General features: G+C 64.6%; 55 protein-coding genes, 3 tRNA genes and 1 pseudogene (2 of these 59 cut by a window edge). 33 read left to right on the forward strand and 26 right to left on the reverse strand.

Annotated features, from left to right (window positions below; all coding sequences use genetic code 11):
• Both K323_RS0115710 and K323_RS0115715 read left to right on the forward strand, forming a co-directional pair.
• Positions 1-503 carry the final stretch of a UPF0182 family membrane protein gene (locus K323_RS0115710; RefSeq protein ID WP_022886227.1) on the forward strand. The gene continues 2,434 nt to the left of window position 1, outside the view, so the window shows 503 of its 2,937 coding nt (coding positions 2,435-2,937); its start codon lies off the left edge, out of view; it ends in the stop codon at positions 501-503.
• Positions 504-622: 119 nt separating this feature from the next.
• Positions 623-699, forward strand: a tRNA-Met gene (locus K323_RS0115715).
• A gap of 209 nt (positions 700-908) precedes the next feature.
• Here the strand turns inward: K323_RS0115715 and K323_RS26615 are convergent.
• Complete coding sequence (locus tag K323_RS26615) at positions 909-1,394, reverse strand: winged helix-turn-helix transcriptional regulator (protein WP_022886228.1); 486 nt, start codon at positions 1,392-1,394, stop codon at positions 909-911.
• A gap of 123 nt (positions 1,395-1,517) precedes the next feature.
• On the opposite strand from K323_RS26615, the gene K323_RS0115725 reads away from it, so the two are divergent.
• The 3 genes from K323_RS0115725 (at position 1,518) to K323_RS0115735 (ending at position 3,152) form a co-directional block, all read left to right on the forward strand.
• Complete coding sequence (locus K323_RS0115725) at positions 1,518-2,171, forward strand: NAD(P)H-dependent oxidoreductase (RefSeq protein WP_022886229.1); 654 nt, start codon at positions 1,518-1,520, stop codon at positions 2,169-2,171.
• Positions 2,172-2,224: 53 nt separating this feature from the next.
• A complete protein-coding gene (locus tag K323_RS0115730; RefSeq protein ID WP_022886230.1) occupies positions 2,225-2,848 on the forward strand; it encodes an NADPH-dependent F420 reductase in 624 nt (207 codons plus the stop codon).
• Positions 2,849-3,078: 230 nt separating this feature from the next.
• A tRNA-Met gene (locus K323_RS0115735) sits at positions 3,079-3,152 on the forward strand.
• Positions 3,153-3,213: 61 nt separating this feature from the next.
• Here the strand turns inward: K323_RS0115735 and K323_RS0115740 are convergent.
• Complete coding sequence (locus K323_RS0115740; protein WP_022886231.1) at positions 3,214-4,215, reverse strand: substrate-binding domain-containing protein; 1,002 nt, start codon at positions 4,213-4,215, stop codon at positions 3,214-3,216.
• 292 nt (positions 4,216-4,507) lie between these two features.
• Between K323_RS0115740 and K323_RS0115745 the strand changes: the two genes are divergently transcribed.
• The 3 genes from K323_RS0115745 to K323_RS0115755 all read left to right on the forward strand — a co-directional run bounded on the left by K323_RS0115745 (position 4,508) and on the right by K323_RS0115755 (position 7,698).
• Positions 4,508-5,827 (forward strand): ABC transporter substrate-binding protein, encoded by a 1,320-nt coding sequence (locus K323_RS0115745; protein WP_022886232.1) that lies wholly within the window; start codon positions 4,508-4,510, stop codon positions 5,825-5,827.
• Positions 5,828-5,905: 78 nt separating this feature from the next.
• Positions 5,906-6,871: a carbohydrate ABC transporter permease gene (locus K323_RS0115750; RefSeq protein WP_022886233.1), complete on the forward strand. Its 966-nt coding sequence runs from the start codon at positions 5,906-5,908 to the stop codon at positions 6,869-6,871.
• The gene (locus K323_RS0115755) at positions 6,868-7,698 is read left to right on the forward strand and encodes a carbohydrate ABC transporter permease (RefSeq protein ID WP_022886234.1); all 831 of its coding nucleotides are present in this window, start codon (positions 6,868-6,870) and stop codon (positions 7,696-7,698) included. The genes K323_RS0115750 and K323_RS0115755 overlap by 4 nt, the downstream gene beginning before the upstream one ends.
• Before the next feature lie 3 nt (positions 7,699-7,701).
• Here K323_RS0115755 and K323_RS26620 read toward each other — a convergent pair whose 3' ends face one another.
• The 9 genes from K323_RS26620 to K323_RS26635 form a co-directional block, all read right to left on the reverse strand.
• Entirely contained in the window at positions 7,702-9,303 is a 1,602-nt protein-coding gene (locus tag K323_RS26620; protein ID WP_022886235.1) for an MGH1-like glycoside hydrolase domain-containing protein, read from the reverse strand.
• A gap of 64 nt (positions 9,304-9,367) precedes the next feature.
• Positions 9,368-9,994: a dihydrofolate reductase family protein gene (locus K323_RS0115765; protein WP_022886236.1), complete on the reverse strand. Its 627-nt coding sequence runs from the start codon at positions 9,992-9,994 to the stop codon at positions 9,368-9,370.
• A 25-nt stretch (positions 9,995-10,019) separates the two neighbouring features.
• On the reverse strand, positions 10,020-10,496 hold the full coding sequence (locus K323_RS0115770) for an SRPBCC family protein (RefSeq protein ID WP_022886237.1): 477 nt from the start codon (positions 10,494-10,496) through the stop codon (positions 10,020-10,022).
• Complete coding sequence (locus tag K323_RS0115775; RefSeq protein WP_022886238.1) at positions 10,493-10,837, reverse strand: ArsR/SmtB family transcription factor; 345 nt, start codon at positions 10,835-10,837, stop codon at positions 10,493-10,495. Before K323_RS0115775 ends, K323_RS0115770 begins: the two co-directional genes overlap by 4 nt.
• An 80-nt stretch (positions 10,838-10,917) precedes the next feature.
• Complete coding sequence (locus K323_RS0115780; protein ID WP_022886239.1) at positions 10,918-12,075, reverse strand: cysteine desulfurase family protein; 1,158 nt, start codon at positions 12,073-12,075, stop codon at positions 10,918-10,920.
• Positions 12,076-12,099: 24 nt separating this feature from the next.
• Entirely contained in the window at positions 12,100-12,960 is an 861-nt protein-coding gene (gene nadC / locus K323_RS0115785) for a carboxylating nicotinate-nucleotide diphosphorylase (RefSeq protein WP_022886240.1), read from the reverse strand.
• Positions 12,954-14,723: an L-aspartate oxidase gene (gene nadB, locus K323_RS26625; protein WP_022886241.1), complete on the reverse strand. Its 1,770-nt coding sequence runs from the start codon at positions 14,721-14,723 to the stop codon at positions 12,954-12,956. The genes nadC and nadB overlap by 7 nt, the downstream gene beginning before the upstream one ends.
• Positions 14,724-14,725: 2 nt before the next feature.
• Positions 14,726-16,135 carry a quinolinate synthase NadA gene (gene nadA / locus K323_RS26630; RefSeq protein ID WP_022886242.1) on the reverse strand — a complete coding sequence of 470 codons (1,410 nt, stop codon included), beginning with the start codon at positions 16,133-16,135 and terminating at the stop codon, positions 14,726-14,728.
• The gene (locus K323_RS26635) at positions 16,132-16,914 is read right to left on the reverse strand and encodes an NUDIX hydrolase (RefSeq protein WP_022886243.1); all 783 of its coding nucleotides are present in this window, start codon (positions 16,912-16,914) and stop codon (positions 16,132-16,134) included. Before K323_RS26635 ends, nadA begins: the two co-directional genes overlap by 4 nt.
• A gap of 187 nt (positions 16,915-17,101) precedes the next feature.
• Between K323_RS26635 and K323_RS29020 the strand changes: the two genes are divergently transcribed.
• A complete protein-coding gene (locus tag K323_RS29020; RefSeq protein WP_022886244.1) occupies positions 17,102-19,021 on the forward strand; it encodes a hypothetical protein in 1,920 nt (639 codons plus the stop codon).
• Here K323_RS29020 and K323_RS0115810 read toward each other — a convergent pair.
• A complete protein-coding gene (locus K323_RS0115810; RefSeq protein WP_022886245.1) occupies positions 18,980-19,735 on the reverse strand; it encodes a polyprenol monophosphomannose synthase in 756 nt (251 codons plus the stop codon). The genes K323_RS29020 and K323_RS0115810 overlap by 42 nt on opposite strands.
• Before the next feature lie 7 nt (positions 19,736-19,742).
• Entirely contained in the window at positions 19,743-21,302 is a 1,560-nt protein-coding gene (locus K323_RS0115815) for a glycosyltransferase family 39 protein (protein WP_022886246.1), read from the reverse strand.
• A 137-nt stretch (positions 21,303-21,439) separates the two neighbouring features.
• On the opposite strand from K323_RS0115815, the gene K323_RS0115820 reads away from it, so the two are divergent.
• Both K323_RS0115820 and K323_RS29520 read left to right on the forward strand, forming a co-directional pair.
• Positions 21,440-22,249, forward strand: coding sequence for a carbon-nitrogen hydrolase family protein (locus K323_RS0115820; protein WP_022886247.1), 810 nt, complete (start codon positions 21,440-21,442; stop codon positions 22,247-22,249).
• Between the two features lie 24 nt (positions 22,250-22,273).
• Positions 22,274-22,432 (forward strand): annotated as a pseudogene (locus K323_RS29520) (tetratricopeptide repeat protein); the annotation flags it as partial.
• A gap of 58 nt (positions 22,433-22,490) precedes the next feature.
• Here K323_RS29520 and K323_RS0115825 read toward each other — a convergent pair.
• On the reverse strand, positions 22,491-23,324 hold the full coding sequence (locus tag K323_RS0115825; protein ID WP_022886248.1) for an alpha/beta fold hydrolase: 834 nt from the start codon (positions 23,322-23,324) through the stop codon (positions 22,491-22,493).
• Positions 23,325-23,420: 96 nt separating this feature from the next.
• Between K323_RS0115825 and K323_RS0115830 the strand changes: the two genes are divergently transcribed.
• Positions 23,421-23,978 carry a TetR/AcrR family transcriptional regulator gene (locus K323_RS0115830; protein ID WP_022886249.1) on the forward strand — a complete coding sequence of 186 codons (558 nt, stop codon included), beginning with the start codon at positions 23,421-23,423 and terminating at the stop codon, positions 23,976-23,978.
• A 103-nt stretch (positions 23,979-24,081) separates the two neighbouring features.
• Here K323_RS0115830 and K323_RS0115835 read toward each other — a convergent pair whose 3' ends face one another.
• The gene (locus K323_RS0115835; protein WP_022886250.1) at positions 24,082-25,278 is read right to left on the reverse strand and encodes an aminotransferase class I/II-fold pyridoxal phosphate-dependent enzyme; all 1,197 of its coding nucleotides are present in this window, start codon (positions 25,276-25,278) and stop codon (positions 24,082-24,084) included.
• A gap of 120 nt (positions 25,279-25,398) precedes the next feature.
• On the opposite strand from K323_RS0115835, the gene K323_RS0115840 reads away from it, so the two are divergent.
• From K323_RS0115840 to K323_RS0115870, 7 genes are all read left to right on the forward strand, one after another.
• Complete coding sequence (locus K323_RS0115840; RefSeq protein ID WP_022886251.1) at positions 25,399-25,956, forward strand: hypothetical protein; 558 nt, start codon at positions 25,399-25,401, stop codon at positions 25,954-25,956.
• On the forward strand, positions 25,932-26,768 hold the full coding sequence (locus K323_RS29025; protein WP_157509462.1) for a hypothetical protein: 837 nt from the start codon (positions 25,932-25,934) through the stop codon (positions 26,766-26,768). Before K323_RS0115840 ends, K323_RS29025 begins: the two co-directional genes overlap by 25 nt.
• Before the next feature lie 118 nt (positions 26,769-26,886).
• Positions 26,887-28,719, forward strand: coding sequence for a trypsin-like peptidase domain-containing protein (locus tag K323_RS26650; protein ID WP_022886253.1), 1,833 nt, complete (start codon positions 26,887-26,889; stop codon positions 28,717-28,719).
• Between the two features lie 243 nt (positions 28,720-28,962).
• On the forward strand, positions 28,963-29,961 hold the full coding sequence (locus K323_RS0115855) for a glycosyltransferase family 2 protein (RefSeq protein WP_051147404.1): 999 nt from the start codon (positions 28,963-28,965) through the stop codon (positions 29,959-29,961).
• A 2-nt stretch (positions 29,962-29,963) separates the two neighbouring features.
• Positions 29,964-30,791, forward strand: coding sequence for a CDP-alcohol phosphatidyltransferase family protein (locus K323_RS0115860; RefSeq protein WP_026851724.1), 828 nt, complete (start codon positions 29,964-29,966; stop codon positions 30,789-30,791).
• Between the two features lie 4 nt (positions 30,792-30,795).
• Positions 30,796-31,680 carry a glycosyltransferase family 2 protein gene (locus tag K323_RS0115865; protein ID WP_026851725.1) on the forward strand — a complete coding sequence of 295 codons (885 nt, stop codon included), beginning with the start codon at positions 30,796-30,798 and terminating at the stop codon, positions 31,678-31,680.
• 73 nt (positions 31,681-31,753) lie between these two features.
• Positions 31,754-33,040, forward strand: a complete 1,287-nt coding sequence (locus tag K323_RS0115870) for a hypothetical protein (protein WP_022886257.1) — start codon at positions 31,754-31,756, stop codon at positions 33,038-33,040.
• A gap of 68 nt (positions 33,041-33,108) precedes the next feature.
• Here the strand turns inward: K323_RS0115870 and K323_RS26655 are convergent, their stop codons facing one another.
• Entirely contained in the window at positions 33,109-34,068 is a 960-nt protein-coding gene (locus K323_RS26655; protein ID WP_051147395.1) for a hypothetical protein, read from the reverse strand.
• 108 nt (positions 34,069-34,176) lie between these two features.
• Here K323_RS26655 and K323_RS26660 point away from each other — a divergent pair, with 108 nt between their 5' ends.
• Positions 34,177-34,491, forward strand: a complete 315-nt coding sequence (locus K323_RS26660; RefSeq protein WP_022886258.1) for a helix-turn-helix domain-containing protein — start codon at positions 34,177-34,179, stop codon at positions 34,489-34,491.
• Here K323_RS26660 and K323_RS26665 read toward each other — a convergent pair.
• From K323_RS26665 to K323_RS0115900, 4 genes are all read right to left on the reverse strand, one after another.
• Positions 34,488-34,805 carry a hypothetical protein gene (locus K323_RS26665; RefSeq protein ID WP_022886259.1) on the reverse strand — a complete coding sequence of 106 codons (318 nt, stop codon included), beginning with the start codon at positions 34,803-34,805 and terminating at the stop codon, positions 34,488-34,490. The two genes, K323_RS26660 and K323_RS26665, sit on opposite strands and share 4 nt — an antisense overlap.
• Positions 34,806-34,959: 154 nt before the next feature.
• On the reverse strand, positions 34,960-35,736 hold the full coding sequence (locus tag K323_RS0115890; protein WP_022886260.1) for an ABC transporter ATP-binding protein: 777 nt from the start codon (positions 35,734-35,736) through the stop codon (positions 34,960-34,962).
• The gene (locus K323_RS0115895) at positions 35,736-36,536 is read right to left on the reverse strand and encodes an ABC transporter permease (protein ID WP_026851727.1); all 801 of its coding nucleotides are present in this window, start codon (positions 36,534-36,536) and stop codon (positions 35,736-35,738) included. The genes K323_RS0115890 and K323_RS0115895 overlap by 1 nt, the downstream gene beginning before the upstream one ends.
• A 57-nt stretch (positions 36,537-36,593) precedes the next feature.
• Positions 36,594-37,286 (reverse strand): phosphocholine cytidylyltransferase family protein, encoded by a 693-nt coding sequence (locus K323_RS0115900; protein ID WP_022886262.1) that lies wholly within the window; start codon positions 37,284-37,286, stop codon positions 36,594-36,596.
• A gap of 271 nt (positions 37,287-37,557) precedes the next feature.
• Here K323_RS0115900 and K323_RS30895 point away from each other — a divergent pair, with 271 nt between their 5' ends.
• The 3 genes from K323_RS30895 to K323_RS0115920 are packed head-to-tail and all read left to right on the forward strand — an operon-like array spanning position 37,558 to position 41,160.
• The gene (locus tag K323_RS30895; protein ID WP_425402283.1) at positions 37,558-39,312 is read left to right on the forward strand and encodes an ABC transporter ATP-binding protein; all 1,755 of its coding nucleotides are present in this window, start codon (positions 37,558-37,560) and stop codon (positions 39,310-39,312) included.
• Positions 39,288-40,862 carry a hypothetical protein gene (locus tag K323_RS0115915; RefSeq protein ID WP_022886265.1) on the forward strand — a complete coding sequence of 525 codons (1,575 nt, stop codon included), beginning with the start codon at positions 39,288-39,290 and terminating at the stop codon, positions 40,860-40,862. The genes K323_RS30895 and K323_RS0115915 overlap by 25 nt, the downstream gene beginning before the upstream one ends.
• 10 nt (positions 40,863-40,872) lie before the next feature.
• Complete coding sequence (locus tag K323_RS0115920) at positions 40,873-41,160, forward strand: DUF3039 domain-containing protein (RefSeq protein WP_022886266.1); 288 nt, start codon at positions 40,873-40,875, stop codon at positions 41,158-41,160.
• 16 nt (positions 41,161-41,176) lie between these two features.
• Here K323_RS0115920 and K323_RS0115925 read toward each other — a convergent pair whose 3' ends face one another.
• Entirely contained in the window at positions 41,177-42,499 is a 1,323-nt protein-coding gene (locus tag K323_RS0115925) for a nicotinate phosphoribosyltransferase (protein WP_026851730.1), read from the reverse strand.
• A gap of 91 nt (positions 42,500-42,590) precedes the next feature.
• A complete protein-coding gene (locus tag K323_RS0115930) occupies positions 42,591-47,060 on the reverse strand; it encodes an SCO7613 C-terminal domain-containing membrane protein (protein WP_033373327.1) in 4,470 nt (1,489 codons plus the stop codon).
• Between the two features lie 64 nt (positions 47,061-47,124).
• Here K323_RS0115930 and murI point away from each other — a divergent pair, with 64 nt between their 5' ends.
• From murI to K323_RS0115950, 4 genes are all read left to right on the forward strand, one after another.
• Positions 47,125-47,964 carry a glutamate racemase gene (gene murI / locus K323_RS0115935; protein ID WP_026851731.1) on the forward strand — a complete coding sequence of 280 codons (840 nt, stop codon included), beginning with the start codon at positions 47,125-47,127 and terminating at the stop codon, positions 47,962-47,964.
• Positions 47,961-48,728 carry a ribonuclease PH gene (gene rph / locus K323_RS0115940; RefSeq protein ID WP_022886270.1) on the forward strand — a complete coding sequence of 256 codons (768 nt, stop codon included), beginning with the start codon at positions 47,961-47,963 and terminating at the stop codon, positions 48,726-48,728. Before murI ends, rph begins: the two co-directional genes overlap by 4 nt.
• A gap of 3 nt (positions 48,729-48,731) precedes the next feature.
• Positions 48,732-49,322 (forward strand): RdgB/HAM1 family non-canonical purine NTP pyrophosphatase, encoded by a 591-nt coding sequence (gene rdgB, locus K323_RS0115945; RefSeq protein ID WP_022886271.1) that lies wholly within the window; start codon positions 48,732-48,734, stop codon positions 49,320-49,322.
• Positions 49,323-49,448: 126 nt separating this feature from the next.
• Positions 49,449-50,360 (forward strand): cation diffusion facilitator family transporter, encoded by a 912-nt coding sequence (locus K323_RS0115950; protein WP_022886272.1) that lies wholly within the window; start codon positions 49,449-49,451, stop codon positions 50,358-50,360.
• A 9-nt stretch (positions 50,361-50,369) separates the two neighbouring features.
• Here K323_RS0115950 and K323_RS0115955 read toward each other — a convergent pair whose 3' ends face one another.
• From K323_RS0115955 to K323_RS0115970, 4 genes are all read right to left on the reverse strand, one after another.
• Positions 50,370-51,092 (reverse strand): DedA family protein, encoded by a 723-nt coding sequence (locus K323_RS0115955; protein ID WP_026851733.1) that lies wholly within the window; start codon positions 51,090-51,092, stop codon positions 50,370-50,372.
• A 96-nt stretch (positions 51,093-51,188) separates the two neighbouring features.
• Positions 51,189-51,878: a DedA family protein gene (locus K323_RS26675; protein WP_084697379.1), complete on the reverse strand. Its 690-nt coding sequence runs from the start codon at positions 51,876-51,878 to the stop codon at positions 51,189-51,191.
• A 2-nt stretch (positions 51,879-51,880) separates the two neighbouring features.
• Positions 51,881-52,576, reverse strand: a complete 696-nt coding sequence (locus K323_RS0115965) for a biliverdin-producing heme oxygenase (RefSeq protein WP_022886274.1) — start codon at positions 52,574-52,576, stop codon at positions 51,881-51,883.
• Positions 52,577-52,673: 97 nt separating this feature from the next.
• Positions 52,674-52,755 (reverse strand) — tRNA-Leu (locus K323_RS0115970).
• Positions 52,756-52,892: 137 nt separating this feature from the next.
• Between K323_RS0115970 and K323_RS0115975 the strand changes: the two genes are divergently transcribed.
• The 6 genes in view from K323_RS0115975 to K323_RS0116000 are tightly spaced (at most 39 nt apart) and all read left to right on the forward strand, a layout consistent with a single transcriptional unit that may run on beyond the window.
• A complete protein-coding gene (locus K323_RS0115975; RefSeq protein WP_022886275.1) occupies positions 52,893-54,125 on the forward strand; it encodes a TadA family conjugal transfer-associated ATPase in 1,233 nt (410 codons plus the stop codon).
• Positions 54,122-54,985, forward strand: coding sequence for a type II secretion system F family protein (locus K323_RS0115980; protein ID WP_022886276.1), 864 nt, complete (start codon positions 54,122-54,124; stop codon positions 54,983-54,985). Before K323_RS0115975 ends, K323_RS0115980 begins: the two co-directional genes overlap by 4 nt.
• On the forward strand, positions 54,982-55,920 hold the full coding sequence (locus K323_RS0115985) for a type II secretion system F family protein (RefSeq protein ID WP_022886277.1): 939 nt from the start codon (positions 54,982-54,984) through the stop codon (positions 55,918-55,920). The genes K323_RS0115980 and K323_RS0115985 overlap by 4 nt, the downstream gene beginning before the upstream one ends.
• A gap of 23 nt (positions 55,921-55,943) precedes the next feature.
• Positions 55,944-56,135: a hypothetical protein gene (locus K323_RS0115990; protein ID WP_022886278.1), complete on the forward strand. Its 192-nt coding sequence runs from the start codon at positions 55,944-55,946 to the stop codon at positions 56,133-56,135.
• Between the two features lie 39 nt (positions 56,136-56,174).
• On the forward strand, positions 56,175-56,579 hold the full coding sequence (locus K323_RS0115995; protein ID WP_245571008.1) for a TadE/TadG family type IV pilus assembly protein: 405 nt from the start codon (positions 56,175-56,177) through the stop codon (positions 56,577-56,579).
• A protein-coding gene (locus tag K323_RS0116000; protein ID WP_022886280.1) for a hypothetical protein crosses the window boundary here: on the forward strand, positions 56,554-56,590 show its beginning. It continues 458 nt past the right edge of the window; the window shows 37 of its 495 coding nt (coding positions 1-37); the start codon lies at positions 56,554-56,556; its stop codon lies beyond the right edge, outside the window. The genes K323_RS0115995 and K323_RS0116000 overlap by 26 nt, the downstream gene beginning before the upstream one ends.

A 56,590-nucleotide genomic window follows, 5' to 3' on the forward strand; every position in this document is an offset into this window, starting at 1 on the left:
TGTTGAAGCAGGGCCAGTCGCGCGTCATCAACGGAAACCTGCTTACGCTTCCGGTCGGTGGTGGACTGTTGTACGTGCAGCCGGTCTATGTGGAGTCGACGGGTGAGACGAGCTACCCGCTGCTGCAGAAGGTGCTGGTTGCGTTCGGTGACCAAATCGCCTTCGAAGACACGCTCGACAAGGCGCTTGACGTGTTGTTCGGTGGAGACTCTGGTGCGAGCGCCGGTGACACCGACGTGCCGCCGAGCGAAGAGGTGACGCCGCCATCGGGAACAACGCCGCCCGTGGAGGGCGAGACGCCTCCCGAGGGGACGACAACTCCGCCGTCGTCAACGGGGGACCCGGCGACGGATGCCCAGCTGAAGTCCCTTCTCGACGTCGCGAACCAGGCGGTGAAAGACAAGCAGGCGGCTCTGAGCGCCGGTGACTTCGCCGCGTACGGTGTTGCAGACAAGAAGCTGACGGAGACCATAGCCAGCATGCTGGCGCTCCTGGGCGAGTAGTTCTCGCGTTATCCCGTCGCCGCCTCCGGTCACTGACCGGGGGCGGCGACGTGTTTTTCGGGAGGATCCTGCGCTGGTTCGACGGGGCTTTTCCCCTGTGCTAGAGTTGTTGCTTGTGCCGCGGGGTGGAGCAGTTCGGTAGCTCGCTGGGCTCATAACCCAGAGGTCGTAGGTTCAAATCCTGCCCCCGCAACCAAGAAGTCCCGGTCAGATTCGGTTTTTCGGTCCCTGCAAAGGGAATGAAGAATGACTGACTCGGCACTAATCCGGCGCAGCCCCAAGCTGCGCCGGATTTTTTCGTCTCTGCGCCAGCGCTGGCCTTGAATCACCTCGCGAGCGCTCGGACTCGGCGAAGTCTGCCGTGCTCAGCGAAGGGGCCGGGCTGGAGCACTTCGAGTGCGCCGATCATGAAATGTCCGGCGTGGGATGCCGAAACAACTCCCTCTGGTCGAGAGTGACGTCTGCCTCGCCGGGTGCGTCGCTATCGAATGCTCGCCGGTTGCCGGCGATCGTGTGCTGGTGCTCTTTCACCCAGTCGCCCAGGGTGAGCGCCACGAGTTGGAGCGACCGGCCGAGGGCAGTGAGCTCGTACTCGACCCGCGGCGGCACCTCGGCGTAGATGGTGCGCGAGACGAGGCCGTCGCGCTCCAGGGCGCGCAGGGTGACGGTGAGCATCCGGCGGGAGATGCCCGGGATGGTCTCGGAGAGGTCGGTGAACCTCCGCCGCTCTTCGCCGAGCACCCCGATCACTAGCAGCGTCCACTTGTCCCCGATGCGGGAGAGCAGCGACCGGAACATGCTGGGGTCATCGCTCGTGCAGAGCTGGGCCATGGTGGGCATGGACTGGATGAGCCGGGCCTGCAGCTCATCGATCGACATCTGCTGAGTCATCTGCTCTCCTTCGGTTACCGCCGGGTAACGGGGGATCGTTTGCGGTAACGGGAGCCCGACGTGCAGAGTTACTGATGGTAACTATAGCCGGGTCGCCGACCCGAAGCCGATCAAAGGAGTGTCATGTCCCTGTTTCGCCTGGATGCCAGTATCCGCACCGAGGGTTCGACGAGCCGCGCCCTGGGCGATATCGTCGAAGCCGAGTGGCGCGCCGCTCACCCCGACGCCGCGACCACCCGCCGTCACATCGGCGTCGAGCCGGTGCCTGCCACCGCCTGGTCCGACTCCGTGGCCGCGTCGATGACTCCCGAGTCCGAGCGCACGCCCGACCAGTCTGCCGCGGCCGGCCTGGCCAGCGCACTGACCGACGAGCTCGCCGCGGCCGACGCGCTGCTGTTCGCCGTGCCGCTCTACAACTTCGGCGTCTCGCAGCACTTCAAGTCCTACGTCGACCTCGTGCTGACCGACCCGCGCATGGCACCCGGCGCGCTCCCGGCGACCTCTGGCAAGCCGGCGGTGCTGGTGACGGTGCAGGGCGGCAACTACTCCGCCGGATCGCCCAAGGAGGGCTGGGACCACGCCACCGCCTGGATGCGGCGCATCCTCGAGGACGTTTGGCAGCTAGATCTCGAGGTAGTGACGCGCGAGTTCACGCTCGTCGGCGTGAACCCCGCCCTCGACCAATTCACCGAATTGGCTGACGAACTGAAGCTGCGCGCTGAAGGCCAGGCCACCCGGCACGGGCGCTCCCTCGATCGCTTCCCTCTGGCCGCCTGAACCGGAGCACCCGCCTGGGTTCGATTCAAACGAGAGAAAGAGAGTACTCATCCATGAGCAGCATCAGTTTCATCGGTCTGGGGGGCATGGCCAGCGCCATAGCCGCTCGCGCGGTCGCGGGCGGCAACACCGTCGAGCTCATCGGCCGTGACGCGGCCAAAGCCAAGGGCCTGGCTGCCGCGCTCGGCGGCGGAGCCACGGCTGGGACATTCGGCACTGTCCCTGCTGGCGATATCGTCGTTCTCGCCGTGCCGTACACCAGCGCCGTGCAGGTCGTCGCCCAGTACGGGGATGCATTGGCCGGCAAGGTCATCATCGACATTTCCAACACCTTCAACGCCGACGCCACCGGGCTGGTGACACCTGTCGGCACTTCCGGTGCGCAGGAGATCGCCAAGGCCGTCCCGGCGAGCGCGCATGTCGTGAAGGCGTTCAACACCGTCTTCGGCCACGTCCTGGCCCAGGGGCACTCGTTGGACGTGTTCTTCGCCGGAGATGATGCGCGGGCCAAGGCCTCTGTGTCAGCGTTCATCGAGAGCCTCGGACTGCGTCCGCTCGATGTCGGCGGCCTGGAGATGGCCCTCTGGTTGGAAGGGATGGGGCCGCTGATGATGGGCCTGGCCCGCCACGGCGTGGGGAGCTTCAACCTCTCCCTCGGCGTCAGCGTTCTCAGCTGAGCGCACATACTATCGAACGGACGATCTCAGCCGGGCTGATTACGAGCAAGCAACTGACGACAAAAACGCGCGGCGACAACTCGGCGCGATGGCGTCTCAAACGAGGTCGAGCTGGCTCGAGCGATCACTAAACGTGGGCTAAACTGATCACACCAACGTAAACAGCTGGATCGAGAAATTTCGATCTGACTAGGATATGGCGAGGAATGACCACCGCAAGGGGTCAGCGTCGCGGGGTGGAGCAGTTCGGTAGCTCGCTGGGCTCATAACCCAGAGGTCGTAGGTTCAAATCCTGCCCCCGCAACAAGTGTTCATCTGAACGCGTAGGCCCGGAATCATTGCGATTCCGGGCCTTTTGCTTTGCTTCACGGGCGATGGGCACCACAGGATTCGCGCAAAATGAGTGAGCCTTCGAAGAGTTGGTGACCGGCAGGCTCGTCGCCCGTGCGCAGGACCAACCGAACGGCTTCCTGGGCCATGTGAGTGATGGGCTGCGCCAGCGTGGTCAGGCCCGGCCACGCGTATTCGGCGTCACGAGAGCCGTCGAATGACACGATAGCGATCTCGTCAGGAACAGCAATGTCAACCTCGTGGAGACGTTTCAGCACGCCGATTGCGATGGTATCTGAGGCAACGAAGACCGCACGAGGCCGGCGTTCTCCTGCCACCAGTCGGTCGGCTGCTGCACGGCCGCCGTGAGGGGTATACGACGACTCGATTGCTATCCGCGGCTCGAGACCGGCGGCACGGCATGCGCTTTGCCAACCACGGAAGCGGAGGTCTTCAGGCGACGCGGTGCCCACGAACCCGATCTCGTCGTACCCATGCTCGATCAGGTGTTGAACTGCCGCGAACGCGCCGGCATACAGGTCGACGCTGATCGACCTGGAGAAGGGTGCTGACGCGTCCAGGAGCACCCACGGCATCCCGATTCGGTTGAGTTCTTCGGCATCTGTGATGCCTTCGCCCGGAACGATGAGAACGCCATCAACCTGTCGGTTGGCGAACTCAAGGAAATGCTGAAGGGTGGCCGGGTCGTTCGACGGTGACGTCGTCATATACAGCGCGTAACCGTTTCGCCGCGCTTCCAACTCCACAGCCTGTGCGAGTTCGTTGAAGAACGGATTGGTGCCGTCTGGCACGATCACAGCGAGTGTCCTGGTTGAACCCATTTTTAGTGCGCGCGCCGTGAGATTAGGGCGGTAGCCGAGTTCCTCGACCGCGTCTTTGACACGCTGCGCCGTCTTGGCGGAAACTGGCCCAGACCCGTTGAGTGTGTACGTCACGACCGCTGGACTCACTCCGGCCCGACGTGCCACGTCTGTTCGAGTGGCCCGCCGAGAATGTGCGAGGGGCAAATCGTTCACTCTTCCTCCAACCCGCTGGTGTGGGGCGCGTCTGCCTTGGATTCACACCTTACGCGGGCGCCGGTTCGTCAGCGGGTGCCCGGGATCGCGAAATCATGTGACAAACGAAACTCGCCAGCGAGCTCACTGGTGACACCCATACAGGGGACACCCTCTCTAAGATCTCGGGCGGCATTGACCCGACAGGGGAAGTTTGTCGGAAAACTTTACTCGAGTCAACTTTTGTGTAAGGCTACCCATTCGCGGCGCAGTCCTGCTCCGTTCGCGGTCTCATAACACGAAGAGGTGCACAATGATCGAACCGAAACCCCTGCGTCGCAATCTTGCGGCACTCGCCGCTTTGTCGGTTGCATCGATCGCAATGACGGGATGTTCCGTCGGTTCATTCGGGTCGTCCGACGACGGTAAAACGACGATCACCTTCCAGAACTTCAATGCGGCCGACGCGGTGAAAGCGTCAAAGCAGATGATCGCCGCATTCGAGGAGGAGAACCCAGACATCACCGTAAAACTTGACACGATCCCCGGCGGGTCCGACGGCGACAACCTGGTCAAGACCCAGTTGAGCACCGGGGACATGGACGATGTTTTTGCGTACAACTCTGGTTCGCTGTTTCAGGCGATCCGACCCGAGCAGAACCTGGTTCCCCTGACCGAAGAGTCGTGGGTGGAGACGGTTGCACCGAGTTATCTGCCCGCAGTGAGCGTCGGGGAGGACGTCTACGGCGCACCGAGTGGAACGTCAAGTCCGGGAGGTGTCCTGTACAACAAGACCGTCTACGAGCGGCTCGGCCTGAGCGTTCCGACGGCCTGGGACGAATTCCGTGCGAACAACGAGAAGATTCTCGCGGATGGTGAGGTCACGCCGATCGAACAGACCTACGGCGACAGTTGGACGGCGCAGATGTTTGTGCTTGCCGACTTCGCCAACATAGCCGCGGCTGAGCCCACCTGGGCTGCCGAATACACCGAGAACAAGGCCCACTACGCCGATGAACCTGCGTTGCAGAGCTTCACCAACCAGCAGCAGGCATTCGACGACGGTTTCTTCAACGAGGACTTTGCGTCTGCCACCTATGACGATGGCGTCCGCGCCGTCGCGACGGGAACCGCTGCGCACTATCCGATCCTCTCCGGCGCGATCAGCGCGGTTGAGCAGAACTATCCCGAGAACATCGATGACATCGGCATGTTCGCGCTGCCGGCGAAGAATGCGGCCGACACCCGTCTGACGGTCTTCCTTGCAAGCGCTTTTTACATTCCGAAGAGCACCACAGGGGAGAAGCTCGCTGCTGCGAAGAAGTTTGTTGCGTTTACCCAGTCGGCCAAGGGCTGCTCGATCTTCCTCGAGGGTGGCGTGAGCGGACCGTTTGTGAACTCGACCTGCACTCTCCCCGATAGCGTTCCAGAGGCAGTGCAGGGCCTCCAGCAGTACGTCGACGACGGGAAGTCCGGCGCGGCTCTCGAGTATCTGTCGCCCCTGAAAGGGCCGAGTCTGCCCCAGCTCGCCGTGGAGGTGGGCTCAGGCATCCGCCCGGCCGCAAGCGGTGCGCAGCTGTACGACGAGGACGTCAAGAAGCAGGCCAAGCAACTCGGCCTTGCCGGCTGGTAGACCCGTCAATCGTTTGCTGTACGGCTCGCTGCCCCGGCGTTTGCGGCGGATGGCGGCACGACTGAAAGAGGACGTGTTATGACCGAGACCGTCATGCACAAGGCCGCCTCGAGTTCCCGGGTGGTGGAGAGCCCCCTCAGCAGCCAGAAACGAGGAGGCGGGCTGAAACGAGGGGGCGGGCAGAAACGAGGTGGGGCGCAATACTCCCTGTGGTTTCTGCTGCCGGGAGCGATTCTCTTTCTCGTGCTTTTCGTGGTGCCGACGATCTCTTCCTTCTATTTCAGCCTGACCCGTTGGACACTTTTCGACTCGGAGTTCATCGGCCTTGAGAACTTCGTGACCTTCTTCCGAGAACCGATGCTGCTGCAAGGCTTCACCAACACCTTCATCTATGCGCTGATCACCAGTGTCGGAAAAGTGGCGATCGGTTTGGCTCTCGCGATGTTCCTTACGTCGGGCGTCATCGCTCGCGGCTACCTGCGCGCCGTAGTGTTCTTCCCGGTGTTGGTGTCGACCATTGGTATCGGCATCACATTCAAGGTTCTCTTGAATCCCTACCACGGGCTCGTGAATCAGTCGCTGTCGGTCTTCGGCATCGAGGGCCCAGGCTGGTTGACGGACCCCCACCTCGCACTACTGACTGTTGCTGCGGTTGATGTCTGGAAAGGGGTCGGGGTGTCCACCCTGATCTTCATGGCTGGACTCGTCGCGATCCCTCGCGACTATTACGAAGCGGCCACCGTCGACGGAGTCGGTGGTTGGCAGGCTTTCCGATTCATCACGCTTCCACTCGTTCGGCCGGCGATGGCGACCGTCATTCTGCTCAACGTGATCAGCGGCCTTCGATCATTCGACCTGATCTGGGCGATGACCGGCGGCGGGCCCGGCTTCACGAGTGACGTTATCGGCTCGGTCATCTACAAGCAGTATCAGGCTGGATTCTACGGGCTGTCGACGGCGGGCAACGTGGTCTTGTTCGTCGTTGTCGCCGCGATCACGGTGCCGATGCAACTCGCCTTCAGGAGACGGGAGATCGACCAGTGAAGCGTCGCAAGAGTCGCTGGGTGGCCGGGTCGATCGCGATCGTTCTGTCCGTCGTTGTCTTTCTCGTACCGTTTGCCTTCATCATCCTGACCGCGTCGAAGAGCGCGACAGAAGCATCACAGTTCGCCTTCACCTGGCCCACGCAGTTCATGCTGTGGGACAACGTGCTTGAGGTGCTGCAGACGCGGGACTTCCTCATCCTCAGGGCATTCATCAACAGCACGATCCTCACCGTCTCGAGCGTTGCGATCATGGTGGTGCTTGCCGCGATGATGGGATACGTTCTTCAGCGTCGTCGGGGCGCGTGGACGACCGCGGCCACCTACATGGTCCTCGCCGGCCTCATCGTTCCCCCGGCTGTGGTGCCGACGGTGTGGGTGCTGCAGAGCATTGGGCTGTTCAAGCAGATGTCCGGCATGATACTCATCGAGGTCACCTTCGGCCTGTCCTTCTGCGTCCTGTTGTTCCGCGCCTTTGTCGCGACAATCCCACGCGAACTCGATGAAGCCGCCACGGTTGACGGTGCCGGCCCGCTCAGGGTGTTCTTCCTCGTGGTTCTGCCGCTCTTGAAACCCGTGGTCGTCACCGTCATCGTCGTTCAGTCCGTCGCGGTATTCAACGACTTCTCCGGGCCGCTGTACTTCCTGCCGGGCGATGAAAATGCAACTGTTCAGGCGACGCTCTACAACTTCCAGAGTCAGACGCTCAGCCAGTGGAATCTCCTGTTCACGGATGTGCTCTTGATCACGGTTCCACCGCTCGTGCTCTACATCTTTTTCAATCGTCAGATCGTCGAAGGCATGGTCAGCGGCGCGGTCAAAGGCTGATCCTCAGTACGACACCGGAATGAATGAGCCGCTTCGCTGTGAAGTCAGCGACCCGTTCTCGATGGTGAGGCGTTGGTTCGGGCCCACGTCCACTGTGACCGAGCTGCCCGCGATGGTCAATACACCGTGCACGCGGTGAGGGAGCATTCCAACGATCGCGACCGGCTCGAGCGACCCCTCGGAAGCGATCACGCGAATTCCATGGGGGAATCGTAGGTATTCGGCCCCGTCGATCGTGACAGTCGAAGACGATTTCTCGTTAGTGAGTCGTATCCGGCGGTTCCCGATCTTGCGGGTGTAGGTCGTGGAGGTTGTGTCCTCGCCGTCGTCCATATTCCAGGGGAGCAAGCCGGTGAACCACGTCTCGCCCGTCGGTCGCGGCATGATGCCGAAGAGTCGTTCAATGGTGTCGAGATACCACAGGATGGCGGGGGAATAGCTCCCGGTATAGGCTGCCTTACCCGTCCAGGGGCTCACCGACTGGGGAAAGGTCGTGAACTGTTCCGCCGCACTGATGAGGGGAAGCGATAGTGCTGCGAGTTCGGCATGCCTTTCGTGCAGCTCGAAGGCATCGGGTGCCCTCAGCATCGTGAGGAAGTTCGTTGGCCCGCCCCAAGAATTGCCCAACATGTCGTGGTCAAAGCGCGGATCGTCCATCGCGAGAGAGGTGAAACCGTAGCGCGCCAGAAACTTTCGACTGCACAGAACGTATTCCCGAAGTGCGGAGTCGAAGAATTCATCGTCGCCGATCTCGCAACTCAGTACTCGCAACAGCACGTCGCTCTGCACACGAACCAGGTTTTCCAGGGCGTCTCGGTCGTAAAAGAAGCGGTCTCCCGGGTCGAAGCACTGGTCGAAGAGCGCGGATACACTCGCCTCGTGGCGCTGCTCCCACAACGTTGAATCGAGTCCGAGCTCTGCGGCAATCAGGGCCAGGTATGCGCGCTGGCAGGCGACGTTCGCCGTCATATCGGGAGCGACCAGTGGAAGTGCCGCGATTTCACGGTTCCATTCGCTTGGGTCGCGATCCGGTGTAGCGTGCGGGAGATTCCAGAAGCGCGGTGAGAGGTCGTGTCCGGTGTCAAACGTACAGAACGCCTCCACACCTCCCGTGCCGCGGGAATCCCGATGCGCTGCGATCCATTCGTCGTTCGCGGTCATGGCGTCGTACATCGTTCGCAGGTACGCGCTGTCCCCGACTCCCATTTGATACATGCGCCACACCGAGCGGGCGAGCGGGCTGACGATCTGAAGGTGCCAATAGTCGGGCCCGCTCTCGCTGATTCGAAACGGCAGCAGCCCGTCGGGCGATATCTCCCTGGCGTACAACTCGTGGGTTGCGCGGGCGACATCAGGAGCAAAGCGCGAGAGGACCTCGGTTGAGATCGAGGCGGTGCTCTCGAGCCAACACCCCCGATATACGCCGCCCTCGATGAGAAGGGAGGGAGCCCCGTGCATCGGTACGATGCACTGAGCAAGCTCGCTCAGGGCGAGCTCGAACGCTTCTTCGACTCGTCCGCCTTGTGCGGAGAAGCTGACGCCCGTGCTCTCGAGGCCGATGTCAATGGGCCCCCGTGATGTCGACGTCAATGGGCCGTTTGTCATTGTGCGATCCAGACTTTACTCGAGTAAGTTCGTTCCAGCCTATCCCTGATCGCGAAAGACGTCCCTAGGTGAGGTCTGAAACCCCCGTGTATGTCGAATAGGCAGGACGTCCTGCCCATGCGTATGTCTGGACAGTGAGCCCGCCTGGGGTGGTCTCGCTGTTGACAAGACGCAGCCCAGCTTGAGCGCCGCCGTCGGCGAAGAGACGACGACCGTGGCCGATGATGGCGGGCGCGACCACGAGGCGGAGTTCGTCGACCAGTTCAGCGGCCAGCAGGAATTGGGTGAGTCTGGCGCTTCCGTGCACCTGGAGTTCTCGTCCGGGCTGCTCCTTGAGTTCTGCGACCTTGACCGCGACGTTGCCGGAGAGAATCGTCGTCGGGTTCCAGGTGACCGCTGTCAGAGTGTTCGACGCGACAAACTTCGGCAGGCTGTTCATCAGCGCGGTGAAGGGGTCGTGTGGGTCGGTGATCTGCGGCCAGTCCCGTGCGAATGCTTCGTACGTGCGCCGGCCGAGTAAGAGGGCATCGGCCTCGCCGAGCCAGTCCGCGGCCTGGCGGATGAACACCCCGTCCATGTGCGGGACGAGCCAGCCGCCCAGGGTGAATCCGTCGCTCGTGTCTTCCTCCGGCGAACCAGGACCCTGCGATACGCCGTCGACACTGACGAACTCGGTTACGGTCAATTTCACGGTCGTCTCTCTTCGCTCGGGGTTGTTAGGCCAGTGGCTCGACGAGCTCGGCAAGTTGCCGGGTGACGGTGCCCCAGCCGTCGTGGAAGCCGAGCTTTTCGTGCTGGTCGCGGTCGGCAATATTGCGGTGCATCGCGGTGGCCGTGTACTGGGTGCCGTCCGGATGATCCGCCATGGTGATCACGGCGGTCACGAATGATGCCTCGGCGGGACGCCAGCCGGTGATGAGAGCGTCGGTGAATATGATTCGCTCTAGCTCGTCAACGGCGAGGAAGCATCCGGTGATGTGCGGGCCGAACTCGGTGCCATCCTGGCTGATCTCGGTGCGGAAGGATCCGCCCGGGCGCAGTTCCATGTCTCGCACGCGACAGACCTCAGGCGCTGGAACCCACCATTGCTCAAAGCTCGCAGGATCAGCCCACGCGTTCCAGACGGCCGAGCGCGGAGCTCTGATGATGCGGGAGACGGTCAGGTCGAGTTCGGGGTGACTGGCTATGCTCATTCGGACGTTTCCTTATCGTTGGTGACGGTGACGAAGTGCTCGAGCCGGTCAGTGCGACCCGCCCAGATGTTTCGCTGTTCGCCCAGCCAGGTCTCGATCACGCCGAACGACTTCTTCTCGAGCGTGCAGGTTCGCACCCGGCCGGTCTTGCGCGTCCTGATCCAACCGGTCTTCTCGAGGTAGCGGATGTGCTTCATGAACGACGGCAGCGCCATGTCGAACGGTGCCGCAAGTTCGCCGACGCTCGCCGGTCCGGAGCCCAGCCGGCCCAGCACGGCACGGCGCGTCGGATCGGTGAGTGCCTGAAAGGTTCCGTCCAGACGTGATACATACTGAGCCATATGGCTAAGTTACCGTCAAAATGATACCCATTGCAACAGGTATCTGGTCGTTGCGCCCGCCACGATCCTGGCGGTGCGGCCTAGGCGCCCAGCCTGGCCACTGCGGCAACGGCGTCGGCGACGGATGCCGCGGCTTCGCTGAGCTCGTCGGTCGTCGTGGTCTGCGAGAGCGTGAAGCGCACTGCCGACTGCGCGACCTCGGCCGGGTAGCCGAGTGCCAGCAGCACGTGTGACGGGTCATCGCTTCCCGCGGCACAGGCGGAGCCGCTCGAGCAGACGACACCTCGGCGCTCCAGTTCGAGCAGCACCGCCTCGCCGCTCGTTCCGGGGAACACGAACGACGCACTCCCCGCCAGCCGATGCACCGAATCTCCGGTCAGCTGCGCACCGGGAACGGTGCCGACCACCGCGGCGATGAATGAGTCGCGCAGCGCTGAGACCCGACGTGACGCCTCCTCGCGCTCCTGCTCCGCCAGCTCCAACGCCGTGGCCAGCGCGACGGCGCCCGCGACGTTCTCCGTGCCACTGCGCCTGCCCCGCTCCTGCCCACCACCGTGCACCAGCGGCTCGACCGGCAGACGCCCGCGCAGATACAGCGCGCCGGTGCCTTGTGGTGCACCCAGCTTGTGGCCGGAGATGCTCAGCGCGTCCACACCCAAGCCACCGGAGTCCAGGGAGCCGACATCGAGCGGCAGCCAGCCCGAGGCCTGCACCGCATCGGTGTGGAACGGCACACCGCCCTCGCGCACGATTGCGGAAAGCTCCGCAACCGGCTGCACCGTGCCGACCTCGTTGTTCGCGTACTGCACCGAGACGAGAGTGGAGTCCGCGCGCAGCGCCCGACGTAACTCCTCCGGGTTGACGCGGCCCGCGGCATCCGTCGCCAGCATCGTGATTTCGAACCCGTGCAACCGGTGCAGGTAGTCGACAGACTCGAGCACCGCCTCGTGTTCGATCGGCGTCGTGACGATGTGCCGCCCCCGTGGGGCGCCGAGGGCGATTCCCTTGATGGCGAGATTGGCAGCCTCCGTGCCGCCGCTGGTGAAGATGACGTCTCCCGGGCGACAGCCGAGCACACGCGCAACCCTGCGCCGCGACTCGGCCAAAGCGGCGGCGGCGGCCTCGCCTACCTGATGGTGGCTCGAGGGATTGCCAAAACCGCCGGCCAGGTGCGGCCACAGTGCTTCGAGTACCTCCCGGCGAACCGGAGTGGTGGCGGCGCTGTCGAGGTAGATCATCGCGCGGACCGCACGGGCGTCAACTCAGGCATCGGCGACGATCTCGATGTCGAGTCCGAGGTCGAGCGAGCGAACGCTATGGGTGAGCGCGCCGACTGAGACCACATCGACCCCGGATGCCGCGATCGCACGCACGGTCTCCAGCGAGACACCGCCGCTGGCCTCCACGATCGCGCGCCCGTCGACGATGGCCACGCCGCGGCGCAGGTCTTCCATGCTGAAGTTGTCGAGCATGATGGTGTCGATCTTCGCGGCGAGCACCGGCTCAATCTGATCGATGCGGTCGACCTCGACCTCAAAGTGTGCCGTGTGCGGGAGGCGGCCACGCGCTTCGAACAGGGCTTCGGTGAGGCTGAGCTCGCCGCTGGTCAAGATAGCGAGATGGTTGTCTTTGGCCATCACGGCGTCTGAGAGGCTGAACCGGTGGTTGTGACCGCCGCCGTCGCGCACGGCCTTGCGCTCGAATGCACGGAGGCCCGGGGTGGTCTTTCTGGTGTCGACGATGCGGGCGCGGGTGTCGAGGGTCTCGGCGACGTAGTGGGCCGTCAGGGTCGCGATGCCGCTCATGCGCTGCAGGAAGTTGAGCCCGATGCGTTCCGCCTGCAGGATTGCGCGCGCTGGACCGGTCACGACGGCGAGAACGTCGCCGGCGTCGAAGGTCTCGCCGTCGTCGATCGCGAGGTCGACGGATATGTGTGCGTCCGTCAGGCGGAAGGCGGCTTCGAAGACCTCACCGCCGCTGAGCACGCCGGGTTCGCGGGCGACCAGCCGCGCGGTGGCGACGGCGTCGACGGGAATGAGTGTCGCCGAGGTGAGGTCACCCCACGGGGCGTCCTCTTCCAGTGCGGCGCGCACGACAGTGTCGATGGTGTGGGTGGTCAGCATGCGAGGGCCTCCTCAGCCTGGGAGCGGGATGTGGTGCGTGATTCCGGTCGGCTCCAGGCCATCGAGTGCGCCATGGCCGGGTGCGTGAGCGGGTAGTCATCGCGAAAGTGGGCGCCGCGAGACTCTTCCCGCGCCAGCGCCGCGGTCACGGTGAGCCGACTGAGCAGCAGCAGGTTGGCGTCTTCCTGCGCGGTCAGCTGGTCGAGGTCTGACGGCGCGGACGAGCCTGCTTGAGGCGGGGCGACGGATGCAGCACCAGCGTCGGTCCAGCCGGCCAGCGTTCCAGCCGCGGCGGCCAGGACCCCGCCGGAACGGAACACTCCCGCGGCATCCCACATCACCCGCTGCAGCGCCGCGCGACTGAACAGTGGCGCCGCAGCCGCAGCCGCATCCGGCGCCGCAGCCGCATCCGGCGCCGCAGCCGCATCCGCACTCCCCGTCGCAATCGCCCCACGCTGCCCACTCTCTTCCAATGGTTCTGCCAGGACGCGCAGTGGGTCGCCAGAGGTGGCTGTGCCAACAGTGCCGAGCGCCCGCACCGCGCGGTCCGCGAACACCGCGGCCTCAAGCAGCGAGTTCGACGCCAACCGGTTCGCGCCGTGTGCGCCGGTGCGTGCTACCTCGCCGACGGCGAAAAGCCCGGGCAGGGTGGTGCGGCCCCAGAGGTCGGTCACGACTCCGCCCATCCAGTAGTGCGCGGCAGGGGAGATCGGAACCGGCTCGCGGGTCCAGTCCAGCCCGGCGGCCACGCACGCCGCGGTCACGGTCGGGAAACGCTCCTCCAGCTGATCGCGGCCGAGCCCGGAGGCATCCAGCAGCACCGGTTCGCCGCCCTGCTCGGCCATCTGCCTGGCGATGGCGCGAGCGACGACGTCGCGTGGCGCGAGCTCAGCATCGGGGTGCACAGCGGTCATGAAGCGCTCGCCGTTCGCGGAGAGCAACGTGGCGCCTTCACCTCGCACGGCCTCGGTCACGAGCGGGGTGCCGGGCACCGCCAGAGCGGTCGGGTGAAACTGGTAGAACTCCAGGTCGGCGAGGGATGCCCCGGCTCGCCACGCCGCCGCAACACCGTCACCGGTCGTGACCGCCGGGTTGGTCGTGAAGGGGTAGAGCGCACCGGCGCCGCCGGTCGCCAGAATCACGGTGTCTGCGTCGATCGTGCGATGAGACACGGCGCGGTGGGAGTCGGCTTTGCGAGCATGACGGTCAAGCAGAATCGCACCGGTGACCCGGCCGCCCTGAACAATCAGGTCGGCCAACATCGTGTTCTCCAGGATGTCGAGACGGCCCTGGCCTGACGTACCCCGCTCTCGCCCCTTCTCAGCCCGCTGCCGCACGGTGGCAATCAGCGCCGTTTCGATGGCCGCCCCGGTCGCATCTCCGCCGGCGTGCAGCACCCTGGCGCGTGAATGGGCGGCTTCCCTGCCCCGCGTCAGGCCTGAACGATCGCGATCGAAGGCGACCCCGAAACGGATGAGGTCGCGAACGCGCGCCGGTCCCTCGTCACAGAGTGCCCGCACGGCTGCCGCGTCGCACAGCCCGGCGCCCGCACGCAGCGTATCGAGCATGTGCGAGTCAGCTGAGTCGTCTGGAAACAACGCCGCCGCGATGCCACCCTGCGCGTAGCGGGTGTTGCTCTCGGCCAGAACGGATTTGGTGACGAGCGTCACGTGATGTCCGGCATCCGTCGCACGGATGGCCGCCAGCAGCCCGGCGAGGCCACTTCCGACGATGAGCACACTGCTCGTGAGTCCGGATGCCATGGTCAGGCCCGGACCGGGGCAGGCTCGACCAGCGCTGCAGGCTCGACCAGCGCTGCAGGCTCGACCAGCGCTGCAGGCTCGACCAGTGGTGCCTCGACGACCGCCGGTGCTGCGGGCGGCCTGGCCGCCAGCATCCGTTCGAGGGCGACGCGGGCGTGGTCGGCTACGTCGCCCTCGACCGTGATGCGGTTCAGGATCTCCCTCGGGGTGCCGTCCGCACCGACGAGCGCTTCGAGCACCCAGGCGAGGTAGCCCGGGTGAATGCGGTACATCGTCGAGCAGGGGCAGATCACCGGGTCGAGGCAGAAGATGGTGTGCTCAGGGTGCTCGGCGGCGAGCCGTTGCACCAGGTTGATCTCGGTGCCGACCGCAAAAGTGCTTCCGGCAGGTGCCGCGGCTATCGCCTTGCGAATGTAGTCCGTCGAGCCGTATTCATCGGCCGCGTCCACCACCGGCATCGGGCACTCCGGGTGCACGATCACGCGCACGCCGGGGTGGGAGACTCGTGCGGAAGTGATCTGGTCGACGGTGAACCGCTTGTGAACGCTGCAGAACCCGTGCCAGAGAACGACGCGGGCAGTGCCGAGAGCGTCGGCAGTGTTTCCACCGAGGGGCTTGTTAGGGTTCCACATCGGCATCTGCTCGAGCGGAACGCCCATCGCCTTCGCCGTGTTGCGGCCGAGGTGCTGGTCGGGGAAGAACAGCACTCGCTGTCCGCGTTCGAAGGCCCACTCGAGCACGGCCTCGGCATTCGATGAGGTGCAGACGATGCCGCCGTGTTCGCCGCAGAAACCCTTGAGCGCAGCGGAGGAATTCATATAGGTGACAGGGATGACGGGAACGCGGCCATCGGCATCCGGCTCGGTGCCATAGAGCTCCTCAAGCTGTTCCCAGCATTCGGTTACCGAATCGATGTCGGCCATGTCGGCCATCGAACAGCCGGCAGCGAGATTGGGCAGGATGACGGCCTGCTCTGGGCCGGAGAGCAGGTCGGCGGTTTCGGCCATGAAGTGCACGCCGCAGAAGATGATGGCCTCCGCGTCAGGCTTGTTCTTTGCCGCCTGCGCCAGCTGAAAGGAGTCACCGACAAAGTCGGCGTACTGCAGCACCTCGCTGCGCTGGTAGAAGTGGCCAAGCATCACGACGCGGTCGCCGAGAACGGCCTTGGCCGAACGGATGCGTCGGTCGAGTTCATCCGCCGTGGCCGTGCGGTAGATGGCTGGCAACTCACCCTGCCGGGGCGATCCAGTGGGGATCACGTCGCCCATCGACGAACCAGGGCCGTACCCGGGCGTGCCGGCATCGAACTCCCAGGGCGCCGTGACCAGGTCGGGGCTGCAGGTGCTGCCCGCTGCGTCACCGGTGCCGATGAGGCGGATGGTGCGGTCAACCGATGCGATCGTTGTGCTCATGCTGGTGCTCCAGGGGTGAAGTGTGGTTCTGGGATGGGCGAGCGTAGCGGCACCGTGTCAGCTGACGCGGTGTCGGGTGGCACGGTGTTGGGTGGAACGGTGTCGGGCGTCACGGTGTAGCGGTACAGCCGCGGCGGACGGTGTGGTGTGCCCGCCACACTTTCGCCGGTGTCGACGAGGGTTCCGGATGCCGTGACGGTGCGTCGGAAATTCGCTGGGTCGATCGCGCGCTGAAGCACTGCTTCGTGCACTTCGCGCAACTGGGCGAGCGTGAAGGTCTCGCCGAGGAAGGCGTGGGCGATGCGGGAGTACTCGACCTTGGTACGCAGTCGCCAGAGCGCGTAGTCGACGATGCTGTTGTGGTCGAATGCGAGAGGCGGGAGATGGTCGGCGGGAAACCAGCGCACGTTCTCGCCGACGGCGGCCAGCGCGGCTTCGTCTGACTGAACGAGCGCCCAGTACACGACGGATACGACCCGCCCTTCCGGGGAACGGCCGAGGTCGCCGAATGTGTAGAGCTGCTCGAGATACTTCGGGGTGAGGCCCGTGGTCTCGCGCAGGGTGCGCGCGGCCGCCGTGGCGAGTTCCTCGTCTTCAGGGAGCCAGCCCCCTGGGAGCGCCCAAGAGTCGAGATACGGCTCGCGGGTGCGTCGAACAAGAGGGAGCCAGAGTGTCATGAGGGCGCCTTCCGGTGCGCCCGTGATGCCCGCCCCTGTTCCGGGGCGCAGCGCAAAGATCACCGTGGAGACGGCGAGCGTGGCCGAGGCGGTTGTGGGCATCCGATCGGCCTCCCAGCTAAAGGTGAATATGACTCTAAGTACCATTCGTCATCTTACAGTCGTCTTGACCTCAACCCGTAATCCGTGTCGCGTCGTGCTGTTATCCACAGGCTGCGGTGCTCGCGAGTTATCCCCAGATCGCCCCGTCTGCGAGTCGACGCAGTCCGCGTGCGGCCACGCTGGTGGCATGAAACCCCTGCTGCCCTCGTCGGCCACCCAGAGACCAGTCCTCGTATTCGGCCGCCGCCTGTTCGGCCGCCGGCTCCGTCTCGTGCTCGCCCTGGTGGCGCTCGCCGTTGCTGGACTCGCGGTCCTGTCGCTTGGCGGCACTCCGCCGGTCGAAGCCGCGGTGGCCGGCCGCCATGCCGGTCACACCTGGGCGGGTGACGGGCAAAGCTACCTCGGCAGCTATCGGCTCGACGACGGAACCGTCGCTTACTGCATCGACCAGCCGTCTGGACCGCCGATGGGCATCAACTACTCCGCTCCTGACTTTGCTGCGGCGATAGCGGATGCCGACACCCAGGCCAGGCTCGCGTACCTGATGCGGCAGTGGGGTGCATCCGATGATCCCACCATCGCCGCGTCCGTCGCGCTGAACGTGTGGCGTTTGACGGGTCTTGGCGGGAACACCGATCGCTACTATGCGGCCAGGGCGAACGAGAGCACCGAAGCGGTCATGGCGACGGCAGATGCACAGCTTGCGGAAGCCGGGAGCCAGGGCAGTCGCCAGGTGAGTGCATCCGTCGCTGTCGCGGTCAGCCCAGATGGAACGACCGGCACGGTGCAGGCCGACCTCACCATCGACGGCCTGGCCGGACCGTATACCGTGCCGCCCGGCACCCACGCGGCATCCGTCACCCTGGAAGGCGCCGTTTTCACCGAAACCGGAAGTGCGACCGCGCAGATTCCCAATGGAAGCGTGGCGGCCATCACCCCTGACACCCGCTCACTGGTCACTGTGGCTGCAACGGCGCACTTCGACTCGCTGCCATATGGCGGCTCGATCGGGGTGCTGTATCCAGACGACTCTTCCCGGCAACGACTGATCGTCGCGTCGCCCGGAACGGCCGAGGCGACCAGCGAACGAGTGCAGACGCCGCCGGTCGTGCGCACCCTGCCGTTCCAGCCTGTTGTGCAGACCCAGACGGGTGCGACGACGGCCGAAGCCGGCCAGTTGATCGACGACATCCTTACCGTCGGCGCTACGGCCTCCGCCGACAATCCAGAGGGCGACTGGGGGATGAGAGGCGATCCGGCGGCGCCAGAGCCGGTGGCGCTGCTCGTGCGCTCAACGCTCTGGGGACCATTCGTCGACCCGATCGTTGAACTTCCCGCTGTGCCGGATGGAGCCGTTGCCGTGTGCGAGGTCTCCACCATGGTGGCCGGTCCGGGGGAATATCACACCGACTATTGCCAGCTCCCTGCCGCCGGCTACTTCGTCTGGACCGAAAGCATCGATCCGTCAGAGAGTCCGCACGAGGAAGGGCGGTCGCAGGCCGGCGCCTGGCAGTCTGCATTCGGTACCGCGACCGAGGTGACGCTCTCGCCCTGGCACCCGGCCGTGACGACGACGGCGTCTTCGCCGACCGCAGTCGTCGGTGACTGCCTGCACGACGCGATCACCGTCGTCGGTTCCCAGCCGGGTTATGAACTCGTCATCACGGCGAGCCTGTGGGGCCCATTCGCTGAGGCGCCGGAGCCTGGAACCCAGATCGACGAGGCGAGCGCGCCCCTGGTCGGCAGCGTCGACGTGCTCTTTGCCGGCGACGGCACCCTGGCCAGCGGATGCCTGCCGACCAGTGAGCCCGGCTCCTACGTCTGGACGTACGCATCGCCAGGCAATGCTGCGACCGGCGAGTTCGGTTCGATGGTCGTGCATGCAGAGGAGACGACACTTGTCGAGATGCCCGTGGTTCCAGAGCAGCCGGAGGTGCCCGCCGCTCCGGCCTCGCCAGAGGTCAGCCCTCCGCACCTCGCCGAGACCGGCGTGAATGGCGCCACAATGAGCGGGCTGGGACTGCTGGGGTCGGCGTCGATCGTGATCGGTGCCGGGGCGGCCGGGCTATCCCTCGCGCGACGCGGCCGCGGGCGCCACCGTTCCTGAGCGGCTGACGCCCATGCCGCTGAAACCCCAGACCGTCACCCTGAGCATCGCTTCGAGCACAATGGAGCCGCTCATCTTCGAGGCCCCGAGAGTGCGCTCCGTGAAAGTGATCGGCACCTCAACGACGGTCAGGCCCGCGCGAACGGCGTGCAGCAGCATGTCGATCTGAAAGCAATACCCGTGGCTCTCGACATCGGAGAGATTCATGGCCTCGAGGGCCCGGGCGCTGTACACGCGGTATCCGCCGGTGGCATCGCGCTGCTGCAACCGCAGCATCAGGCGTGCGTAGGTCGAACCGCCCTTCGACAGTGCGCGACGATACCAGGGCCAGTTTTCTACGCGCCCGCCAGGCACCCACCGCGACCCGAGCACAACATCCGTCGACTCGGCCGCGGCCAGCAGGCTGGGAAGCTGTTCTGGCGCGTGGGAGCCATCGGCATCGAGTTGCACCAGCCGGTCGTAGCCGCGGGAGAGCGCCCAGCCGAATGCCTCGAGGTAGGCTTCGCCGAGTCCGTTCTTCGACGCCCGGTGAAGCACCTGCACTCGCTTTTCGCGCGCGGCAATTTCGTCGGCCAGGGCACCGGTTCCATCGGGTAAGGAGTCGTCAACGACCAGCACGTCGACGGATGGATCGCAGGCCAGGACGCGCAGGGTGATGGGTTCGAGATTCTCGCGTTCGTTGAAGGTCGGGATGATCACCAGCGTCTTGGCCATGCGCCTGTTACCTCGTCATTTCGGTGATCGTCGTGCGGTTGACCAGAGTGACGCTGGACTCGGTGAAGCCGAGACTCTTCAGAGTGGCGACATCGGTTCCGGCCTCTTCTTCTGAACTCCCCGAGTATTGCAGCAACCACACCCTGTTGGTGCCGACGAGTGAGTTCGTTGATTCCTCAAGTGGAGCCACCCTGTCCCACAGCCCGTCGTTCTCCTGGTATGGGCTCGCCAGGGTGACATCCTTCAGGCCAGTGAAGGCGTCCGGGTAGAGGTGCATGGCGAGTCTGACGTTGCGCGATGGGCGATTGCTCTCGTCGAAGACGACTGCGTCGCCGTCGGTTGCCGACTGCGCAATGACGTCTGCTGCCTGTCGCCAGTCGCTGCCGAAGTTCTTGCCGAACTCACCGCGCTGGGAGAGGTAAGTCGGCACGGCGAGCACCACGACCAGCAGCAAGGCGCTGATGCGAAGCCAGCGGGAGCGGAAGCTCGCGATGCCGATGGCGATCGCAATCGCAGCGGCCGGTGCGCAGATGGAGAGGTAGCGGAGCGAGTACATCGGTGTGAGGAAGCGGGTGCCGAGGAAGAGTATGGCGCTCGGGATGAGCATCCACGCGAGAGCGATGATCAGGGTGGTCGCTGTGCTCGTCGTCGCGCTCCGACCGTACTCTCTGCGATGCCGGAGCACCCCGACCGCGACCACAACGACGGCGAGGGCGATGAGTGCCCAGGCCGCGACGGCCAATGGGCGGTTTCCGAACCACTGGTGCACGGCGGCGTCGGTCAGGCTGACGTCTGGGCGTCGGCCGATGAACGCGATCTGTTGGCGTTCATGCGCTCCAAACCAGAGCACGGGGATGGCCAGAACCAAACCTGCGGCGACGGATGCGGTCCAGCCGAACAGCGCCTCGCGCTTGCGGTTCATCAGGAGTACGGTGACGGCGTGCGCAGGGATCAGGAGCGCCACGTAGAGGAACATGTAGATGCCGAAGGACAGCAGCACGGCATATCCGGTCCACCAGAGGAGGCGAACTCGCCGCTGGGCAGCGGACTGCGGAGGGGCCGAGCGGAGAACGTGTACGAGGAGCACGGTCAGCCACACGCCGATCGCTGTGGCGATCGCCATGGACCGGGCTTCGGCGCCCATGTAGGTGACGCGGGGGAGTACTGCGAAGACGAGACCGGCGATGACGGCGACGCGGGGATTGATGAGCGTGCGCACCAGGACCACGATTCCGGCCGCTGCGATGCCGACGGCAATTGCACTCGGAAGGCGAGTCGAGAACTCTGACGCACCGAAGGCTTCGATCCAGAAGTGCAGGAAAAGGTAGTAGGTGCCGTGCACGGCATCGATGTGGCCGAGCAGGTTGAAGAGCGAGCCGAGCGAGCGTTGCGCTGACATGACGCTCGCCGCCTCGTCGCCCCAATACGAGGGCTGCCACGACGCGGCAGCGGAGATTACGAAGGCAACGGCTCCAACGAGCACCGGTGGCAGTGTGGCGCTGCGCGCGGTCCCTTGTCGGGGCTCCGGAAGAACCCCGGTGACAGGTGGCGCAAGAACGGATGTCATCACCTTCACGCTACGTTCGGCGCCTTAACGGTTTCCGGCAGTTCCATGACAGTTGCCTGAGTGCCCGTGTCCGTAGTGGGGCGAGCGCCAGCGAGTGTCTCGAAATCCCCCCCGCAACGAGTCATTAGGCTGGCGGCATGGCTGAAACCCCTGTCGGCATCGCCGTCGCCCAGTTCGCCCCCGGCGCAGATCGGGCACAGAACCTCGCTGCGATGCACACTCTCGCAGCGACAGCTGTGCGGCGTGGAGCATCCCTCGTCGTGTTCCCCGAGTACTCGGCCTTCTTCGAACCGAGGCTCGGCGCGTCATTCGTGGAGGCGGCGGAGCATCTCGACGGCGACTTTGTTGACGGCCTGAAGGAGATCGCGCACTCGAACGGCGTGTATGCCGTTGCCGGCATGATCGAGAAGACGGATGACACGGTGCGGTTCTCGAACACTCTGGTCGCGGTCAGCCCGGCGGGTGAGGTGATTGCGACCTATCGAAAGCTGCACCTCTATGACGCGTTCGGAGAGCGCGAATCGGAGTGGGTGCTCGCGGGAACGATCGCTGAGCCTGAGACGTTCGAGTTTGCTGGACTCACGGTCGGCCTGCAGACCTGCTACGACATCCGTTTTCCCGAGGTGACCCGTCGCCTGGTTGATGCGGGGGCGAATCTGGTGCTGGTGCCTGCTGAGTGGGTGCGCGGTCCGCTGAAAGAGCAGCATTGGCGAACGTTGGTGACGGCTCGCGCTCTCGAGAACACGGTGTACGTGGCGGCGGCAGACCACGCGCCTCCGATCGGGGCCGGCAACAGCATGGTTGTCGACCCGATGGGCGTTGAACTGGCCACCATTGGCGAAGTAACGGATGTCGCAGTCGCCTGGGTGTCCACTGAACGACTGGCCGCAGTGCGGGCGACCAATCCAGCCCTCGTTCTTCGTCGCTTCGCCGTCGTTCCGCGCTAACCAGCCCCCGTTTTTAGCGATGCACGCGCCGCCTTCCTTGCGCTCGCGCTCGTCGACACCGGTCGACTGGACGAAGCCGCGTCGGTCGCGCTTGCCGCACTCGCGCCGCACGTGCCGGAGTATTCCCGGGCGATTTCCCATTACGCTGCTGAAATCATCACCAGGCCCGACCCCGGGGTGTAGGCCCGGCAGGCAAAAGCCGGGACAACGATCGCGATCGCGTCCCGGCTTCACCACCCGGTTAGCGCGCCAGGAAACCCAGCAGCAGTTCGTTGACCTCGGCCGCGTGCGTCCACAGGAGTCCGTGCGGCGCGCCCTCGATCTCGACATACTCGGCGGAGGGTAGTGCCTGGTGGAACACCCGGCCGGTTGAGTCGATCGGCAGAATGCGGTCCGCCGTGCCGTGCACGATCAGCGTCGGCACGTCGATCTTGGCGACGTCACCGCGGAAGTCGGTCAACCAGGCGGGCTGGGCGACAACGGATGCCGTCGCCGACGAACGCACGGCCACATTCCAGTGTGCACGAAGTGCTTCTTCGCTCAGCCGATTGCCGAGGAACGTGTCGGTGTTGAAGAAGTTCTCGAAGAAACCAGTGAAGAACGCATAGCGATCCGCGGTGACGGCCTCGAGAAGCCCGTCGAAGACATCCTGTGGCACGCCGGTCGGATTGTCGTCGGTCTGCAGCAGGAACGGCTCGAGGGAACCCAGGAAGGCGGCCTTGGCGATTCGCGCGGAGCCGTAGGTGCCCAGGTAGCGGCCCACCTCTCCTGTTCCCATCGAGAACCCGACGAGTACCGCGTCGGTGAGGTCGAGGCTCTCGATCACCGTATTGAGATCGGCGGCGAAGGTGTCGTAGTCGTAGCCGACGGTCGTCTGGCTCGAGCGACCGAATCCGCGACGGTCGTAGGTGATGACGCGATAGCCGGCTTCGAGCAGCGCGGTCGTCTGCTTCTCCCATGACGCACCGTCGAGCGGATAGCCGTGAATGAGCACCACTGGCTGGCCGGTGCCGTGGTCTTCGTAGTACAGCTCGATATCGGTGTTGTTCTCCGTGCCAACGGTGACGAATGCCATCGGTCTCTTCCTTTCATCGGCTGCGAGAACGTTCGTTCTCGCTGAGTGATCCCTACTCTAGAGAACGATTGTTCTCAGCGCAAGTAGAATAGTGAAATGAGTCAAACAGACCTGCGTGAACACGTGGTGAAAACTGCGGACCGCCTGTACTACGCACGGGGAATCCAGTCAGTCGGAATGGACGACCTGCGCGCCGAAGCCGGCGTGCCGCTCAAGCGCCTCTACTCGATGTTTCCCTCGAAGAACGCGATCGTGCTCGAAGTCCTGCAGAGGCGACACCGCATCTGGACCGACGGCGTCAGCGCCCGCGTCGCAACCGTGACGAGCCCGCGTGACAAGCTCCTGGCCGTGTACGACTACCTTGCCGACTGGTTCGCCGACGACTCGTTTCGCGGTTGTGGATTCATCAACGCCTTCGCGGAGATGGGCGCGGTGACTCCCGAGGTGGCGCAACTCGCTCGCGAACACAAGGAATCCTTCCAGCGGTTCGTATCCGACCTGGTCGCACAGGCAGGGGCTCCTGCCGATCTCGCACCCCAGCTCGCGATCCTCGCAGAGGGCGCGCAGACGACCGCTGCAATCTCCGGCACGACCGAAGCAGCGGGTCAGGCCAGGCGAGCTGCAGAGGTCCTGATCGACGCGGCAGCCCGGTAGCCCTCTGAGTGAGGCCACTGGGACTGGCCTCAGTCGTTGCGCTTCCACCGCCGTCTGAGAACGGATGCGCGACGGCCGCCTGAACTCACGCCATCTGTTGCTGTCATGATGCTATCCCCGCGAGTTGGCTGGCTGCTTGTTCGAGAAGCGTGGCCTTCTTGCAGTAGGCGAAACGCACCAGCGAGGCAAACTGCGGCTTGTGCTGCGGCGAACAGAATGCCGAGATCGGCACAGCGACGACTCCGGTGAGGCCGGGAAGTCGGCGACAGAATTCGACTCCGTCTTCGAAACCGAGCCCAGCGGCATCCGCCACGATGAAATACGACCCTTGCGGAACGCTGATCGCGAACCCGGCGGCGGTGAGACCCCCGGCGAGCACGTCGCGTTTGTGCTGGAGATCGGCAGCGACCCCGGCGAAGAACGAATCGGGGAGCCCAAGACCGAGCGCGATCGCCGGCTGGAACGGTGCGCCGTTCACGTAGGTGAGAAACTGCTTGACGGCAAGAATGGCCGTGACGATCTCAGCGGGAGCAGTGAGCCAGCCGATCTTCCACCCGGTGGTGTTGAACGTCTTGCCGCCGGAAGAGATCGTGACCGTGCGCTCGCGTGCACCCGGCAGGGTGGCGACAGGGATGTGGGCGACACCGAAAGTGAGGTGCTCGTACACCTCGTCGGTGACGATGATGGCGTCGTGGCGGTGCGCGAGTGCAACGACGTGCTCGAGGGTTTCTCGGGGAAAGACGGCGCCGGTCGGATTGTGCGGGTTGTTCACGATGATCAACCGGGTGCGGTCGGTGACGGCATTGGTGAGTTCGTCGAGATCGGGCTGGAAATCAGGAGCGCGAAGCGGAACAGTGCGATGGATGCCGCCTGCGAGCGAAATCAGCGCACCGTAGGCATCGTAGAAGGGCTCGAAGGTGACGACTTCGTCACCGGGCTCGATGAGCGCGAGAATCGTGGCGGCGAGGGCTTCGGTGGCGCCGGCGGTGACCAGCACCTCGGTGCCTGGATCGACGGCGAGTCCGTAAAAGCGCTGCTGGTGTGCCGAGATCGCGTCAAGGAGAACAGGCATGCCGCGACCGGGCGGGTACTGGTTGACGCCGTCGGCGATGGCCTGGCGGGCGGCCTCTCGCACCTCGACCGGTGCGTCTTCGTCTGGAAAACCCTGGCCAAGGTTGATGGCGCCGGTGGAGACGGCGAGGGCACTCATCTCAGCGAAGATCGTGGCGGCTACCGTGCCGTCATCGGCGAGCAGCCCCGCCCCGCGTGCGGCGCGCTGCCAGCCGCCGGAAATCATCATCGTTTTGCCTGCATAACTCCACGCTACGACACCGGCCGGTTCGCGCCTGTCAGCGTCGAGTTCGTGTGGCCTGTGGATAACTTCGGCGACGAAGGGGCGTTTTGTTCTACGGTGGGCTGCATGCGCATGAAGAAACGTGGCCTCGTCGTCGCGATTCTGGCGTGCACGCTCGTTCTCGCCGCTCTGTCTGGTTGCACACCGACGCCCGCGCCGACACCGATTCCCACGTCGACGACGGATGCCCCGGTGTTCGAGTCCGACGAAGAAGCCCTCGCCGCCGCCACCGAGGCCTATGCCGCGTACCAAGCGATGTCGAACACGATCGCCCAGGAAGGCGGTAGAGCGCCGGAACGCATATCCGAATTCTCGACAGGTGCGGTCTTGAAATCGGAAGTGGAGTCATTCTCCAAAATGGAGGAGAACGGATTTCACGGTACTGGCGACCTGTCGTTCGATTCATTTTCCATTCAGTCTGCTGATCTCGTAGATGGCATAATTCAGGCCTACTTATGTCTGGACGTTTCGGGGACTGACGTCGTGGATTCGACTGGGGCAAGTGTTGTACCGGTCGATAGGCCATTGCGATTGCCACTACAGGTCGGCCTGGTGAATTCGGACGATGCTAAGCAACTTCTTATCGAGGAATCAGAATCATGGTCTGGCGAAAACTTCTGTTGACTACTGCGGTGCTGTCGTTGGCATTGTCACCCGCGCTGGTGAGCGCTGCGTATGCCTCCGATGGAACTTGCGTTGGGTGGGGTGCGTCGCAAGGTGAATGTGACGATCCCGGTGAGGCCACCGGCAACATCGGCGACGGCGGAGTCAACGTTTCCGTCGACTTCGAGAATGGGGGAGGTGGCGGCGACAGCAACGGCGAGGGCGGCGGGGAGAGTGACGGTGACATCAACATCGACGGCGGTGGGCCGGGAACGAGTGGGAACGGCACCATCGACCGGCCGTGGTACACGATCAACTGTGAGCCGGGCAGTCCGTGTGATCCCAATCTCGTCGTGCGTATCAGCGATCTGGTGAACTTCAAGGCGGCGACGCCGTCCCAGGGAATGGAACCAGCTGGCTGGGCGGTCGTCGGCCTGTCGACCAACTTCTTTGCAGCGGCATCCGTTCACACGGTCTCATCGACACTCCTGGGATTCCCGGCAGACGTGCGCTTCACGCCAGCCGGCTATCACTGGAACTACGGTGACGGCGAAAGCAGCAGTTTGCGCGATGGCGGTGCGAGCTGGGCCGCGCTTGGTCTCCCCGAGTTCTCGCCCACCTTCACCAGCCACGTGTATCGATCGAGCGGAACCCGAATCATCACGCTCGATGTGCAGTACACGGCCGAGTACCGCTTCGCGGGTCAGGGTTGGCGAAACGTGCAGGGCTCGATCGCTGTTCCGGCAGATCCGATGAACGCAACGGCAGGCGATTCCAAAACCGTTCTCGTGACCCGGGAATGCACCGCGAACCCGCGTGGCCCCGGCTGCTGACGAGCGCCGATTCGTCGATCCAAGCAAGATCACGGCTTCGCCATTGAATGCTCTCAGGCTGCCCATAGAAAACCTTCAGGTTGGGGGGTGAAGCTGACAACGCTTGGAAGGAGCAACCATGACTGACAACACTCAACCCGGTAACACGCCAGACTCCGCGAGCGACCCCACAGCTCCGGAACCCACCACGCCGACGGCACCGCAGACTCCGGCACCGCAGACTCCGGTCGAGCCCACTGCTCCGACCCCGCACGAGCCGACGGCGCCGACGCCGGACGAACCGACAGTTCCGACGCCCGCCGAGCCGACGGTGCCTACGCCGGCCGAGCCGACGGTGCCTGGTCCCGCCCCGACTCCAACCCCTGGTCCGACGCCGGGTGCTCCGACTCCGGATGCACCGACGCCCGGCACTCCGGCTCCCGGTGCGCCGACGCCACCAGCACCCCCCAGCACGCCGGCCGCGCAGCAACAGGCCGCACAGCAACAGTCGCCGGCAGATCAGGCGCGCGCACGCCAGGACCAGTACCCGACCGAGCAGTTCGAGAACGCGCAGTTCGAGAACGCGCAGCACCAGAACGCGCAGCACCAGCAGTCGCAGCACCCGGGCGCGCAGCACACTGCCGCCTACCCGACGGACGCCTTCGGTCGCCCGCTTCACGCCACCGAGAACGGTGCCGATCAGAACGGTGCAGCCCAGAACGCCGCGCACAACCCATACGCGAGCCCGCCGAAGGCTCCGAAAGACCCTGCCAAGCGCCGGGGGAGCGTTGCGCTGGTCGCCGCGCTCGCCATCGGCGCACTCGTCGGTGGCGCATCCGGAGCCGGCGTCACCGCCCTCGTCGTCGCCAACCAGGGCTCCGGCACGTCGGTCAACGAGGCGCAGGGTCCGAGCAACGTGGTGATCAACGACACCGACTCCGTCAACCAGATCTCGGCCGTCGCAGAGAAGGCCTCGCCGAGCGTGGTCACGATCAATGTGACCGGAACCGACCAGGCAGGCACCGGGTCGGGCGTCATCCTCACCGAAGACGGCTATGTGCTCACCAACACCCACGTCGTGACCCTCGACGGCGCTGCCGGTGAGGCCACCATCCAGGTGAAGGGCAACGACGGCAAGCTCTACGACGCCACGATCGTCGGCACAGACCCGATCTCTGACCTCGCGGTCATCAAGCTGACGGATGTCTCCGGCCTCACGCCCATCGATTGGGCAGACTCTGGCAAGCTCAACGTCGGCGACACCACCATCGCCATCGGAGCGCCGCTTGGGCTCTCCGGGAGCGTCACCAACGGAATCGTGAGCGCGCTCAACCGCAGCATCACGGTCGCGTCCTCCGAAGCGCCGGCGACGCCTAACGAAGAAGCACCTGACGAAGAAGGCGGCCAGAGCCCGTTCAAGTTCTGGGACGACGCCCCGGGCTCCGAGCAGCAGCAACAGCAGGCGCCGACCGGCACCATTGCGCTACCGGTGATCCAGACGGATGCCGCCATCAACCACGGCAACTCCGGCGGTCCGCTGCTCAACGGCAAGGGTGAACTCATCGGCATCAACGTGGCGATCGCGAACGGCGGTGACGAGACGGCCGGAAGCATCGGAGTCGGGTTCGCCATCCCGTCGAACCTCGCCAAGCGTGTCTCCGACGAGCTCATCGCCAATGGCAAGGCGACCCACGGCCTGCTCGGAGCAACAGTGACCAGCGCCGCCAGCGACAAGGACAGCGCAACGGTCGGCGCGCTCATCAAGGAGCTCACGTCGGGCGGCGCTGCGGAGAAGGCCGGCTTGAAGGAGGGTGACGTGATCACCAACTTCAACGGTGTTCCGATCACCGACGCGAACGACCTCACCGCCCAGGTGCGCGCACTCGCAGCCGGCGGAGACGCCGAGCTCACGTACGTGCGAGGCGGAGAGTCGACCACCGTGTCCGTCACGGTCGGAGAACTCACCAGCTGATCGGAAGCCTCCTTTCAGGCCTGCGCCGCCGGTGTCGACACCGGCGGCGCAGCCATGTGCGCACGACGTGCACAGCGGCCCGCTGGCAGTGACCGGCTGACAGCAACCGGCTGACCAGGATCGTTATGCCCCGGATCGGTGTGCACCGGCTGGTAGGCTCAATCAACCTGACCCACAAGCGGAAAGACGGCAAACCAGGTGCCCCGAACCGGAGACGAATCGCTCACCGGCGTCTCCTACGTGATGCCTGTGTTGAACGAAGTCACACATGTGCGCGCAGCCGTCGACAGTCTCCTTCACCAGGACTACGACGGTCCGTTCGAGGTCACCCTCGCGCTCGGACCGAGCATCGACGGAACCACAGAACTCGTCGAAGACATGGCCGCGATCGATCCACGGATCCGCGTGGTCGACAACGAGATCGGCTCCACTCCGGCCGGCCTGAACACGGCGATCCTGGCATCCACATTTCCCGTGGTGATCCGCGTCGACGCCCACTCCGTGCTTCCCCCCGACTACGCACGCATCGCCGTCGAGACCCTCGACCGAACGGGAGCCGACAACGTCGGCGGGATCATGGATGCGCAGGGTGAGAGCCCATTCCAGAAGTCGGTGGCCCGCGCATACGGCACCAAGGTCGGGCTCGGCGGCACTCCGTTTCACGTCGGTGGACAGGAAGGCGAAGCCGAAACCGTTTACCTCGGCTGTTTCCGCAAGGAGAGCCTCATCCGGGTCGGACTGTTCGACGAGACCATCAAGCGCGGCCAGGATTGGGAACTCAATCGGCGTCTTCGCAAAGCGGGCGGACTGGTCTGGTTCACCCCCCAGCTCAAGGTGACCTACCGGCCGAGGCCGAGCCTGTCGCGCCTGGCCAGGCAGATGCTGTCGACCGGCCTGTGGCGTGGAGAACTGGCCAGGCGGTTCCCCGCGGCCAACGGCATCCGTTATTTCATTCCACCGCTCATGGTGCTCGGCGTCACCGTCGGCGTTCTCCTCGGTCTGGGTGGCCTCGTTCAGCTTGCGGTCGGCGCACTGCCCTGGCTCCTGGCCGGTTTTGTCATCCCGGCCGTCTACCTGGTCTTCGTCATTGCAGCCACAATCGCGGTGGCGCGCCCCGACGGGTTTCGTTCCGCGCTCTGGTTTCTCGTAGTCTTGCCCTGCATTCACTTCTGCTGGGGGATCGGCTTCGTGCTGGGCTATCTCAAGCTCACCAGCAATATCACGGCACACACGGGAAGGTGAGCATGACAACAGGTTCACCGGATGCCGGGGGCGCACGTTTGACCCGGCCGCGCGACATTGCCGAACTGCGGCGCGTTGCGCAGCCGCCCGAGGTGCGCCTGCGCGCCAACGCCGAACACTGGACCGCATCGCTCTACCTGCGCGACCTGTCGCCGTACATCACCTGGATGCTGCTGAAGACGCGCATTTCGGCCAACGGCGTCACCGGGCTGATGATCCTCGTCGGCTGGTCGACGGCCGCCGCCCTGTTGATCCCCGGCATCTGGGGCGCACTGCTCGCACTGGTGCTCGGCCAGTTCCAGATGCTGGTCGACTGCTGCGACGGTGAGGTCGCCCGCTGGCGCCGCACCTCATCGCCCGCCGGTGTGTTCCTCGACAAGGTCGGGCACTACACGACAGAGGCGCTGATCCCGATTGCGCTCGGCATTCGAGCTGCCGGCTACCCGTTCGAGTCGCCCGACGACTACCTGTGGACCACCCTGGCCATGGCCCTTGCGCTGCTCATCGTGCTGAACAAGGCGCTGAACGACATGGTGCACGTTGCGAGGGCCAACGCCGGCCTGACCAAGCTGGCCGACACTCACGGAGAAAAGGCACCGACGTCGAGCCTGCTGGCGCGGGCACGCAGTTTCGCGCGTTTTGTTCCGTTCCACCGCCTCTACCACTCGGTGGAGATGACCATCCTGATCTTCGCCGCGGCCCTCGTCGGCTTGTTCACGGGCCAGCCGCAGACCGACCGCGTGCTGCTCATCGTGCTGGTACCCCTCGCATTCCTGGCGACGCTCGGGCACTTCGTCGCAATTATGGCTTCCAAGCGTGTCCGTTCCTGACCCGATGGCGTCGGGCCCGGCCGCGATTCCGACGGTCGGAGTTGTGGTACTCACCCAGGGGACCAGGCCACAAGACCTCGAACGCGGCATCCGGAGCCTGCTCGCCCAGCGTGGAGTGAGTCTCGACATCATCTGCGTCGGCAACGGCTGGCAGCCGACCGGTCTGCCCGCCGGGGTGCGGTCGCTGGGCCTGCCGACGAACCTGGGGATTCCGGCCGGCCGCAACCGTGGGGTGTCACAGGTCGCGGGGGAGTGCCTGTTCTTCCTCGACGACGATGCGAGCATCCCCGATCCGGGCTTTCTCATCGAGGCCATCGGCACGCTGCGTGATGACCCGTCGATCGGCCTCCTGCAGCCACGCGTCGTCGATCCGACCGGAACGGCTTCTCCGAGACGCTGGGTGCCGCGCATCCTCAAGGGCAAGGCGACTCGTTCGAGCGCTGTCTTCTCCGTGTGGGAGGGCGCGGTGCTGCTTCCACGCGCCGTGTTCGATGCCACCGGCGGCTGGGCAGAGCCGTTCTTCTATGCGCACGAGGGCATCGAGCTGGCCTGGCGGGTCTGGGACCAAGGGCGACGCACCTGGTACGCCGGCGACCTCGTGGCCAACCATCCGGTGATTCAGCAGACCAGGCACGCGGACTACTACCGGCTGAACGCTCGCAACCGGGTGTGGCTCGCCAGGCGCAACCTGCCCGCCGTGCTAGTGCCCTTCTACGTCGGTTCCTGGACCGCGATCCAGCTCCTGCGCTGGGCACGTAACCGGCCCGCTCTGCGAGCCTGGTTCGGCGGCTGGCGAGAAGGCTGGGCAGAGGACCCGGGCGAACGCCGCCCCATGAAAGCGCGCACGATCTGGCGGATGACGCTGGCCGGCCGGCCGCCCATCGTCTAACGATTCGCTACCGGTGCGACTGTTTGGCCCCCATCCCCGGTACACGGTCAGGCCTGCTGGGTAGTCTGGAATCGTGGGTATCAAAGGAGACGTCAGGCGCGCACTCAAGCTGGTGAAAGACGTCAGGGCGTCGCGGCAGGCGCAGCGGGCGGTCGCGGGTCGACTGGCGACGCAGGCGCCGCACCCCGTCCGCCACTTCAAAATCGCCGTCTACTTTGCCGACGGCCCTGTCAACATCTACCAGATGCGGCAGTGGTACAAACCACTGGTGAGGCTCGCCGAAACCTGGCCGGTCCTGGTGCTCAGCCGCACCGGAGGCGGAACGCTGAAGCTCTTCGAGGAGTCGCCGCTGCCGGTGGCATACGTGCGGAAGGTCATCGACCTGGAGCGCGTGATCGCCGAACAGGACATCCGTATCGTGTTCTACGTCAACCAGAACGCGAAGAACTTCCAGATGATGCGCTACGGGCGTCGCTGGCACGTTTTCATCAATCACGGTGAGAGCGACAAGATGTATATGACGACCAATCAGTTCAAGGCCTACGACTACTCATTCGTCGCAGGCGAGGCCGCATTGACGCGACTGCACAAGGTTCTGTGGGACTACGACTTCGACAAGCGCGCTATCGCCATCGGGCGTCCGCAGGCCGACTACTACACGGGCTCGCTGCCCTACACTCCGGATGAACGCCAGGTGGTGCTCTACGCACCAACCTGGGAGGGCGACCGGCCTGCTGCCGCCTATGGCTCCATCGCAACACATGGCGTTGCGCTGGTGAACTCTCTGCTGGCAACCGGTCGGCACCGGGTCATCTACCGCCCGCATCCACGCAGCGGCGTCGTCGATCATGATTATGGCGCGGCGAACAAGCAGATCATCGCTGCCATTGCTGCCGCAAACGCGCGCGACCCTGCGGCCCAGCACGTGTACGACACCGGCGCCGAACTCGGCTGGCAGCTGTCGGTACCGGATGTCGCGATCGTCGACATTTCGGCGATGGTCTATGACCGTCTCGCGGCGGGCAAACCCCTCATGGTGACACGGCCGTTGAACGCGGCGGCCGAGATCGACATGGCCGGCTATCTGTCTGACTGCGAGTGGCTGACCGCTGAAGAAGCCGCGGACATGTCCGGCGTGCTTGACGACCTCACGGACGACGATGCTGCTCGGATGCGTTTGGCGGCGTGGGTGGAGAGGTACTTCGGGGACACGACTCCCGGAGCGGCAACGGCTCGGTTCCATGCCGCGGTGACACAGCTCATGGTCGAATGGGACCGCAATGCACTTTTGCACGCGAACGACGGCGAAGTGGACGAACACGACGTGTACCACGACCGCAACGACGACTCAGACGACTGAGTCGGCGCAAGCACCCAGGCGGCCGAGAAGACTCGGGCGACTGAGACGACTCGGGCAACTGGAAGGTCTCAGACGAGAGTCGTGTTTCCCTGCTCGGCTGAATCCGGCAACTGGTCCGTAGAAGTCGCAACCGTTGCTGCCGTGGGCGCGTCGAGGACTTCTGGCTCGTCTGCAACCTGTCGTTTGCGGCGGAGCTTTGACGGTATGGCTTTTGGCAGGGTAGTTGCGACTCCGCGGGTGATTCCGGAGAGGCGGCGACCGGTGGCCTCGCGTACCGTGATCTCGCGAATGCGCGGGTTCAACTCTTCGCGGAACCACGCCGGCGGCTGTCCGAAGGCGAGTCGCGATTGCTGCACGACACGCTTGCCGAGGATGTGGTTGCCTGCCCCGCCGATGACGGCGCCCACTCCGAACGGAACGGCCTTCCCGATGAAACTGGCTCCGCCGCGTACGGCGAACTGCCTGATGAAGACACTCTTGAGTCGCTCTGTGAGCGGGCCAATGATGACACGCGGAATGCTGGTGGTGACGAGTTCGCCCCAATACGCATTTCTGGCGATGCCGCTGCCGGAGACCTGGCCGGCAAGCTGGCGAACCAGGTCTGAGCCCTCACGCCCGAGCATCATGGTCATGACGAGTGCCCGTGCACGCTCCGGGTCGTCGACGGCGATGCCGTGAACCTCGCTGATCGACTGTGCGAAGAGTGAGGTCGCCTCGAGGAAGCCGGCTGTCTCGACACCAGACAGTGCCAGGGTGATACCAGTGCCGACGCCGGGAATGATGGCGGTGGCGCCAACCGCAGCACCGCCGGTCGTGACGGCGGCGAGGTAGCGACGTTCGAGTATGCGGACTATTTCGTCTGGAGTGGCATTCGGGTGGCGGTGACGGATGCCGCGGATGTGCGCGAGGACAACCGGTCTCTGGATCGCCATCACTCGGTCGAAGCCCCGAACCACGCCGGACGGGAGCGAACCGCCCTGCCCTGAACCGCCGGTGCTGGATACGATCGCCTTGGGTTTTCTGGCCATGGTCAGAGTGTACGTGTTCAGGCTCCGAGCGCCCCGAACACTGCAGGCATATATGCCCGAGTGCTATACGCTCTGGTATCCAATGAGCAGGGCAAGTACACATGAGGAATGCCTGAGCCCAAGTCTGAAGCGTCCAAAGTGCTCGGGCTCAGACTCCGCGAACAGCGGTTGACCGCAGCCATGAGCCAGGAACAGGTCGCACACCTCGCGGGCCTCAACTCCTCGAATTACGCACGAATCGAGCGTGGCCACGGCAACCCGACCTTCTACACGCTGATCAGACTCGCTGAGGTGCTCGGGCTCGAACCACAATCACTTCTTGTGGATATCACCTCGAAGCAACTCCCGCCCACACGTGACACCTACACAGCCATGGACTATCGGCGGGAGCAAGAGGATCGAGCGCGCCGCCGCAGAGCCTAAAGGGTCACTCGCCAGAGATACTCGTCTCCGTTCTGGCGGAACCACCGCACGATCAGCACAGTGTCTCGTTGGATGTCTCGGCCGCGAACAGTGACGGCCAGGCACTCGCCCGGCTTCAGCCGACGAGGCGCCGTGGCATGGATCACCGCCGCGCCGGAGACACTGAGCGACACTCCCCAGAGGGGCTCCGTGCTCCTGTTCACCAGTCGGTAGGTGGGTGCGAGCCTCCGGTCGACATGCCAGGGAATGCGGTACGCGGCAGGCGAGAGAACACTAGTGCGACGGACGGTGGATTTCGAATCGATGGTTGTCATGTGCAGGACGCTAACCACGACCTCCGACGACAGGCGCCCCCTGAGCGCTGCGCGTCGACTTTCTGTGGAGAAGTCGTAAAATCCTCTGCTGTGGAGGGCGAGAACGGCTGAACGGTTCCGCGGAGCAGCTCAGGCGTGCAGGCCGGCGTGCGGCTCAGGCCGGCTTGACGCCGTAATCCGCGTTGTAGTGCGCGAGTACCTCTTCGATCGGCGCATCAAGCACCAGGGCGCCCTTGTCGAGGTAGAGGCCGCGCGTGCAGAACCGTTTGAGGTCGCGTTCGTTGTGCGAGACGAAAAACAGCGTTCGACCGCCCTCGAGGAGCTCCTCAATGCGCCGATAGCACTTCTCCCGGAACGCCTTGTCACCAACGGCCAGCACCTCGTCGACCAGGATGATCGGCTCCTCGAGGCGAGAGATCACCGCGAACGCGATGCGCACCTTCATCCCGCTGGAGAGGTGCTTGTACGGCGTGTCGATGAAATCGCCGATCTCAGCGAAGTCGATGATGTCGTCGAATCGAGACTCGATCTGCCGTTTTGTCATGCCGTGCAGGCCCGCGGTGAGGAATACATTGTCCCGAACACTCAGATCATCGACGAAACCTCCGGTGATCTCGATCAGCGGCGCAACTCCCTCGGTCACGTGCACGGCGCCCTCGTCTGGCAGTACGACGCCTGTGACGAGCTTCAGGAGGGTCGACTTGCCCTGCCCGTTCCTCCCGACGACACCGATCGCCTCGCCACGCTGCACGGTGAACGACACGTTCCGCAGCGCCCAGAACTCGCCTGGGCGGCTGCGGCGCTTTCGTCCGGCGAAGAGATCCTTGAACGTCCGGCGACCGCGCCGATTCCTGCGAAAGCGGATGCCGACATCCGTCAGCCTGATCACCGGGGGAGCGATGACCGCGGGCGCGACGCTCTGCTGGGTCATCAGATCTCCTTCAGCACAGAACGCTCGGTGCGACTGAAGACGAACGCCCCGAGCGCAAGGAAGGCAACCGAGACCGTGACGCCGATGCCCACCACGGACCAGTCGAGCTGTTCGGGGAAGAACGCAGCGCGGTACAGGCTGAAAATGCCACTGAGCGGATTGAACGCCGCCCAGAAATGCAGCTCAGACGGCAAGTCTGCTGTGCCGTAGATGATCGGAGACGCGTAGAACAGGAATCGAAGAATGAGTTTCACCGCGCGCTCGAGGTCCCGGAAGAACACCACCAGCGGTGCCACCAGCAGGCCGACGCCCGCCGTCAGGACCAGCTGGATGAGGATGGCGAGCGGGAAATAGAGCACTTCGATGTGCAGTTCGGCTCCGAAGATGATCGCGAACAGGGCGAGAACCGGAATCGACGCCAGAAACTCGATCCCCTTCGAGAGCACCAGGCGATTGACCCAGATCGTGCGGGGGATCCTCGTCGACCGGATCAGTTTCGCCTCGCGCAGGAACGCGCGGGTACTGTCCGAGACAGCCCCGTTGAACCACATCCACGGGAGAAGCGCAGAGAGCAGGAACACGATGTACGGCGGTTCACCCACCGTTCGCTGGAACACCTGGGTGAAGACGAACCAGTAGATCCCCGCCATCACCAGCGGGTCGAGGATTGACCAGAAGTAACCGAGAAGCGACGTCGAGTAGCGAACCCGCAGATCCCGTTGCGTGAGCAGCCAGAGGGAATGACGGTAGCGCGCAAATGGGGTGCGCTGTTCGGGGCGCACTGCGGCGTAACTACTCACGAGGTCTATCGTACGGTCGCGCAGCCTGCCGACGTGTCAGGCGGCACGGCCCGCATCTCAGACGTACAGGTTGGCGCGTTCGAGGTCTTCGGCGAAGTCAACCTCGACGGCGTACAGGTCGGAGATGTCGACCGGCTCGACCAGGATTCGGTTCTTCTCGATCGCCAGCTCGATGCCGCGCTCGAAATAGTCCTGGTCGCCGACCTTGGCGAGGTGGTGAAGCAGGGTCGCCTTGTCGGCGGACGAGATGTAGTTGATCCCGACGGCCTCACCGAGTCCGCCCTTGACGGTCTTGGAGAGTTCCTTGATGTAGCCTTCGGCGCTGGTCGTGTACTTGACCTCTTCGTCGGAGACCTTCGCCGTGTTGACGGTCACGAAGGACTGGTCGCGGGCGATCATCGCCGCTGCACGGTCGAGCACGGTCGGATCGAAGACAACGTCACCGTTCATCCAGAGAACGCCACCGGGAGCGGATGACTGCAGGGCGCGCATCAGGCTCTTCGACGTGTTCGTCTGGTCATACTGCTCGTTGTACACGAACGACGCCTGCGGAAACGCCTCGATGATGTGCTCGAGCTTGTAGCCGACAACCACTGTCACCTTGGCGTTGTTGCCGAAGGCGTGCTCGATGTTCTCGAACTGCTGGCCCATGATGGTGCGGCCGTCGCTGAGTTCGGTCAGGGGCTTCGGCAGGGATCGACCGAGTCGGCTTCCCATGCCTGCTGCGAGAATGACTACCTGGGTGGTCACGATTATCTCCTTTGTCAAGGTCTGGGTGTGTACTGCAGTCCAACGCCGCCAGATCTACTTCGCCTGGCGAGTTTGCATACAGTTCACCCATAAGTTCACGTCAAGACACACCGTTATGTCATGATCCACCATAACCCGGCGCCCATTTGGGGGGAAGGGCAGACTGCCCTGCGTGTCCGTTTCGTAATGGCTTATTCGGTGTTTTCACAGGCAACTCGGAACATTTCGCCGCAAGCAGCCGATGTCTGACGGTCCTTGGTAGGTTAGCGAGGTGACTTCTGTGCCGCCGAATTCCCAGCCCGACGAGACGACAATCGCCTCGCGTGGAGACGACGCCCCGACACCGGAGGAAGTCGCCGCTGCACCGAAGAGAACGCCGCGGAAACCTCCCGTCCGAAAGACCCAGGCGAAGAGCGCCGAGAACACTGCGATTACAGCGAACGCCGCGAGCACAGCAGATGTCACTGACGACGAATCGGCTGGGCCGGCGGCAGCACGGCCCGCGGCCGCGTCGAAAACTGCTGCATCCCGGACGACGCCCTCCAAGACGGCTGCCTCCAAAACGGCCGCCTCCAAAGCAGCCGCCGCGAAGGCTGCCACCGCAAAGTCGGCTGCGGCGACGGCAGGCGCAGCGAAGACTGCGGCATCAAAATCAGAAGCAACAAAGTCGACCACCGCACGATTGACGGCCGCGAAGTCGACAGCTGCCAAGACAGCCGCTGCCAAGACGACCGCCGCGAAGGCCGCCTCTCTGAAATCTGCGGCCGAGAAGTCCACTGCGGCCAGGGCGAACGCCGCAAAGTCCGCCGAGGCGCGCAACACGTCGGCTGAGAAGTCGACGGCGGCACGGAGTGCGGCAGCCAAGGCAGCGGCTGCTGCACGGGCACGAACGGACAAGACCGCCCGATCCGTTGCAGACTCTGCCGCTGCAGCGGAACCGCAGCGGACAGCCGCACTTGCCGAGGCGCCTGGGCGAACTGTTGCAGAGCGCCACGGGCCAGAGGCGACGACGATGCCGAAGGTTGCCGAAACGAAGGCTGCCGAAACGAAGTTCGCAGAACTCGAGTTCGCAGAACCCGAGATCTTCGAGCCGAACATCGCGGCCACAGAAACTGCAGTGCTGAAAATTGCAGAGCCGGATATTGCAGAGCCGAGGACTTCAGAGCCGACGGCGGCTCCCGACGTCAAGCCCGCTCTCAAGCCGGTTGCAAAGCGCACTCCTCGCGCTGCGGCCAGGAAGAAACCGGCGCCAGTCGATAAGTCCGCTCCTGTTGTGCTATCGGTGTCGAACCTGGAGAAGCGCTTCGGGCAGAACGTCGCGGTCGCGGGTGTCGACCTTGAGGTACGCGCCGGTTCGTTCTTCGGCATCGTGGGTCCGAACGGCGCCGGAAAGACCACGACGCTCTCGATGATCACCGGCCTGCTGCGCCCGGACACCGGCAGCATCCGCGTACACGGCATCGATGTGTGGGCAGACCCGCTGGCCGCCAAGCGCATCATCGGCGTGCTTCCAGACCGGCTCCGTCTGTTCGACCGGCTGACCGGCGCACAGTTGCTCTATTACGCCGGCATCCTTCGCGGACTCGACGACGAGACGGTGCGCTCGCGCTCGGCAGACCTTGCGGCGGCTTTCGGGCTCGACGATGCTCTGGGCCGGCTTGTCGCTGATTACTCGGCAGGCATGACGAAGAAGATTGCCCTGGCCTGCGCGATGATCCATTCACCGCGGGTACTGGTTCTCGATGAGCCGTTCGAATCGGTCGACCCGGTCTCTGCCGTCAACGTCACGGAGATCCTGCAGAAGTACGTGGCGAGCGGCGGCACCGTGGTGCTCTCCAGTCACGGCATGGACCTCATTCAACGCGTCTGCGATAACGTTGCGATCATCGTTCAGGGTTCCGTGCTCGCCAGCGGCACCATCGACGAGGTCAGGGGCGCGATGTCGCTGGAAGAGAAGTTCGTTGAACTCGCAGGAGGGCGAAAAGTCGCGGAAGGCATGGAGTGGTTGCACAGTTTCTCGGACTGAAGCTCCGACTCCTCGCCAACCTGTTCCGGCGGAGCCCATGGCGGGTTGTCGGCCTGGCGATCGGCCTTCTCTATGGTCTTGCCGTCGCCATTGCCGTCGTCGTCTTCCTGATCACGTTGCGCTTTGTCGGTGACGTCGAGGTCATTCGCACCTGGATGATCCTCGTCGGCTCGCTGGTCGTTCTCGGCTTCTTCGTCGTGCCCCTTGTGCTCGGAATCGACGACAGCATGGATCCTCGGAAATTCGCCCTCTTCGGCGTCCCAAACCGCAGCCTGTCGTTCGCGCTCGCCGTGTCGGCACTCATCGGAGTGCCGGCGGTCATGCTCGCCCTTGTGCTGATCGGCACCGTCGTCACCTGGTCGCGTGGTTTCGGCGAGACCATCCTCGCGCTCGTCGCCGCAGCGATTCTCCTTGCCACCTGCCTTCTGGCGTCACGGGTCAGTACGGGGTTGGCGGGGCTGCTGCTGTCCACCCGTCGCTCCCGTGAGTTCTCCGGGGTCATCGGCATCCTCCTGCTCGTACTCGCGGCGCCGATCGTGGTCGTGATTCTCACGATCGACTGGGGCACAGAAGGCGCTGGCATTCTCACAGACGTGGCCGGGGTGCTCGGCTGGACGCCCCTCGGCGCCGCGTGGGCGGTGCCCGCCGATGCATCGTCTGGCGACTGGGGGCCGGCCATACTCAAGCTGCTCATCGCCACACTGACCCTGGGTGTGCTCTGGCTTTGGTGGCAGGGACTGGTCGCGCGCATGCTGGTCACACCGGGGCGTGAAGCGAATCTGAAGCAGTACTCCGGACTCGGCTGGTTCGACCGGATGCCGCACAACGCGCTCGGTGCCATCGCGGCACGCAGCATCACCTACTGGGGCAGGGATTCGCGTTACTGGGTCGCGCTCATCATGATCCCGATCGTTCCGGTGCTCGTTGTGCTTCCGCTGACCATTGCCGGAATACCGGCCAACTATCTCGCCCTGTTGCCGGTACCGCTGATGTGTGTGTTCCTGGGATGGACGATGCACAACGATGTCGCCTACGACAACACGGCAATCTGGCTACACGTCGCATCCGGAACCCGAGGTGTCGCCGACCGCATCGGCCGTCTGGTTCCTGCTTTGTTCGCCGGCATCCTGGTCATCGGCCTCGGATCGGCCATCAGCGTGTATTTCTTCGGCGACTGGGCGGCCCTCGCGTCTGTACTTGGTGTCAGCACCTGCATCCTGCTCGCTGGCCTCGGGTTCTCCAGCTACACCTCCGCGCGCTTCCCGTACCCCGCGACCAAACCGGGTGACAGCCCGTTCGCCCAACCACAGGCCACCGATACGGCAGCGGCCATCGTGCAGTCCCTCAGCTTCGCCGGAACGATCATCCTGTCTCTCCCGGCGCTCATCTTCGCCATCCTCGGAATCTTCTCAGACCCAGCGTGGCACCTGGCCGCCCTGTATGCAGGGGTCGGCGTGGGACTGCTGGCTGTGTGTGCCGGAATCTGGCTCGGTTCGCGCGCCTTCGAACGACGCGGCCCCGAGATGCTCGCCTCCGCCGTACGCGCGTAGGATTACGGCTATGACCAACGACTTCCGTGTGAGCATTGCCGAGCCAGGAGCGCCAGGCGGCGGTACGTCGACCCTCGACAGCGAGCTCGAAGAACTGCTCGAACAGGAGCAGATCGAACCCGGTGACCACGAGCGGTTCTCGCACTACGTGCCCAAAGACAAGATTCTCCAGTCGGCCATCAGCGGCAAGCCCGTGCGCGCACTGTGCGGCAAAAAATGGCTGCCTGGCCGCGACCCGGAGAAGTTTCCGGTGTGCCCGACCTGCAAAGCCATCTACGAGAAGATGAAGGGCGAGTAGCCTCGCTCGCCCTGGCTCACCGGTAGATGGTGGGGATGACCGCCTCGCCGCGGCCGAGACGGAACGCCTGGGCAGGCAGTTCCCGCATGACGGATGCGTGGTGTGCGCGAGCGCGTTCGGTTCCGGATGCGCCGAGGAATCGCTCGTCGATCGTGCCGTTGGTGACTAGCGGCACGAGGAGTTCTCGTTCCGTAGCCTGGCCTGGTGCCGTTTCCGGCTCCCCATCAGGGCCATCGCCGACCAACACCACTTCCAGGGCCGCCAGGCCGTCCGCACCGATCCGGCGCACGGCATCCTTCCGGCCACCGATCGAGACCTTCGACGTCGAGGTCTTGGCGACCGGAACCCACGCTCCATCGTCATCCGTGTGTGCGACCAGCTTGTAGACCATGCCGGCCGCCGGCGAGCCCGACCCGGTGACAACGGATGTGCCGACGCCGAACGAGTCGACAGGGGAACCGGAAAGGGCGGCGATCGCGTACTCGTCTAGGTCGCTGGTGACCGTGATCTTCGTGTTCACGGCGCCGAGGTCGTCGAGCTGGGCGCGTGCGGCGGCGACCACTGTCGGCAGGTCGCCGGAGTCGATGCGGATGGAGCCGAGACCGGTTCCTGCGACTTTCACCGCCAGTTCGATGCCGTGTGCGATGTCGTAGGTGTCGACCAGGAGAGTGGTGTCGGTACCGAAAGCCTTCACCTGCGCACGGAAGGCGTCTTCTTCGCTGTCGTGAAGGAGGGTGAACGAATGGGCGGCTGTGCCCATCGTTGGAACACCCCAGCTGCGACCCGCCTCGAGGTTGCTGGTTGCCGCGAAACCAGCGATGTAGGCGGCTCGTGCGGCGGCCACCGCGGCGTACTCGCTGGTGCGCCGGGAGCCCATCTCCGCGATCGGTCGTCCGAGGCTCACCGAGACCATGCGGGCAGCGGCACTGGCGACGGAGGTGTCGTAGTTGAGCACACTGAGCACGATCGTCTCCAGGATCACCCCTTCGGCGAAGGTGCCTTCGACCACCAGTAACGGCGAACCGGGGAAGTACGCCTCGCCCTCCTGGTAGCCCCAGATGTTCCCTGCGAAGGAATAGTCCGCCAGCCAGTCAAGGGTCGGCTGTCGAACGACGTCGTTGTCCCTCAGCCAGGTGAGTTCGGCGTCTGTGAACCTGAACTGCCTGATCTGCTCGAGCAGGCGGCCGGTGCCGGCCACCACGCCGTACCTGCGGCCGTTCGGGAGCCGCCTGGCGAAGGCCTCGAACATGCACCGGCGATCAGCAGTGCCGCTCTCGATGGCGGCATCCACCATGGTGAGCTCGTAGCGATCGGTGCGAAGGGCTGAGGATTCGGTCACGCCAGAAAGCATATCCGGCGCATGGGTTGTCGTACGTCGGCTGTCGAAGGTCGGCTGTCGTAGGTTCGCTGACGTAGGTCGGGCAGCACCACTATCGCAGTGCCGAGATGCGCAGCACGATCGACTTCAGGTTCTGGATGCGCTGTTCATAGCGCGCCGCGAGCACGATCAACAGGACGCCGCCGGCGCCGAGCCATAGCCACCACGGAACCGCGCCGTAGGCGACGGAGATCCACGGCCACAACTGGGCGACGGCGTGAATCAGAAGAACAACGGCACCGATGAGGAATGGCGCCTGGAGCCTGCGCACAGCGCCCACCACGAGCACGGCGATGGCGAGCACGCCCAGTGCGACCACCCGCCAAAGCGGGTTCGAGTCCAGATCGAGCAGGAGGGAGGGCGCAAGCAGGACGAGGAGCCCCGGTGCCAGCCACGGCCAGCTGCGCGCCTTCACAGCGGCGTCCAGGTGCAACCATCCTGTTGTGAGGAGTGCCAGCGCGATGGGAACGGTGACGATCTCCAGCGGATCGGGTGCCCCACGGGTGAAGCCGGCAACCGCAGCGGCGGCAGCTGATGCAATGGCCACCCACGCGACAGGTACCGTCCACGGTCGCCGGTTGTACCAGAAGGCGCACACGTGCAGAGCGGCGAAGAGCCACGCTAGCAGGCCGATACGGATCGTGGTCAGCTGCGAGTAATCGAGAGCGCCGATCTCGACGATGAGAATGCCGAGGATGGACGCGATCACGAGCACGGTTGCGACGACTGTCCTGGTGTCTCGTGTCGCTCGGGCGTCTCCAGGCTCGCCATCGTCTTGCGCGGTGCCGGTGCGTACGATCAGCGTCGCGGCAATCATGACGAGGAATGCGGCCGGGAGCAGCCAGCCCTCCACCCGGGCATCCGCCTCGGTGCCGGGAGCAGACAACAGCGGCAGAAGCTGGCCCGCTGCGGTGACAACGACGGCGATGAGCCCGACAACAAAGGCCGGCCAGGCGAAGGACTGCCAGCGCGGTCGGTTGCAAAGCAGCGCGCCGGCAATGGTGACCAGTCCACCGACAATGAGCACGAGCACGGGCCTGAGCACTGTGCCGTCTGATGCGACTGTGCCGTCTGATGCGACCGTGCCGTCTGACGAGACGAGAGCGCTCGGCACCAGCCCGATCACGAGGGCAATGGATGCGAGCGCCGTGCTCGCGCGTGAGCGCAACCGCGTGCTCTGTGCATCCGTGCTCTGTGCATCCGTACTCTGGGCATCCGTGTGCCTGACCAGCAGAACGGCCGCCACGATCGCCACCAACGCGGGTGCGGCGAGCCAGGCGTCGAAGCGGAGATCCGTTGTGCCACCCAGGTCTGCGGTGCTGAACAAGCGACTTGACTGGCTGATCGAGACTGCGAGGAGGCCGATCGCGCCCGCCAGACCTGCGGCTCCGAGATAGTGCGACCGGCTAGGCGTCCACCGCACCGCGCAGGCAACAAGCAGAAGCACGCCGGCAACAACCCCGACGACCAGGGCTTTGAATGGTGGTTCGATCGGCGCAAGTACGGCGATCGGCACGAGGGCCAGCACCAGCGCGACGAAGACCAGCAACGCTGCGACCGGACTGGTCGCCGCGTTGCGATCGACACGACCGAAGCGGCGGATCAGGTACGCCACGATGAGCAGAAGCGCTGCCACCGGCAGCACATACGCCTCGACAGCTTCGGTGCCGCTACTGTCAAGACCCATCCAGAGCGCTGCAGTTGCCAGAACGATTGAGACCCAACCGAGGTGACGACGGGGTGACCGGGAAGCGAACAATCCGTCGTCCGCACACGCTGCGACCAGGGCCGTCAGAGCGGCCATCAGGAGTACCAACCAGGCCAGAGTCGAATCGGTTACCACGATGAGAGAAGACATCGCTGCGAAGAACACAGCGGGAACGAGCACGAGCGCGGCGCCGATCTCCAGAGCGATGCGGATGCGCACGCCCTGCTCTGGGCCGCTGTGGCTCTCATCACTCGGTCTCGTATCGCTTCGGGATGCGAATCGGCCCACAAGCGCCGCGACAACAACAAGAAGGGCAACGGCCGGTGCGACGACGACACGCACTTCTGTCGTCGTACCCAACGCGTCGGCTACCGAGTCCGCGAGTAGCAGCGCGGCGAAGGCGACGGCGGCGGCCGCGACCAGGCGCTCCACTTTGAGTGCGTACAGGGCGCCACGGAGAACCCACACGATCGCCGCGGCCAGGAGAAGGGCGGCGCGCACTATTGAGGCGACAGGTTCAGGCTGTAGCAGCCCTGCCTGTTCCTGTGCATCCAGATTGGGTACGAGGGCGCCGACGTCCACAGTGAGGGCCACGATTGTGGGCAGGAGCAACGTCCAGAAGGCCCACCGGCGTTCTAGGGGTGTGAGCGCTCCACGCGCCACGATCGCAATGATGAGCTGAAGGATGCCGGTGGCCAGAGCGAGGCCCGCAACACTGTTGACCAGGCTTGCGTCCACCCCAGGGTGAGCGGCCAGCATCAGCGCCAATGGCGCGTACGCGGCAGCGATCATGGTGAGGACAATGGCAACGGAAAGCAGGATCGCTCGCGCTGGGCCGGCAGGCCCCGCGAGATACCTCGCACAGAATGCGGCGACAACCGCAGACACCGATCCGATCCACCACGTATCCGTGCTGGCCCAACTGACGAGGTAGCCGATGGCAACCGCGCCGGCAAAAAGAGCGATGAGGTGCGGTCGGAAGCTGCCGATCTCCACGCGTCGAATGAGGGCTGTCAGAAGCACGATGAGAGCGGCAGCGCCGAGCAGCAGGTAGCCGGCCAGTACCAGGACAAGTACTCCGGCCAGGGCAGGGAGCAGCAGAATGACGACCACGGCCAGCCAACCGACCCAACCACGCCTGGGCGCGAGTAGCCGCGCGGCGCCCCAGAACAGAATGGTCAGGGCGCCGACTGCGGCGAGGGCCAGGACGGCCCAGATGTTCTCAGCACGGGGTTCCGAGACCGGGCTGCCTGCGCCCGTCACTCCTCGTGCAACGGACTCCGCCAACGGAAACACTGCGTAACCAGCGGTGAGCAGGGCGAAAAGCCCCGCGAAGGCCGCCGCGGTGATGCCGGCGCTCATCGTCGGGGCGCGAAGTCGACCATTCGATTGCCGCCTGACGAGCGCCTCAGCCGAGAGCGCAAGCACGACGGCGACGACGATCGGGGCAGTGACGGCGAGGGTCACATCCTCCAGACGCGTTGCGAGAGCGGGGGCGACGGCAACCAGGGCGAACGCGCCCAGTGCTGCGGCAGCCGACGCGAAGAAGCGCGCTGCGCCACCAGGGGCTTGGCCGACTCTCAGCACTGACCGTTCGACGGAGATAGTGGGTGAAATCGGCCGAATCGATCCTGATTCGCCCAGAATCTCCGTCGAACGGTCGTGAACGGGGCCAGCGAGTGCCACCCGGACATGGGCAAAGGCGACCAGGCCAACGACCAGCAGTGACCAGAGTGGCGCCCAGTCGGATTCCGATTCCACAGCGAAGGCAACCAGCACCGCCCCGACCAGGGAGAACCCTCCGATGGAGTACAGAATGACGCGTTCCGCCTTCTGCCCCGTGTGGGTGAAGCGATGCAGCAACGCCGCAATCGCAGCACCGGCAAAGAGCAGGAACCAGCGTGTGGTGGTGTCGAGGTTCGGGGTGAGCCCAGCGAAGAGCAGACCGAGTCCGGGCGGAGCAGCGGCGAATCCGGCCACGCTGGCCACCCGGAGACCAGAAAGCGCGTGCCAGCCGAGGAACAGGGCGGCGCAGACGAGCAGGGCAATTCCCCAGTACAGTGGCCCGTCGGTGTCACCCAGCCCGAACATGTTGTTCTGCCTGATCGCCCAGGCGTCGAGCACCACCAGCACAACGGCGAGTGCGCCGATGCCCTCCGCCGTTGCGACGAGGTGTTTGCGGCGCAGGACGGCGGCGGTCGCGAGGGCGGCAGCGGTGAGCAGCCCGACGATCGCGGAGCGGAACTCAAGACCGGCGAGCAGCCAGGCGACCGTGAGGAAGAAGATAGCGGCAATGCTGACCAGAGAGACTCCGACGATGAGCAGCACGATCTGCACGCTGGAGCGCTTCGACTGGCGCGCGGTCCCGGTGGGTATGGCGGGCTGCGCGGCTGGCAGAGCAGCAGGAGCAGGTGGTGATGCAAGAGGCGCGGCCAGCGGGGGAGCCGCTACCTGCGACGCTTCCTGCGGCGCGCCGGCAGCGGGCGGGATCGGAAGCGGGGCCGGAGCCTGGATGGCACGTCCCGGTGCCTGCTTCTCGGCGTACGCGCGCTGCGCGTGCGCGACATCAAAACGGATGCGTCCGATGATCGACGCGCGCTCGTTCAGCGACGCCGCGGCATCCGTCGACGCTTTCAACAGCTGTGCTGCCGCCGGATGACGCAGGTCGAGCCCGCACGACGTGCAGACCTGGCCTGGAAGCGTCGTGAAGCAGGCAGGGCAGAGTGCGGAATCGGTGAGCGCGGCGGCGTTCTCCGGCCAGATGATTCGACCGACGTACCTCGCATAACCGTCGTCAGATGGTGTTTCCGGCAACGCTTCCCCCGATCGGCCCGTGATCACAGGTTAGCGGGAGATGGCGCGACTAAGCTTGCTCAACGTGACTGACGCACCGATTGGGATCTTCGACTCCGGGGTCGGTGGGCTCACTGTCGCCCGTGCAATCAAGGATCAGTTGCCGAACGAATCCCTTCTCTACATCGGCGATACGGCGCACTCGCCATACGGACCGAAGAAGATCGCTGACGTGCGAGGGTACGCACTCGAGGTGCTCGACGACCTGGTGGCGCAAGACGTGAAGCTCCTCGTGATTGCTTGCAATACGGCGTCGGCGGCGATGCTCCGCGATGCACGTGAGCGCTACAGCGTTCCGGTGATCGAGGTTATCCAGCCGGCCGTGCGGCGTGCTGTCGGCTCCACCAGAAACAACCGGGTCGGCGTGATCGGCACGGCAGGCACCGTCAATTCGCGCGCCTATGAAGATGCATTCGCCGCGGCCACCAACCTGAGCCTCTTCACTCAGGCCTGCCCCCGATTTGTCGAATTCGTCGAGGCCGGGGTCACCACCGGTGATGAGGTGCTCGCTGTCGCCGAGACCTATCTCGCACCGCTGCGGGAGGCCGGCGTCGACACACTGGTGCTTGGCTGCACCCACTACCCGTTCCTGAAGGGTGCCATCTCCTATGTGATGGGCGATGACGTCACCCTGGTTTCGAGCGACACTGAGACGGCGAACGACGTGTACCGGGTGCTCGTGAGCCAGAACCTGCTGCGCACCGTCGACGCCCCACCCACCTATCGTTATGAGGCGACAGGGGACAGCGCAACGGAGTTCCTGCGCCTGGCCCATCGTTTGATCGGCCCGGAGGTCGACGTCGTAGACCTCGTGCACACCGGTGCCATTTCATTACCAACCCGAAAACTCAGGGAGAACGCGTGACCGACCCCCAGCCATCCGCCGTCAACCAGCCGGCGGAAATCGTGCGCAGCGACGGCCGCGCCACAGACCAGCTTCGTGCAATCACCATCGAACGAGGGTGGAGCGACCAGGCAGAGGGGTCTGCACTGATCTCCTTCGGCCGCACCAAAGTTCTGTGCACGGCATCCTTCACCAACGGTGTTCCACGGTGGATGGCTGGAAAGGGCAAAGGGTGGGTCACTGCCGAATACGCGATGCTGCCTCGCTCGACGAACGAACGTATGGGGCGCGAGTCGGTCAAGGGGAAGATCGGCGGGCGCACCCATGAGATCAGCCGCCTGATCGGGCGCAGTCTTCGCGCCGTGGTCGACATGAAGGCCCTCGGCGAGAACACCATCGTCATCGACTGCGACGTTCTGCAGGCCGACGGCGGCACGCGCACGGCGGCCATCACCGGGGCCTACGTCGCACTTGCCGATGCGCTCGAATGGGGCAGGGCCAAGAAGTTCATCGGCCAGAAGGCCACACCGCTTATCGACAGCGTCGCCGCTGTCTCGGTCGGGATCATCGATGGCACACCCATGCTCGATCTGGCATATGTCGAGGACGTCAGGGCCGAGACTGACATGAATGTGGTCGTCACCGGGCGCGGCCTGTTCGTTGAAGTGCAGGGCACAGCAGAAGGTGCGCCGTTCGACCGCCGCGAACTGGACTCGCTGCTCGACCTCGCGGTCGGTGGCGCGGCAACGCTGACCGGGCTCCAGACCACCGCTCTCGAGGCCTGACCGGTGCAGGTCGTCCTCGCCACTCACAACGCCGGCAAAGTCGAAGAACTCCGCCGCATCCTGGACGGCACACTCCCGGGCCTCGAGGTTCTGTCGTACGACGGCTCAGAGCCGGTGGAGAGCGGCGCGACGTTCGCCGAGAACTCACTGCTCAAAGCCAGGGCCGCTGCTGCGTTCACCGGGCTCCCGGCCATCGCCGATGACTCCGGCATCTGCGTCGATGTCCTAGGAGGGTGTCCAGGGATCTTCTCCGCCCGCTGGGCGGGCCCGGCCCGAGACGCCGGAGACAACCTGCACCTGCTGCTCTGGCAGATCAGCGACCTAACCGAGGAACACCGCGCCGCACACTTCACCTGCGTTGCCGCCATCGCACTGCCAGACGGCACTGAGCGATACGTGACCGGTGAGTGGCCTGGGCGAATCCTGCCGGAGCCCGCCGGCACTGGTGGTTTCGGTTACGACCCGATCTTCCTCCCAGACGGTCACAGTGTGTCGGCAGCGGAACTGCCTGACGGTGAGAAAGACCGGATCAGCCACCGGGCCAGGGCGTTCGGCCAGCTCATTCCGGTACTTGAGGAGCTTCTCGGCAGCTGAGCGCCCTGTTAATCAACCCGGCGACACACCGGGTTGATTCAGACGCATGCTGCAGCTGAGAATGGCACTCATTCCTATCTGGCGGTCACGCTGGCTATCGCGCTCCGGCGCTCGTACGGTGGAGTCATGGGACACGATCACGGCCACGCAACACAGGCGAATCGCACGCGCCTGTCGATCGCGATCGGCATTATCGGCGTCTCCCTTGTGGTCGAAATCGTCGGCGCCTGGTTGTCTGGTTCGCTCGCGCTGCTCGCCGACGCCGGGCACATGTTCTCCGACCTCGCCGGTCTTATCATCGCTCTGACCGCCACCGTGGTCGCTGCGCGCCCGGCAACGGACCGCCAGACCTTCGGCTACCAGCGAGCCGAAGTGTTCGCCGCACTCATCAACGGCCTGATCCTGATTGCCGTCGCGATCTCCGTCGTCATCGGAGCTGTGATTCGGCTGACGGGGCAGTCCGAGACCGAGGTTCATGCGAGCCCGCTGCTGATCGTTGCGATCATCGGACTCGTTGCCAACATCTGTGCCCTGCTGCTGTTGCGGCCCGCCGCCGGCAACTCCATCAACATGCGCGGCGCCTACCTCGAAGTCCTTGGCGACACCATCGGCTCGCTGGCGGTGATAGGAGCGGCCATCGTAATCCTCACCACGGGCTTCGTGCAGGCGGATGCCATCGCCTCGCTGGCCATCGCCGTCATGATCGCCCCGCGCGCATTTTCACTCCTGCGCGATGTGGTGCGCGTACTGAGCGAATCTGCGCCTGCAGACACCGATGTCGCCGAGATCCGGAAGCACATCCTCGGCACCGCAGGCGTCGTCGATGTGCACGATGTGCACGTCTGGGCGATCACCTCAGGAGCACCGGTGTTCACTGCCCACGTGGTGGTCGAGCCTGCCGTGCTCCGCGGGGGTGGCGCCGGAAAGCTACTCGATGACCTGGGCGGATGCCTGTCAGATCACTTCGACGTTGCGCATTCCACGTTCCAGATCGAACCTGCTGAGCACGCGGCGCATGAGGATCAGGCCCACAACTGAAACGCCCGGCTACTCGTGCTTTCCGTCGTGTTCCGTGCTGAAGACCTCTGGGTCAAGCACCAGCTTGTCTGTTTCGACCTGTGCGTTCCGCGCTGAACGCTTCGCCTTGATGGTCGACTGCACGTAGTGATACACGGTCGGCACGAGCGTCACAACCACAGCGCCGAGCAGGATCACGTCGATGTACGACTTCACAAATTCAGCGACGGGTGGAATCAAGTTGAGCATGTACCCGGCAAAAGTGAGGCCCGCACCCCAGATCATTGCGCCGATGAAGTTGTAGAGCGAGTACTTTTTGTAGTTCATGTGCCCGACGCCCGCGGCGACAGGAGCGAAGGTGCGCACGATGGGCACAAAGCGGGCGAGGATGACGGCGATACCACCGAACCGTTCGAAGAACGAGTTGGTGCGGCGCACGTTCTCAACGCTGAAGATGCCGGACTCCTTGCGTTCGAAGACGCGGGGTCCGAGCTTGTGGCCGATCAGATAACCGACCTCACCACCCAGGAAGGCGGCCGCTCCGATTGCGAGGCAGACCCACCAGATGTCGATCATGATGAGGCTCCCGGTCACCAAGCCCGTGATGACGAGCAGCGTGTCGCCCGGAAGCAGGAATCCGACGAGCAGCCCGGTTTCGGCAAAGACGATCGCGCACACCACAACGAGGGCCCAGGGGCCAGCCGAGTTGATGATCAGTTCCGGGTCGAGCCAGGGAATGAGTGCGGTGTGGATGGCGAGCTCCAGTCGTCGTCAGATAGCGTGGCGGTGGCGGCAGCAAGTCGGATGCCGCGTTCCAGAGTAACGTGCCTCACCGAGATTGTGCCGGGATTATTCGGGGGGATTCCCCCCGAATTCGTGGGGCTGCGCGACGACGGATTCTCGCTTTTTGATCGTCTCCGCTCGGTCGGCGCGCCAGGTGCGATACCCGAACACGATGGAGGCGACGATGAAGAATCCGGCAATGATGTACGCCGCGTTCTTCACCCCGGGAATCGAAGCGGCGTAGAACCCGGTGAGGGTGATGCCGACTCCCCAGGCCAGCGCGCCGACGAGGTTGCTGCTGAGAAACCTGTAGTAGTTCATACGGCCCACCCCGGCGATGACCGGGACGAGCACCCGCGCCCACGGCATGAAGCGGGCGATCACCACAGACCACCAGCCGAACTTCCGGTAGAACGATTCGGTTTTCACGATCGCGAGTTGGGTGCGCCGCCCGCCGTGGCGGTCGAGGTAGCCGCGGCCGTACCGTCGGCCGAGGAGGAAGCCGACCTGGTCGCCGAGGAACGCCGCGATTCCGGTTCCGGTGGCAAGGATGACGATACTGAGGTTCGACGTTGATGCCGCGACGAGCCCGGAAGCGAAGAGCAGTGAGTCGCCGGTCACGAAGGGGATGAAGACCCCGAGGAGGAGCGCGGTGCCGGCGAAGACGAGACCCCAGATGACCACGTAGAACACGATGACGCCGGCCTGGGCGAACACATCATTCAGTTGGTTGCTGAGCGCCGAGGAGTGGAGCACTCCTAGGCCGCCAGTTCGTCGAATATTGCCCCGTTGAAGGTGAATGCGGCGTCTACTTCAGCAACGAGGTCGTCTACCTCCTCCTTCGACAGGGTGAGGGCGTTCAGGCCGTCGCGGTAGGCGCGCTTGTATTTGACGATGTCGCCGATGTCGTCGAAACGGTAGAACGAGAGCTGTTCCGCGGTTGCTCCGTAGTGGCGTGCGACCAGGCGCGAGATGGCCTGGCCGCCAGAGAGATCGCCGAGGTACCTGGTGTAGTGGTGGGCCAGGCAGCGAAGGTTGTCAGATTGGGCAAGTGCGCGCAGATGAGTGACATACGCCACGGTGGCTGGCAGCGGGGGATGTTCACGTCGCCAGTCACTCACGCCGAGGGCGGTGAGGTCATTTTCGATGGTGGCCAGGCGGGCGAGTGTCGGATCGAACAGGTCGAGTGACTTCACTCTGACCACGAGTTCTTCGAGTGCTTCGTAGACCCAGGCATACTGCGCGAGATAGCGGGTGTAGTCGGCCAGTGACCGCTGGCCGCGCATCAGTTCGGTGATAAAGGTGCGCTGTTCGGTGCTGCGGTGCTGTTCGGCCGAGCTTGACCGGATGTGGTCGGCCAGATCGACTGGTGTGTCGGTGATCGTTGCCTCGGTGATCATCGGGTCGGAGTTCGTCGGCTCCGTGATCGTCAGGTCGGTGATCGTCGGGTTCATTGGCTCGCGTCCGTCTGGGTAAGGTTGGTAAGGCAATCCTAACTCACCCCAGTCGTCCAGGACCAGCGCGAAGCGCATTCCCCGTGGCCGTGCGATGTGCGGGAGAGGGGACTTGAACCCCCACGCTCGAAAGCACAGGAACCTAAATCCTGCGTGTCTGCCAATTTCACCACTCCCGCGAGTGCCGTACCAGTGTACTTTGCGACATTGACTCTGACGCCAGAGTGCCAATCGCCAGGTCGCGAGCTTCTCGGCAGAAGTCGGCGCCTGTGGATAACTTAAACGCGACGAGGGCGAATAGGGGCATCATGCTTTCATGAGTGAGGCCGTCCGCATCATCACCGAACAGGTGCGGCTGCGCGTGCGCAGAGACGGTGTCGATCTCGCCGCCGACAACGCGCTCGCAGAACAATACGTGCGCGACGAGGTGCAGCGCTACAGCGAGCGCGCCCTCGGCGGTTCGCTTCCCCTGATCGCCGATGAGCACCAGGCGGCCAGGGAGGTCGTGGCATCCCTGACCGGCTTCGGCGCGCTCCAGCCGCTTCTCGATGACCCGGGTATAGAAGAGATCTGGATCAACGCGCCGTCCCGCGTGTTCATCGCACGTGACGGTGTTTCTGAGCTCACTACGATGGTGCTCACCGAGCGTGAAGTGCGAGACCTGGTCGAACGGATGCTGCAGGCATCCGGTCGTCGTGTTGACCTGTCGTCGCCGTTCGTCGATGCATCGTTGCCAGACGGGTCGCGGCTCCATGTCGTGATTCCCGATATCACGCAGAAGCACTGGGCAGTCAATATTCGCAAGTTCACCCGTCGCATCCGTGACCTGAACCAGTTGGTGGGGCTCGGGTCGCTGAGCCAGCAGGCGGCGGAGTTTCTGCGTATGTGCGTGCTCGCCGGGCAGAACATCCTCGTTTCCGGTGCGACGCAGACCGGAAAGACGACGATGCTGAACGCGCTGCTCTCGGCCTCAAGGCAGAACGAGCGCATCGTCACGGTGGAGGAGACCTTCGAGCTCGACCTCAGCGCCCGCGACGTCGTCGCCATGCAGTGTCGCCAGCCCAGCTTGGAGGGAACGGGGGAGATCACGCTCCGCAGGCTGATCAAGGAAGCCATGCGGATGCGACCGGACCGCATCGTTGTCGGTGAGGTGCGCGAAGCGGAGAGCCTCGACCTGCTGATCGCGCTTAATAGCGGATTGCCAGGAGCCTGCTCGATTCACGCCAACAGCGCACGTGACGCGCTCTCAAAACTCTCCACGCTGCCGCTTCTGGCCGGGCGCAACATTGACTCGGCGTTTGTGCTGCCGACGGTTGCCGGCTGCATCGACATCGTTGTGCACTGTGAACTCGATCGCCACGGACGGCGCCGGGTCGGCGAGATCATCGCGCCGAGCGGGCAGTTGTCAGGGGTGACGATCGAGGCCAGCCCGATCTTCCGTTCGACTGGAGGCGTTCTCGAGCCGACTGGCGGTTACCCGACCAAGCTCGCCAAGTTTCATGCGGCTGGGCTGGATCCGGCGGTTGTGCTTCGGCAGGGGGCGGCATGACGCTCGCCCTTGGGTGCCTGCTGGCCGCAGGGATTCTGCTCGTGGCGTCGCCATTTCTCTGGCCGGCCACTACCGGTTCCGTTCCGACGAAGCCGGGCATCCGCGACCGGGCCAGAACCCACCTGGTGCAGGCGGGGCTTGGCGCGGTTCCCGTTCCTGCCTTTCTGGCGATCTCCATTGTTCTCGGCGTGGCCGGCGGAGCATTCGTTCAGGCCGTGCTCGGGGTGTTCGCGCTCGCCGTTGTGACCGCCATCGGCGGAATTCTGCTGCCGAGCCTCCTGGTGCGGTGGCGCGCGATGTCGAAGCGCCGGGCAAACCGTACGGTGTGGCCTGACGTCGTTGACCACCTGGTTGCGGCCGTGCGGTCAGGGCTGGCGCTTCCCGACAGCGTCAGCAGCCTGGCCCAGGCTGGGCCGGTCGGGACCCGTGCTGCATTCGCCGAGTTCGAACGCGAGTACCGTGCGACCGGCAGTTTCACCCGAAGTCTCGATCAATTGAAGGATGCCATGGCCGATCCGATCGCGGATCGCATCCTGGAGACACTCCGCATGGCGCGAGAGGTCGGTGGCAGCGACTTGACGGTTGTGCTCCGCAGTCTTGCCGCCTGGCTTCGCCAGGACGCCGCCATCCGCCAGGAGGTCGAAGCCAGGCAATCCTGGATCCTGAACGCGGCGAAACTCGGAGTCGCAGCGCCGTGGATCATCCTCCTGCTGCTCGCCACCCGACCTGAGGCCGCGCTTGCGTACAACACGCCGGCGGGGCTCGCCGTCATCCTCGGTGGCCTGGTGATCTCGGTCGTTGCCTATCGGGTCATGCTCGCCCTCGGCAAGTTGCCGCAGGAACGCCGGTGGTTCCAATGAGCGCGTCGCTCGCCTGGGGCGTTTTTCTGGGGACGGCATTGGGGGTCGGGCTCTGGTCACTGGTCAGCCTGATGCCCCGCCTGCAACGGCCGCGGTTGGCGGACCGAGTTGCACCGTACGTGCAGGGCGTCTCGGCCGAGGCGCGAGCATTCGTTGGACGACGCACGGTCGACCCGCTTCCCGTGCTCGGAAGCCTCTTCGCACCCGCATTCGGGCGCCTGACCACCCTGCTCGCCGCTCTCCTCGGCGGTACGGATGTCGTGGAGAGACGACTGAGACAGTCCGGTTCATCGAAGACTGCCCTGCAATTCCGAGCGGAGCAGCTCCTGTGGGCGCTCGCGGCGCTGGCCGGCGGCATCATCGTGGTGATTGCCGTTCCGGCTTTCCGCACCCTGCCGATGATCGCGCAAGTGGTGTTTCCCGTCGTGGTCGGCGTGTGCGGTGCGCTGCTTCGCGATTGGCGGCTGAAGCGAGTGGCGAACGCCCGCCTCGACAGAATGCAGAGTGAATTGCCGACCATCCTCGAATTCATCACGCTGTCGTTGTCGGCGGGCGAGGGCATCCTCGATTCGTTACGCAGGGTGTCAGCGACCAGCTCAGGGGAGTTGTCGAGGGAGTTGGCGATTGTCGTGGCGGAGGTGCGCACCGGCGTGCCGCTCGCTGACGCCCTGCAGACATTGGCCGGGCGCATCCGTCTCGCACCCCTCACTCGATGTGTCGAGCAGATCAACGGAGCGCTGGAGCGTGGATCACCGCTGGCCGAGATTCTGCGGGCACAGGCGCAGGACGCCCGCGACGAAGCGAAGCGCGGGCTGCTTGAACTCTCGGGCAAAAAAGAGGTGGCGATGCTGGTTCCGCTGGTTTTCCTCATCCTGCCGCTCACTATCGCCTTCGCCGTATTTCCGGGAATCTTCGTACTGCAGGCAGGTTTCTGACAACCACAACGGAAGGATCGTCCATGAAAACACACCGACAGAGGCTCACGGCCTGGTTCCTGCATCGCTTCTATTCCGACGAAACCGGCGACGTTCCCGGCTGGGTTCTCATCACGCTGATGACAGCAGGCCTGGTGATCATCATCTGGGGTCTCGCCGGACCGGCGCTCAGCGGCGTATTCCAACAGGCGATAGACCGGGTCAGCGGGTTCTGATCCGCGCTGGCCGGCTCGACCGAAATCACTGGACAGATCATGAAACGGATGCGCCTGCGCGCTGTTCTGCGCGATGAGAGCGGTTCTGCCGTGGCCGAGTTCGTCATGGTCGTGTCGTTGCTCACGGTTCTGACACTCTCGGTGCTGCAACTCGGCCTGGCCCTGCACGTGCGCAACACTGTGCTCGATGCTGCCGCAGAAGGTGCTCGCCTGGCGTCCCTCGCCGACAGCGGACTCGCCGATGGTGCTGCTCGCACTCGCGACCTGATCACCGTGGCACTCGGTCCGTCGTATGCCGGCCAGGTCGAGGCGAGTTATGGCGATTTCGGCGGGCACTCCAGCGCACAGGTGCACGTGGTTGCGCCGTTGCCACTTCTGGGACTCATCGGCCCAGGCCGCGGGCTGGAGGTCACCGGCCATGCCGCCGTTGAAACGCTGGAGTAGCGCGTCACTCA

It is taken from the genome of Glaciibacter superstes DSM 21135 (genome assembly GCF_000421145.1).
In the GTDB taxonomy this organism is placed as follows: Bacteria; Actinomycetota; Actinomycetes; order Actinomycetales; family Microbacteriaceae; genus Cryobacterium; species Cryobacterium superstes.

Coding starts and splice junctions, on each gene's coding strand:
- K323_RS26615 (WP_022886228.1), bottom strand. CDS start 1,394: ATGACTCAGCAGATGTCGATCGATGAGCTGCAGGCCCGGCTCATCCAG.
- K323_RS0115725 (WP_022886229.1), top strand. CDS start 1,518: ATGTCCCTGTTTCGCCTGGATGCCAGTATCCGCACCGAGGGTTCGACG.
- K323_RS0115730 (WP_022886230.1), top strand. CDS start 2,225: ATGAGCAGCATCAGTTTCATCGGTCTGGGGGGCATGGCCAGCGCCATA.
- K323_RS0115745 (WP_022886232.1), top strand. CDS start 4,508: ATGATCGAACCGAAACCCCTGCGTCGCAATCTTGCGGCACTCGCCGCT.
- K323_RS0115750 (WP_022886233.1), top strand. CDS start 5,906: ATGACCGAGACCGTCATGCACAAGGCCGCCTCGAGTTCCCGGGTGGTG.
- K323_RS26620 (WP_022886235.1), bottom strand. CDS start 9,303: ATGACAAACGGCCCATTGACGTCGACATCACGGGGGCCCATTGACATC.
- K323_RS0115770 (WP_022886237.1), bottom strand. CDS start 10,496: ATGAGCATAGCCAGTCACCCCGAACTCGACCTGACCGTCTCCCGCATC.
- K323_RS0115775 (WP_022886238.1), bottom strand. CDS start 10,837: ATGGCTCAGTATGTATCACGTCTGGACGGAACCTTTCAGGCACTCACC.
- K323_RS0115780 (WP_022886239.1), bottom strand. CDS start 12,075: ATGATCTACCTCGACAGCGCCGCCACCACTCCGGTTCGCCGGGAGGTA.
- nadC (WP_022886240.1), bottom strand. CDS start 12,960: ATGCTGACCACCCACACCATCGACACTGTCGTGCGCGCCGCACTGGAA.
- nadB (WP_022886241.1), bottom strand. CDS start 14,723: ATGGCATCCGGACTCACGAGCAGTGTGCTCATCGTCGGAAGTGGCCTC.
- nadA (WP_022886242.1), bottom strand. CDS start 16,135: ATGAGCACAACGATCGCATCGGTTGACCGCACCATCCGCCTCATCGGC.
- K323_RS26635 (WP_022886243.1), bottom strand. CDS start 16,914: ATGCCCACAACCGCCTCGGCCACGCTCGCCGTCTCCACGGTGATCTTT.
- K323_RS29020 (WP_022886244.1), top strand. CDS start 17,102: ATGAAACCCCTGCTGCCCTCGTCGGCCACCCAGAGACCAGTCCTCGTA.
- K323_RS0115810 (WP_022886245.1), bottom strand. CDS start 19,735: ATGGCCAAGACGCTGGTGATCATCCCGACCTTCAACGAACGCGAGAAT.
- K323_RS0115815 (WP_022886246.1), bottom strand. CDS start 21,302: ATGACATCCGTTCTTGCGCCACCTGTCACCGGGGTTCTTCCGGAGCCC.
- K323_RS0115820 (WP_022886247.1), top strand. CDS start 21,440: ATGGCTGAAACCCCTGTCGGCATCGCCGTCGCCCAGTTCGCCCCCGGC.
- K323_RS0115825 (WP_022886248.1), bottom strand. CDS start 23,324: ATGGCATTCGTCACCGTTGGCACGGAGAACAACACCGATATCGAGCTG.
- K323_RS0115830 (WP_022886249.1), top strand. CDS start 23,421: ATGAGTCAAACAGACCTGCGTGAACACGTGGTGAAAACTGCGGACCGC.
- K323_RS0115835 (WP_022886250.1), bottom strand. CDS start 25,278: ATGATGATTTCCGGCGGCTGGCAGCGCGCCGCACGCGGGGCGGGGCTG.
- K323_RS0115840 (WP_022886251.1), top strand. CDS start 25,399: ATGCGCATGAAGAAACGTGGCCTCGTCGTCGCGATTCTGGCGTGCACG.
- K323_RS29025 (WP_157509462.1), top strand. CDS start 25,932: ATGGTCTGGCGAAAACTTCTGTTGACTACTGCGGTGCTGTCGTTGGCA.
- K323_RS26650 (WP_022886253.1), top strand. CDS start 26,887: ATGACTGACAACACTCAACCCGGTAACACGCCAGACTCCGCGAGCGAC.
- K323_RS0115855 (WP_051147404.1), top strand. CDS start 28,963: ATGCCTGTGTTGAACGAAGTCACACATGTGCGCGCAGCCGTCGACAGT.
- K323_RS0115860 (WP_026851724.1), top strand. CDS start 29,964: ATGACAACAGGTTCACCGGATGCCGGGGGCGCACGTTTGACCCGGCCG.
- K323_RS0115865 (WP_026851725.1), top strand. CDS start 30,796: ATGGCGTCGGGCCCGGCCGCGATTCCGACGGTCGGAGTTGTGGTACTC.
- K323_RS26655 (WP_051147395.1), bottom strand. CDS start 34,068: ATGGCCAGAAAACCCAAGGCGATCGTATCCAGCACCGGCGGTTCAGGG.
- K323_RS26660 (WP_022886258.1), top strand. CDS start 34,177: ATGCCTGAGCCCAAGTCTGAAGCGTCCAAAGTGCTCGGGCTCAGACTC.
- K323_RS26665 (WP_022886259.1), bottom strand. CDS start 34,805: ATGACAACCATCGATTCGAAATCCACCGTCCGTCGCACTAGTGTTCTC.
- K323_RS0115890 (WP_022886260.1), bottom strand. CDS start 35,736: ATGACCCAGCAGAGCGTCGCGCCCGCGGTCATCGCTCCCCCGGTGATC.
- K323_RS0115920 (WP_022886266.1), top strand. CDS start 40,873: ATGACCAACGACTTCCGTGTGAGCATTGCCGAGCCAGGAGCGCCAGGC.
- K323_RS0115950 (WP_022886272.1), top strand. CDS start 49,449: ATGGGACACGATCACGGCCACGCAACACAGGCGAATCGCACGCGCCTG.
- K323_RS0115965 (WP_022886274.1), bottom strand. CDS start 52,576: ATGAACCCGACGATCACCGACCTGACGATCACGGAGCCGACGAACTCC.
- K323_RS0115975 (WP_022886275.1), top strand. CDS start 52,893: ATGAGTGAGGCCGTCCGCATCATCACCGAACAGGTGCGGCTGCGCGTG.
- K323_RS0115980 (WP_022886276.1), top strand. CDS start 54,122: ATGACGCTCGCCCTTGGGTGCCTGCTGGCCGCAGGGATTCTGCTCGTG.
- K323_RS0115985 (WP_022886277.1), top strand. CDS start 54,982: ATGAGCGCGTCGCTCGCCTGGGGCGTTTTTCTGGGGACGGCATTGGGG.
- K323_RS0115990 (WP_022886278.1), top strand. CDS start 55,944: ATGAAAACACACCGACAGAGGCTCACGGCCTGGTTCCTGCATCGCTTC.
- K323_RS0115995 (WP_245571008.1), top strand. CDS start 56,175: ATGAAACGGATGCGCCTGCGCGCTGTTCTGCGCGATGAGAGCGGTTCT.